This is a genomic window from Bacillus cereus (assembly GCF_002564555.1).
Classification (GTDB): domain Bacteria; phylum Bacillota; class Bacilli; order Bacillales; family Bacillaceae_G; genus Bacillus_A; species Bacillus_A cereus_K.
In genome coordinates, this window is the sequence record NZ_NUVD01000096.1 from 1 (window position 1) to 57,671 (window position 57,671).

Sequence of the window (57,671 nt, forward strand, 5' to 3'; positions counted from 1 at the left end):
TACTTGATTTCGTTAAATATAAATTAAGTATATTAATTTTTTAAAGTGGATAAACATAATTTGAAGAATAATACATATAATATTTTTGAATAAATATTAGTGTTATAGGAAGTGAAAAGTTGAGCATTCTATTAGAAAGGATGTTCATTTTGTTATGAATATTTTGGGATTTATTATTTACTAGATGAATAAATGAAATTGGGGGAGAACATATGAAAGTGATCTTTCAAAGAGAAGGCGGAGGAAAAATTTTTGAATCGTATGATGAAAATGTAAGTGATTTATTAGCTGTATTAAAAGAAACAAAAGGGATTAAAATTGGGATGGTTGAGTATGAAGTGTTAAAGTACGAAATAGAGTATTTTCGTCATCCGAAAAAAGGAGAAACTGAGAGGGAGTTACATATAATAATACATCCTAAATATATTTAATTCATGGTAGCAATATAAATCTATTATGATAACAAATGATTATTTGGTATTGTCCACTGTAATACAATATGTACGAAAAAAGAGTGTAAATCGCTCTCTTTTCATAGAAACTTATAAGGGATAAATTGAGTTACATTATAAATTTCTTAAGTTTTGTGAGTTCGTTCATTATAATGTATGTTTTCGATTAAGAATGGTTAATACAAAAAAATAAAACTTTGTAGTTTAGGAAGTGATTTTATATTTAATGAAACTTGCATTCCAGAAAGAACGCTAGTCAGGATAAAAAATAAACTTGAAAATATAAAATACTAGAAAAAACGATTTCATTTTATGTGAAATCGTTTTTTTATTTGTTAAATGTATTTCAATGTGTAGAGGGTGGAAAGTTTGTTTTAATGGGAAATAAACAATATTGATAAATTTCAATGATTGAAATTACATTTTGCTAAAAAATATAAATATGCCTCTTCTCAAAGGAACGTAGGTTCGTGTATAATTAGAACAAACGTTCTTTTGAGTGCAGAAATTATACAATTTATAAATAAATACGAACGTAGTAAGTACTAAAAAATGATTGAGTAACAGTATGTGTGAAATAGAATGGATAAATGTTCAAGGAGAAAAAGAAATGAATCATGTAAAGAGGCAGAAAGAAGAAAGAGAATGGGTTCCATTTACAGTAATGTCGGAACAATTGTTAAGTATGAGAAAAGTTATTGGTGAGAAGTTAAAAGTGCAAAGGCCGATAGTAACAAATGAAGCAAAAGAAAGAATTTCTGATAAAGTGTTAACGGCATTATTGTCTGAGCAAGAAATGCTGGTGACATATTTTGAAGATGGCTACTTACTAACAAATTATATGACAATCGTGCATATTAACCCAGTAAGGCAGATTATAATATGTACAGACGCATTTTATAAAACTCATGTATTGAATGTTATTGATATAATTGAAATAACGTAAAGAAGCTGAGCTTTAATATCCAGCTTCTTTTATTTCTGATAGATGGAAGAAAACATGCGAAATAGCAGCTAGCGTAAAGCTAGCTGCTAAGCCCCAGGGAAAGGGAGAAAAAGATAGGGTACTCCAATATTCAATAATAGCTGTGAAACAGCCTGATTATAGTATAGACAGATTTAAAATTCCTATACAGAAAGCTAAAAAATAGGATTAGGCTGTACCCACTTGATTTTGATCTGCAAGGTCCGAATCAAACGTATTAGTCGCACTAACACCGCTAAAAGTATTAACAACAAAGCCAACGTTTGATGCGCCAGATCCATTGTAAGCTTTCGTATTTTCTTTTGGAGAAACATTGTAGAAATCACCTAAATTAAATGAACCATTACTATTTTGTACAACTAAATTTCCTACAACTGAAGGCATGATTTTCACCTGCTTTATAATTAATTGTTAACATTACTATATGGAGTTAAAGTCCAAATGGTTCTTATAACAAAAATTGTGGAATAGTAAAACGTTTAAAGCGTAGCTTTTAATAAAAGTGTGTTAAAATTAATGTAAAGTTGAATAATTAAAAGAATTAATTTGTATAATTAATATATACGAAAATAAGGGGGCAAAATGTTATGAATAATGTTATAAAAAAAGTAGATTTAACAGATGCAAAATCAAGTAATCTTGTTGCGCTTATTTATAGCAATGAAGTTATATTGGTTGAAGACGCATTTTGTCCAAATGAAATAAAATTAAAGTTTAACGAAATTGCAATTTTATCTGCAATTAAAACAGCTCATATTGCGAAAGTGCCCATCAGAAAAGAACTTGAAGCGCTTTTTCATGATACCGGAGTATTACTGGTGAAACAAAGTGCTGAATTTGGTAACAGTCAATCAATAACAATGCATTTTGAGCAATTCAAAAAATTACAATGTGAGATTGAGCTTTTAAATAAAAATATGTAATAAGGGTAGATGGAGATTCATAAATAATGCTGCAAATAATTAAATTTGGTACCCACGCTAACCAAGCAATAACAGCGTAACTAAGTTCAAACTGCTCTATTCCAAAAAGCAATACAAATAAAGGTAGCCAAATTCTTAATGTAACTGCCGCAAAAGTGCTTTTTTGTATTATAAACACATTATAGAATGCACAAAATTACGTATGGAAAATAAAATATGTGATTAAGGGTGACTTTTGGTTATTTCGAAAGTATTAGAAAATACTTAAATAGGTGATAAAAATGAATCCAAGCAGTTTAAAAGTGACAGGAGCATGGTTTCAAGTAGGAGGAAATCTTACAGCGGCTATTGGAACGACAAGAGGATTTAATGGCGAAGAGAAAGTTGAATCGGGTCTTGTTATTGTAGGAAGTTCATTACAAGCCCTTGGGTATATATTACAAATTATAGCGAGTAACTATACTGAAGATAAAGATAAAAGCGAGAATCAAAATATATCCTTGGATAATAAAAGTAAAGCAATTGATAAAATGGGCATTGAGTTATTAGCATTAGGGAATATATCAAATGTAATAGGAACATATTTTAACATAGGTGAACAATTGAAAGAGAATGATTATCTTATAATTGTTGGGAACAGTTTACAATCGATTGGTGCTTTTTTAGGCGTAGAAGCAGCTTTGATTGAGATGAAAGCAATACAGAGAATCATTGTACTAGGTAATTCTATGCAAAGTTTAGGGGCTGGACTACAAGCGTATCAAGGTATAATAAATTTATCGAAGGATGAAATAGAAAACGAAGATAGTATTCTTGACAAGAAGAATGAAAGGATAATAGCACTGATTGGTATTTGGATACAGGCAATAGGAACGGTAATTTCTGCGATTGGATTAACTGTAATAGAGGAAGAAGAAAGGTTAGAAAAAATAAAAACACGAAAATACTTATTAAAAGAAAGTAAGGCTAATTGCAATATTTGATGTAGGACAAGATTGACATAGTAGGTTTTTTTACGCATGAATAGAATATATAATATAAGAAAAGATTTTATTGATGAATTGAGATTTATGAAATGCCAAAATAATAGCATGTGCTAACGTATGAAAAGAAGAGATATAAAAAATACAAAGCAAGGAGTATACAAGAGATGATGTATTTATTAGCAATTTTTCTTCCACCTGTAGCTGTATTATTTTGCGGAAAGCCATTTCAAGCAATAATAAATTTCGTTTTAACATTAATATTTTGGGTTCCAGGAGCAATACACGCGATTTTAGTTGTACATGATAAAAAGGCTGATCGGAGATTGAAAAAACAAATTCAAGCATATGATGAAATTAATAAGAGAAATAGAAGGTAACTAGGTCGTGAAAATGTTTTTAAAAGAAAGGAGGATTAACCTCCTTTCTTTTTTATATGATGCTAAAGTTTAAATTTTAGTATAGCGGAAAGAATTTTTAATGTAAGTTTTATGATAATAGCTTTTAGATTGTGCGTTTAACAAGCCAGTGTAAATACTTTCTGGGACATTAAAAAAATCGTATATACCATTCTTTAATTGGATTCGTAAAATCATAGAAGAAGGGTTATAACCAACAGCAACCAAGTTTTTGGATATAACAGGAGATAGTTTCATTAGCAGGCAACTCCTTACTTTTTGATGTTTTCTTATAGAAAGGGTGATTGAGTTGTTCAAAGGTAAATATTAAATGTAGTATTTATAGCTAATATATTAGATCTTTCCTATACCTATTTATAAGGAAGTTCACACGAAGTTCATATCGATATGCTATTTTTATTTCACCTTTGATTTATTAATAAGAAAATATTGACCATTTGAAAAAAAAGTATATTATTTATACGAGGTATTAAAAATTTATCTCTTCCATTCTATGCGTAATGGGGCAGCTTTATTAGACGGAATAGAGATAAAAATAATCTGTGAATTAGGAAGAAATTGAATACTTCCAGCGAACACTCTTTCTAAATGTTAAGCTGTTTGGAAAAGTGACCTCAATATTTTTAAGTAACTCAGCGGGAGAATTGAAAGGCAGGAGAAAGTAACATGTCAGAAAATTATCGTTCTCGAGAGGAGCGACGACAAGTTCAAAAGAAAAAACAGCCAGCTTCTAAAAAAACAAAACCAAAAGGTAAAACATCGTTTTTCCGCAAGTTTTTAATCACTTGTTTACTACTTGGTATCGTAGGTTTAGTCGCGGGGGTCGCTACCTTTTTTGTTATGATAAAGGATGCGCCAAAACTTGAGAAAGCAAAACTTGTTAATCCGCTATCCTCAAAAATTTATGATAAAGACGGGAATTTGGTATATGAATATGGAAAAGAAAAAAGGACAAATGTTACGTATGATCAAATTCCTAAATTAGTTGAAAATGCATTTTTAGCTACGGAAGATGCACGTTTTTACGAGCATAGTGGAGTTGATTTTAAGGGTACTGCACGTGCGGTTTTAGTTAGCCTTAAAGGAGATTATGGCTCTCAAGGTGGAAGTACGATAACGCAGCAAGTTATTAAAAACTACTTCTTATCAATGGAAAAAACGTCAAAGCGTAAGATTCAGGAAATATATTTAGCATATAAGCTAGAACAGCAGTATTCAAAACATGAAATATTAGAGATGTACTTAAACAAAATTAATTTAGGTAACCGTTCATATGGAATCGCAACAGCAGCACAAAACTACTACGGTAAAGAATTAAAAGATTTAACATTACCAGAAGTTGCGATGCTTGCAGGTTTACCGAAAGCACCAAATAACTATGATCCAACGAAACCAGAAAATGTTCAAAGAGCAACAGAAAGAAGAAATACTGTACTAGGATTAATGAATCGACATGGTTATATTACAAAAGAAGAAATGGAAGAAGCATCCAAAGTTCCAGTAACTGATGGACTTAAGCCAGCAACAGAACTTCAAGCAATGCCATATCCTGCATTTATGGATGCGGTTGTAAAAGAAGTAGAAAAAGAATTACCAGATGCTAACATTGGTTCTGATGGTTTAGAAATTTATACAACATTGGATCAGAATGCACAAAAATTAGCTGATAATATTTTAAATACTAATATTATTGATTATCCAAATGATAAATTCCAAGGTGCTTTCACATTTATGGATACGAAAACAGGGGAAGTTCGTGCTATAGGTAGCGGACGCGGTGAAAATAAAGCTGTATTTAAAGGGCATAATATGGCCATTGAATTAGATCGTGCAGCTGGTTCGACAATGAAGCCAATCTTTGATTACGCTCCTGCTATTGAGTATTTAAAATGGGCTACATATCATCAAATTGATGATTCTCCATTTAAGTATTCAACTGGACAAGAAGTTCGAAATGCAGACAGAAGTCATTTAGGTCCAATTACAATGCGTGAAGCATTAAAGATGTCACGTAATGTTCCGGCAGTTAAAACTGCAAAAGAAGTAGGAATTAGTAAATCGAAAGAATTCTCTGAGAAACTAGGTATCACATTTAATAAAGCACCGACAGAATCTACAGCGATTGGTACAAACGAAGTATCGCCAACTGAAATAGCGGGTGCTTATGCGGCGTTTGGTAATGATGGTAAGTATACGAAGCCGCATTTTGTTAAGAAAGTAGTTTACCCAGACGGCAAGTCACAAAGTTTTGGACAAAAGCCAAAACAAGTTATGGCGGATTCTACAGCATATATGATTACTGATATGCTTCGTTCTGTAGTTACATCAGGTACTGGTACAGCTGCGAATATAAGTTCTTTAGATATCGCGGGTAAAACGGGTACAACAAACTATGATTCAAAACAATTAGCACAATATAACATTCCAGAAAGTGCAACTCGTGATAGTTGGTTTGCAGGTTATACGCCGCAGTATACGATGGCAGTATGGACTGGATATATGAAAGATGGTAAAGACGAGTATATTAGTAGTAAAAATACGAAAATTGCACAGTTGATCTTTAAAGAAATGATGAGCGAGATGGCTACAGATACATCCCGATTTAAAATGCCTAGTAGTGTTGTTCAAGAAGGTAGTGAATTGCGTATAAAAGGTGAAAAACGTGATTCTTCACCAAATACGAGCGTACCGAATACAACAGAACAGCCAAAACGTGATCAACAGCAAAAAACTGAAGATGAAAAAAAGCAAGAGGAACTTAAGAAACAGGAAGAATTAAAGAAGCAAGAAGAACAAAAGAAACAAGAAGAACTGAAGAATCAAGAAGAACAAAAGAAACAGGAAGAACAAAAGAAACAAAATGAACAAAACAACGGAAATGGACAAGGAAATACAACTCCGCCAAATAACGGAGGAGGACAAGGGAATACAACTCCGCCAAATAACGGAGGAGGACAAGGAAATACAACTCCGCCGAATAACGGAGGAGGACAAGGAAATACAACTCCGCCGAATAATGGGGGAGGACAAGGAAATACAACACCACCGAATAATGGGGGAGGACAAGGAAATACAACACCACCAGCGACAACACCACCAAGTAATGGCGGAAATGCAGGAGATGCTCCTGCAAATAATGGATAATAAGAAAAGTTAATAAAAAGTGATTAAAAAAAGTCGAATTTCTTAATATAAGGAATTCGACTTTTTTATGTTGAAAATTGATTGGAATTTAATGTAGGAGCTATTCAGTGATGTTTTTTAAATGTTAAAAGTACCATAGAAATTTTGAAAATAAATTGATGGAAAGTGATAAAAGACTTGAGAGGGAAGCGATGGGGGGAAACTGGGATTAAAAAAGGTAGTACTACTTGGATGTGTGCCATGGTGCCAAAATGAGGGGGTGACTTGACCGGGAAATTGATATTGTTGCCAAGTTGCGGGAAGTTCAATGCCAACATCGGAACTTGCTGTATGGACGGCTGGAACGTGTATTTCGGGAGTCGAAGGAACCACGACAGTTACTCTTGATGATACCCACATAAAAATAATCACTCCTAAGTTGTGATAATAAATTAGTTTATTCTTTTCACACGAATAAAGGTACATATAAATAGAACTTTTGGTTAAAACATACGTCCAAAGTTGTAAGACCGATTAAAGCTGATAGTGGACTATATAATATGAAAAGATACGTCTTATTGCTGAGGGAAAAGAGATAGAGAGAATGTAAAATGAGAAAGTTAGTCGCGATATTTTACGTATTTATGGAGGTTTTTTTATGGAACGATTATGGACGAAATCATTTATTCAAATGACTTTCGCGATGTTATTTTTATTTACAGGGTTTTATTTACTTGTTCCAACGCTACCTCTTTTTATTAAAGAGATTGGTGGAAATGAATCACAAGTTGGACTCATGATGGGAATGTTTACAATAGCGGCAGTCGTAATACGTCCAATTATTGGAGGTATGTTAGATCAATATGGAAGGAGATCTTTTATTATTTTCGGACTCATCTTTTTTGGAATAACGATGTATTCTTATAATTTAGCATCGTCTATTATCCTTTTAGCGGTTTTACGTGTAATTCACGGAGTGACATGGGCTGTTTCTACAACAGCTGTTGGCACAGCAATAACTGATATCATTCCAGATTCACGCCGCGGAGAAGGTATGGGCTGGTACGGGATGGCGATGACAATTGCAATGGCAATTGGTCCGATGATTGGATTATGGGTTGTACAAAATTATTCATTTCATGGTCTATTCTTATTGGCAACTCTATTATCTTTTATGGCGGTCGTATTATCATTAATAACGAAGATACCATTTACACCACAAAATGAAAAAGGGCAAATTCAGTTGTTTGAAAAATCTGTTTTATCAATTACAATTGTTGTTTTCTTTTTATCGTTTGCATATGGAGGTATTACAACATTTTTACCGTTATTTGCATCATTAATTGATGTGAATCCTGGGACATTTTTTCTTGTATATGCAATTGCTTTAACCGTTGTAAGGCCGATTTCAGGTAAATTATTAGATAAATATGGAGAAGTCTTTATCATACTCCCAGCACTATGTATTACCATTTTAGCTATAGTTGTATTAACTATTTCAAATAGTTTAATGGGTGTAATTATCGCAGCGGCATTATACGGGGTTGGATTCGGTTCAGCACAGCCTGCTTTGCAAGCAGCGATGCTTACAATTGTTGCTCCAAGTAAAAGAGGAGTTGCTAACGCTTCATTTTTTACTGCATTTGATTTAGGCATTGGATTAGGTGCAATTTTACTTGGATTTGTTTCACAAATATTTGGTTACCGTATTTTATTCACAGGTAGTGCAATTTCAGGATTAATAGCTTTAATTATATTCGTCATTTTTGTAAAGCAAAGATTAGGCAAAAAAGATTTTGCCTAATCAGGAGGATCGGAGATGAAAATTTTAATTGATCATGATGCTCTACAATGGTTTAAGGAAAAACATGATGAATCTATTTGATTTATTGTAAGATACGGAGGAAACAGCTCGATTCGGCTAGGGAATTTTGTAGGAACTGTTTCTGAGAAACTAGTTAATGAAATAGTGTCAGTTGAGAAAGACGTTTTTGTATTATGATAGATTTTGATAATCTTTAGTACTACAAAAACTATGATTTAGTTGTTAGCTATCGTAAAGAAACGGAAGAAATTCAATTTAATTATGTAAAATAATAACTTTATTAAAAATAAATAAATTTTATATAAGAATTATATTTATGGGAATATGAAATAAATATTATACAAAAAACGAGCTGTGCATGAGTACAGCTCGTTTTTTGTATTTGTTAAAGAAAAGGAGATTAAAGGTATATTTAGTGGGTTTATATGGATAATTGTTATATTTCGTTTTAAAAAGTCACTAAAGGATGTTTGTTCAGTCTTTATAAAATGTAAAAGTTATTTTTAAAAAATTGTATTATTACATCGGTAAAAGTATAGGAAACTTATCATTATAAAATAAATTGAAATCTTCTAAAAACTCTGATACATTGAAATAGAAATGTAGTTTCACAGTATTGTAAAGGCTAACAGTTATGTGCACGAAGATCTATTAGGATTGGAGGAAATAATGATGAAAGCTGAAGAAAAATTTTCCCCGGGATTAGACGGTGTAGTAGCAGCGGAGACGAAAATTTCGTTTCTTGACACAGTAAAAGGTGAAATTGTAATTCAAGGGTATGATTTAATCGAACTCTCAAAAACAAAAGAGTATTTAGACATTGTGCACCTTTTATTGGAAGAACATCTACCGAATGAGGATGAAAAAGCAACACTTGAAAAGAAATTAAAAGAAGAATATGCGGTACCAGAAGGTGTATTCAATGTATTAAAGGCATTACCTAAAGAAACGCATCCTATGGATGGGCTACGTACAGGTGTGTCTGCATTAGCTGGTTACGATAATGATATCGAAAACCGCTCATTAGAAGTGAATAAAAGCAGAGGGTACAAGCTGTTAAGTAAAGTACCAAACATTGTAGCGAATAGCTATCATATTTTAAATAATGAGGAGCCAATTCAGCCTCTTCAAGAATTGTCATATAGTGCGAATTTCTTCTATATGTTAACTGGAAAAAAACCAACTGAGCTTGAAGAGAAGATCTTTGATCGTTCCCTTGTTTTATATAGTGAACATGAAATGCCAAACTCTACATTTACCGCTCGCGTAATTGCATCAACGCAATCGGATTTATACGGTGCTTTAACAGGTGCAGTTGCATCTCTAAAAGGTAGCTTACACGGCGGTGCAAATGAAGCAGTTATGTACATGCTTTTAGAAGCTGGTAATGTTGAGAAATTTGAAGAGTTATTACAAAAGAAACTTTATAACAAAGAAAAAATTATGGGCTTTGGACATCGCGTATATATGAAGAAGATAGATCCAAGAGCACTTATGATGAAGGAAGCTTTAAAACAGCTTTGTGATGTAAAAGGCGATTATACACTATATGAAATGTGTGAAGCTGGAGAGAAGATTATGGAGAAGGAAAAAGGCATTTATCCGAATCTTGATTACTATGCTGCTCCAGTATATTGGATGCTTGGTATTCCAATTCAACTTTACACACCAATATTCTTTAGTTCTAGAACAGTAGGGCTATGTGCACACGTAATTGAGCAACATGCGAACAATCGTTTGTTCCGTCCACGTGTAAATTATATTGGCGAGCGACATGTATTTAGTAAATAAAAACAACTGGGGAGTTGTTAGCGCCGCCCGCCAGATGGGTGTTTGACCGACACCCATCATTAATAATAACGAATTTTCGACAGAAAGGGAAGAATAGTATGATTAAAACAAATGAAATTAAACAAAAAGATGCATTATTAGAAGAGATTACGGATTATGTATTAAATAAAGAGGTAACAAGTGCAGAAGCATTCAGCACTGCTCGCTACGTATTACTAGATACACTTGGATGTGGAATTTTAGCACTTCAATATCCAGAGTGTACGAAATTATTAGGACCAGTTGTACCGGGAACAATCGTGCCAAATGGTACACGTGTGCCAGGAACGTCTTATGTACTAGATCCAGTGAAAGGTGCATTCAATATTGGATGTATGATCCGTTGGTTGGACTATAACGATACTTGGCTTGCAGCAGAGTGGGGACATCCATCTGATAACTTAGGCGGTATTTTAGCTGTTGCAGATTATATTAGCCGTGTTCGTATTTCAGAAGGAAAAGAACCATTAAAAGTACGTGAAGTATTAGAAATGATGATTAAAGCACATGAAATTCAAGGTGTACTTGCTTTAGAAAATAGTTTAAACCGCGTTGGTCTTGACCATGTATTATACGTAAAAGTAGCAACAACTGCTGTAGTTGCGAAAATGCTTGGTGGAACACGTGAAGAAATCTTTAATGCATTATCACATGCGTGGATTGATAATTCTAGTCTTCGTACATATCGTCATGCTCCAAATACTGGCTCACGTAAATCATGGGCAGCAGGTGATGCAACGAGCCGCGGTGTTCATCTTGCAATGACTGCTCTAAAAGGTGAAATGGGTTACCCAACAGCATTATCTGCACCAGGATGGGGATTCCAAGATGTATTATTCAATAAACAAGAATTAAAATTAGCTAGACCACTAGAGTCATATGTAATGGAAAATGTATTATTTAAAGTATCATATCCAGCAGAATTCCATGCACAAACAGCTGCAGAATGTGCAGTGAAGTTACATCCGGAAATTAAAGAAAGATTAGATGAAATTGATCGTATTACAATTACAACTCATGAATCAGCAATTCGTATTATCGACAAAGAAGGTCCATTAAATAACCCAGCTGATCGTGATCATTGCTTACAATATATTACGGCAATCGGTTTATTAAAAGGTGATATCGTTGCGGACGATTATGAGGATGTAGTAGCAAATGATACACGTGTAGATGAATTACGTAATAAGATGGTTGTTGTTGAGAACAAGCAGTACAGTTTAGATTATCTTGACCCGAACAAGCGCTCAATCGCCAACGCTGTTCAAGTTCACTTTAAAGATGGTACTGTAACAGAAAATGTGGAATGTGAATACCCACTAGGTCACCGTTTCCGTAGAGACGAAGCGATTCCAAAAGTTGTTCAAAAATTCACTGCAAATATGGCAGGACATTATTCTAATAAGCAACAAGAACAAATTCATGAAGTTTGTTTAAATGAAGAAAAACTAGAAAATATGAATGTAAATGAATTTGTAGATCTATTCTTAATTTAATAATAGGGGGAATCTAGAATGGCTTGGGTTGTGAATAAACAGTCAACACAAGAAGAGCTTGCGAATTGCTTCCGAGTTTTAGTAGAAGCAAATGAAATTTTGCAAATTCCAGGTGCTCATGATGCAATGGCAGCTCTTGTTGCGAAAAATACAGGTTTTTCAGCTCTTTATTTATCGGGAGCTGCTTATACTGCAAGTAAAGGGCTACCAGATTTAGGAATCGTGACCTCTACTGAAGTAGCAGAGAGAGCAAGAGATTTAGTAAGAGCTACAGATTTACCAGTTCTTGTTGACATTGATACAGGATTTGGTGGAGTACTAAACGTAGCGAGAACAGCTGTAGAAATGGTAGAAGCGAAAGTAGCTGCTGTTCAAATTGAAGATCAGCAATTACCAAAGAAATGCGGCCATTTAAATGGCAAGAAACTTGTTTCTACAGAAGAATTAGTTCAAAAGATTAAAGCGATTAAAGAAGTTGCACCAAGCTTATATATTGTAGCACGCACTGATGCTCGCGGCGTTGAAGGACTAGAGGCAGCGATTGAAAGAGCGAACGCATATGTTAAAGCGGGGGCAGATGCGATTTTCCCTGAAGCACTTCAATCAGAAGAGGAATTCCGTCTATTTAATAGTAAAGTAAATGCACCTTTATTAGCGAATATGACTGAGTTCGGGAAAACACCATATTATAGTGCAGAGGAATTTGCGAATATGGGCTTCCAAATGGTTATTTATCCTGTAACTTCACTTCGCGTAGCAGCGAAAGCGTATGAGAATGTGTTTACTTTAATTAAGGAAACAGGTTCTCAAAAAGATGCACTTTCTAATATGCAAACGAGAAGTGAGTTATATGAAACAATTTCATATCATGACTTTGAAGAGTTAGATACTGGTATTGCAAAAACAGTATTATCAGAAGATCAATAGATAAAACAGCGAAGGCGATGAAAATACATCTTTGGCAAAATAAAATGCTTGATGTGAAAAATCATCGTCTTCTATTTTCAAAAAAAGATATTCCACTCATCGTAGACGAGCATAAGCAAAAAAGCTATGAAAGCCGAATGATAGGGGGATACATATGGAGAAAACGAAGTTATCATGGGATGAATTTTTTTCACTCAATAAAGATGTAAATCATACTTACTTTACACCAGAAGATTTTTCAGGTGATGAGGAATTAATCGCAAAAACAACTGAACAATTCGTTAAACAAGAAATTGTTCCACAAATGGAGAACATTGAACAACATAACTATAAAGTTTCTCGTCAATTATTTGAAAAAGCTGGAGAACTTGGACTATTAAGTATCGAAGTCCCAGAAGAATACGGCGGGTTCGAGTTAGGAAAGGCAGTTTCAGGACTAGTAGCAGAAAAAATGGGATATGCTGGTGCATTTAGCGTTTCATTTAATATACATGCTGGTGTAGGTACATTGCCTTACATATATTACGGAACGAAAGAACAGAAAGAAAAATATTTACCAAAAATTGCTTCAGGAGAATGGATTGGTGCTTATGCACTAACTGAGCCAAATGCTGGTTCGGATGCATTAAGTGCAAAAACGAGCGCAGTATTGAACGAAGATGGTACAGCTTGGAAGTTAAATGGCGAAAAGCAGTGGATTACAAATGCTCATATGGCAGATGTATACGTTGTTTTTGCGAAGACAAATAAAGGAATGACAGCGTTTATTGTCGAAAGAACATGTGAAGGTGTATCCATTGGATTAGAAGAAAAGAAAATGGGTATTAAAGGTTCTTCAACAGCGACTCTTATTTTAGAAGATGTTGTTATCCCTGCTGAAAATGTTTTAGGGGAAGTTGGGAAAGGGCATCACGTAGCTCTTAATATTCTTAACTTCGCTAGACTAAAACTTGCTTTTGGAAATATTGGAACAGCAAAACAAGCAATTGGTTTGTCAGTTCAATATGGAAAAGAGCGAAAACAGTTCCAAACAGAATTAGTAGACTTTACGATGATTCAAGAGAAAATTGCAAATATGATCATCGCTACATATGGAGCAGAAAGCGCGGCTTACCGTACAGCAGGTGTAATTGATGACGCAATTCATGAGAGCGATGGGGATCTTATGCAAAAAATGTCCCAATTTGCAATTGAATGTGCACTGAATAAAGTGAACGCTTCTGAAACACTTGGCCATATCGTAGATGAAGCTGTACAAATTCATGGTGGTTACGGTTATATGCAAGAATATGAAGTAGAACGATTATATCGTGATGCTAGAATTAGTCGTATTTTCGAAGGAACGAATGAAATTAACAGATTAACAGTTGCCAAAATGTTAATGAAGCAAATCGAGCAAATAGAAGATACTGAAGTAGAAATTGATGTAGCAAATGTAGAAAGAAACCATCGTTACATTTTATTAGCGAAAAAATTGTTGAAACAATCTTTGAAAACGCTCTCTAAAACACCGGGCTTAAAAATTGATCAAGAGCAAGAATATTCACGTGTATTATCAAATATGTTGACGGACGTGTACGTCATGGAATCAGCATTTTTACGTACGAGTAAAGCGATTAGTAAAAGTGGTGAAGAAAAAGAGCGTACGAAACAAATGATAACGGATGTTATTTGTGAAGAAGGTTATCGTAAAGTAGAAGAAGCGGCAATTTCCATACTTTCAGCGGCTGTCACAGAAGAACAAGATAGACACGTAATTTTAACTGAAATTCGTCAATTAGTATTGCCTTTATACACGAACGTATTTACGAAAAAGAGAGAAATTGCGAAAGCCATTATAAATCGCGGGAAATATATTGTGTAAATAGGAGGAAAGCGATATGAAAAAGATTGGTTTTATCGGTTTAGGTAACATGGGTCTTCCGATGTCTAAAAATTTAGTTAAATCTGGTTACACAGTATACGGTGCGGATTTAAATAAAGAGGCTGAAGCTTCCTTTGAAAAAGAAGGAGGAATTATCGGCCTATCAATCTCAAAACTAGCAGAAACATGTGATGTGGTTTTTACAAGTTTACCTTCACCTCGTGCTGTTGAAGCGGTATATTTTGGAGAAGAAGGATTATTTGCAAATAGCCACTCGAATGTAGCTTTAATAGATACAAGTACAGTATCTCCACAGTTAAACAAACAGTTAGAAGAGGCAGCGAAAGAAAAGAAAGTAGACTTTTTAGCAGCACCTGTTAGTGGTGGAGTAATTGGAGCAGAAAACCGCACATTGACGTTTATGGTTGGTGGATCAAAAGATGTTTATGATAAGACTGAACCTATCATGGAAGTATTAGGAGCGAATATTTTCCACGTTAGTGAGAAAATTGATAGTGGTACAACTGTTAAATTAATTAATAATCTATTAATTGGTTTTTATACAGCTGGTGTGAGTGAAGCATTAACATTAGCGAAGAAAAGTGATATGGATTTAGATAAATTGTTTGATATTTTAAATGTTAGTTACGGTCAAAGTAGAATTTATGAGCGTAATTATAAAAGCTTCATTGCAACAGAAAACTACGAACCAGGCTTTACTGTAAATCTATTAAAGAAAGATTTAGGATTTGCGGTTGATTTAGCGAAAGAAAATGAACTGCACTTACCAGTAAGTGAAATGCTATTAAATTTATACGATGATGCAAGTCAGGCAGGATATGGTGAAAATGATATGGCTGCATTATTTAAGAAAATTAGCGAACAATTAATTTCTAATCAAAAATAATAAATCTAGTTCATTCATAAAAAAGGAGAGATTATAATGATTACAACTGAAATTAAACGAGTGAAAAATCATATTAATGGCGAGTGGGTTGAATCAACAGGTACGGAAGTAGAAGCGGTTCCAAATCCAGCGACTGGACAAATTATTGCTTATGTTCCGCTATCTCCGAAAGAAGACGTTGAAAAAGCTGTTGAAGCGGCAAAAGCAGCATTCGAAACATGGTCCAAAGTACCAGTTCCAAATCGCTCAAGACAGCTATACAAGTATTTACAACTGTTACAAGAAAATAAAGATGAACTTGCAAAAATTATTACGCTAGAAAACGGTAAAACGCTAACAGATGCATCTGGTGAAGTACAGCGTGGTATTGAGGCGGTAGAATTAGCAACATCTACACCGAATTTAATGATGGGACAAGCTCTTCCAAATATCGCTAGCGGAATTGATGGATCGATTTGGCGCTATCCAATCGGAGTTGTTGCTGGTATTACACCGTTCAACTTCCCTATGATGATTCCATTATGGATGTTCCCACTTGCGATTGCTTGTGGTAATACGTTCGTATTAAAGACATCAGAAAGAACACCGCTTTTAGCAGAGCGACTTGTAGAGTTATTCTACGAGGCTGGTTTTCCAAAAGGGGTATTAAATTTAGTGCAAGGCGGAAAAGATGTTGTAAATAGTATTTTAGAAAGTAAAGATATCCAAGCAGTTTCGTTCGTTGGCTCTGAGCCAGTGGCACGTTACGTATATGAAACAGGTACGAAACATGGAAAACGTGTACAAGCGTTAGCAGGTGCGAAAAACCATGCGATTGTAATGCCAGATTGCAACCTTGAGAAAACAGTACAAGGTGTAATTGGATCTGCATTTGCAAGTAGTGGAGAACGCTGCATGGCATGCTCTGTTGTAGCGGTAGTAGATGAAATTGCTGATGAATTCATTGATGTATTAGTAGCAGAGACGAAGAAATTAAAAGTAGGTGATGGCTTCCACAAAGATAATTATGTTGGACCATTAATCCGTGAATCTCATAAAGAACGTGTTTTAGGCTATATTAATAGCGGTGTAGCTGATGGAGCAACTTTATTAGTAGATGGCCGCAAAATTAATGAAGAAGTTGGAGAAGGTTACTTTGTTGGTGCAACAATCTTTGATGGCGTAAATCAAGAAATGAAAATTTGGCAAGATGAGATTTTCGCTCCTGTATTAAGCATTGTACGAGTGAAAGATTTAGAAGAGGGTATCAAGCTGACAAATCAATCTAAATTTGCAAATGGTGCTGTTATTTATACTTCAAACGGTAAGCATGCACAAACGTTCCGTGATAACATCGATGCTGGTATGATCGGTGTAAACGTAAACGTTCCAGCACCAATGGCATTCTTCGCATTTGCAGGAAATAAAGCTTCATTCTTTGGTGATTTAGGTACAAATGGTACAGATGGCGTTCAATTCTATACGCGTAAAAAGGTTGTAACTGAGCGCTGGTTTTAAAAATAGTATGTAAATTGTTACATAAAAAAGTCAAAATGAAGTGCACCCCAATTGTTAGACACTGTCTAACAATTGGAGGTGCATTTTTTATGGCTAAATTTTCTTCAAAAGAAAAAATCCAAGCGGTGAAACGATATTTAGATGGTTCAGAAAGTGGAAAATTAATTGCTAAATCTATAGGAGTTACTCCTGGCTTACTACGTGAGTGGAGTAGGCGATATGAATCTTCAGGTGAATGCTCGTGCTTTTATGAATAATCCAGATTTGATTTTAGCCGATGAGCCTACTGCTAGTTTGGACTCAAAACGTGCAAGAGAAGTTGTTGAAATGATGAAGAATGAAGTAAAGAAAAATAAAAAAGCAGCAATTATGATTACGCACGATGAAAAAATGCTTGATGTATGTGACCGTATATTGACGCTTAGAGATGGAAAATTACTACGGAAAAATGAAATTTAAAAATAAGTAAGTATAAAGACGCTCTTACAGATTTAGATGTAAGAGCGTTTTTTTTTATCAATTTAAAATCGTTAATTACTATATTTTTATTAAGTGTTATAATGTAATGCTTCATTCATACTCTGTTCATAATCTTTAGATAAAATAAATCTTGTAAAAGGAAGAGGAATTTTGTAAAGGGGGGATTGATGTGTTAGCATCAGCTATTACATTTATTACGGCAGCACTTATTTTTTATTCAATTGGGGTCTGGAGTGAAAAAATTCAAAAAACATTAAAACCTTGGCATGTGATTATATTTTGGGTTGGATTAGCATGCGATACGATTGGTACTACATTAATGGAGAAAATGGCTTCAGAAGGTTCTCTATTCAGCTTTCATGGGATTACGGGTTTATCAGCAATTTTACTTATGCTATTTCATGCTGTTTGGGCTACTTTAGTTTTAAAGAAGAAGGATATAAAAATGATTGCAAAGTTCCACACATTAAGTGTAATTGTGTGGTTCATTTGGTTAATTCCATATATTTCAGGGCTTGTATATGGAATGACAAACAACTCATAAAATAGATTTAAATTTTCTAAACAAAAATAATGTAGTTCATACATTTGGAGATATAATGAAGAAATTATTTAATGCAGCATTTTTTTACTTAGTGTTGCTTTTAAATAAAGTTATGATGTTTATAAAAAAGACGCGATGTTTTGAATAAAGTCACGATGTTTCAAAGAAAGTTGCGATGAAAAAAGAAATTAATCTTTTTAAGCAAAAGATTAATTTCTTTTTTTATGATTTAAATGTATTTTAACTTTATTATAAAAGAGCCTAAATCATAGCCTGTTTTTATTATAGCTATAGCTGAAATTATGGCTAATGGATATTTAATAAATGGATTTTTTGGGGATTCTTGTATATTTTTCATATTGTAAACCTCCATTGCATTGATAATCTTAGTTTATATATTATCATAAATATTTATATAATGATTAATAGTTAATATGTTTAGCTCTATTAAATATAATGGGAAAAAAGGTACTTAAATTTACAGAGAACAAAATGATCAAACTTTTTTATAAAAATTGTATACTAATTCACAAGGAAAGCATCCATTTTGAACAAACTTATTTCAAAATGGATGCTTCTTATTTACCATATAATATGTGTTTGCGTAATGTTTCTGATTAAACTTTATTCCAAACCAACACTTAGTACTAGGGTTGTTGTCTGGTATATTCGCAAGAGAGTTTACAAGGACAAAAGACATTGAAGGTTCTACTATGCTGAATGTTATACATACTCATGTACTGGTACTTGGTTTTGTATTCTTTTTAATTGCATTAGTATTATCAAAAGTATTTACAGTGCATGAAGCAAAAAGTTTTAATAAATGGTTTATTGTTTATAATTTAGGACTAATTTTAACGGTTGTAGCAATGCTAGTTCGTGGGCTTCTTCAAGTGAATGGTACTGATTTTAAAGGATTAAGTCATATGGCTGGACTGTCTCATGTAATTATTAGTGTTGGTTTGGTTTATGATGTTACTTAAGAAATCTTATAAAGAACAATAGTGAGAAATAATTACAGATTTACGGAATAAGAATATTCCCTTTGTACATTATGCCCTAAATAAGTAAGCTATTATATAGAAGAGATTTAAATTAAATCAGATTAACAAATCTCACAATAATCATAACTAAAAACGGACAAAACTTAACAACCTTGAACGGTGTTTATACAACCATTATGTATACACAATCTTATGAAAAGCCTTTCGTGCGCAAATACGGAAGGCTTTTTATTACACTCATAATTCAAATATAATTAGGGGTTAATTTAAAGTGATAGTTAGTTCCCTAGAATATTAAATATTTCTCTTTTCTTATCTTCATCTAGTTTAGAATCAATAACAGCTCTTCATTCATAAATCGTTTGGATTAGCTTCAAAAGCTAGCGATTTAAAGGAAATTGACACTCTATTTTTCTATCGAGTATTTTTTGCACCAGAACCCTTGAGAGAATATATGATAACGTTAATTAAATGAATTTCATAAAATCTTGCGTTTTACGCTAATAAAAATTATAACATTCAAAAAAATGAAATTTGAGGTAAAATGATGAATATAGGAATGAAAATAAAGAAATTGAGGACCGAAAAAGGAATGACTTTGAAAGAGTTAAGTGAAAAAAACGAACTATCTGTTGGAATTCTGTCTCAATTTGAAAGGGGGCTTACTACCATAGCAGTTGATTCACTTAAAAAACTAGCTGATATTTTTGAAGTACATTTAACACATTTTTTTGATTATCCACTTAAAAGGAAAGATATGGTTTTAAGAAGCTATGAACAAGAAATAGTGGATTCAGTAGAAGGTAGCTTTATTAAGTATAGTTTAAGTACAAATTTAGAAAATAAACAACTTGTTCCAAGGTTTATAGAAATACTTTCTCAAAAGAAAGATTAAGAAATATTATCTTATAAGCGTGAAAGTAAAGAATTTAGTCTTAAGGAAAATGGAGGTATTAGTAATGAATATCAGGAATAGAATCGAAAAGTTAAGGCAGCTAATGAAAGAAAATCAAATGGATGCTTATATAATTCCCAGTTTTGATGCACATCAGAGTGAATATGTAGCAGAACATTGGAAAGGTAGACAATGGATATCAGGATTTACAGGGTCAGCAGGTACTGTAGTTATTACATTAAATGATGCTGGGTTATGGACAGATGGCAGATACTATATTCAAGCTGAAAAGCAGCTTGAGAACTCAGGAATCAGATTATTTAGAATGGTAGATCCCGGGGTACCATCTTATACAGAATGGCTAGGAGACGTTCTTAAAGAAGGAAGCATTGTAGGATTTGATGGAAATGTTTTTTCAATTAATATGGTTAAAAAGATAGAAAAAGATCTAAAAGCAAAGAAAGTCGCATTAAAAATGAATCAAGATTTAATTGGTGAACTGTGGGAAGATAGACCGGAGATTCCTAAAGGACCAATTTTTACTCATGACGTAAAATATGCAGGCAAATCACGAGTAGAAAAATTAAATGAAGTAAGAGAAGAGATGAAAAATAAAGGAGCAAAATATTATATTTTAACTTCACTTGATGAAATTGCATGGCTTTTGAATATAAGAGGGGCCGATGTGCCTAACAATCCAGTTGTAATAGCTAATGTAATCGTAGCAGAACAAAAATGTTATTTATTTATTGATTCTTGCAAGGTTCCTTCTTCGGTTAAATTAGAACTGGAGGCTGAAGGAATCGAGTTAAAAGCGAATCATGAAATACAAATATTCTTAGGAAATATTTCAAACGAAGATGCCGTTATTTTAGATGCGGATAAAGCCAATATCATATTATATAATGCCATTAACAGTAATACAAAGAAAATTGAAAGCCCTAACATCACGAATGATTTAAAAGCTATTAAAAATGAAGTTGAGATAAAAAATTTAAAATGGTGTGAAATAAAAGATGGTTTAGCCATGGTGAAATTTATAAAATGGGTTAAAAACTGTGTAGATAAAGAAGAAATTACAGAGATTGCTGCAGAAGAAAGATTAGAAGATTTCAGAAGGGAACAGGAAGGATTTGTTGGACCTAGCTTTGATACGATAGCAGGTTATAAAGAACATGCTGCGATGATGCATTATAAAGCCAATAAAGAAACGCAACATACTCTTAGGAATGAAGGTCTTTTTTTAATTGATTCAGGCGGACAGTATTATGATGGAACAACAGATATTACACGAACGATTGTTTTAGGAGAACTTACCGATGAACAAAAAAGAGATTTTACATTGGTGTTAAAAGGGTTTATTGCATTAAGCTCAGTAAAATATTTATACGGAGCAACAGGCCCTCACTTAGATGTATTAGCAAGACAACCCATTTGGCAGTATGGTTTGGACTATAAATGCGGGACAGGACATGGAGTAGGTTTTTTCTTGAATGTTCATGAAGGGCCACAAAGCATAAGGAATAATAATAATAGCGTTATATTAGAAAAAGGCATGATTATTACGAATGAACCAGGAATATACCTAGAAGGTAAATACGGCATAAGAATTGAAAATATGATGTTAGTAGTAGAAGACGAGAAAACAGAGTTTGGTCAATTTATGAAATTTGAAGCAATTACGTATTGCCCTATTGATTTAGCCGGTATCAATAAGGATATGTTAACAGAGAGCGAAAAGCAATGGTTAAACAATTATCATCAAGAGGTATACATAAAGCTCGCTCCTTATTTAAATGAAGAAGAGAAAGTGTGGCTAAGGGAAGAGACTCGGGAAATATAAATAGGTTTGCCGAATACTTTAAATGGATAAAAATTAAACAACTTTAAAGATCCTTACTACATTCTATATTATCAAGACCTAAATCGTAAAAAGTCATAAAAAATAAAGGGCGATACATATTAGTCATGTGTAATATGTATCGCCCTTTTAATTGTTGTTCAACAATCGCGCCATGATTGTTGAAGTTCGTTTTTCTTATTGAACTAACGCATCTGTTCGTTAAGTGTAACTTTTCACAATTACTTGATATTATATAGGTGAATAGAAAGATAAATTAAAATTTAGTTTAGTAGTTGTAAAAGTAGGTTATTTATATTATTCTATTATAATTTTTCAAAAAGGAGAGTTTATGAAAAAGATTATTGTTTTTGTATTAACGATATTTATATTAATCTCAGGATTCGCAACACAAAGTTATGCGTTGTCTGATTCGAAATCTGCGGCAATACAAGCGTTGCTAGATGATGCCTCTCGTATATCAGGTGTGCCGGGAATGTCAATCTCAATACTTGCTGATGATGAAGTGTTCTACTTTTCTTCAGGGTATGCTGACCGTGAAAAGGGGTTGTCTGCAAGTGAAAATACACTCTATGAGTTAGCCTCGGTCAGTAAAGCTTTTACTGGTATGGGTATTATGCTATTGGAAGAGCAAGGGCTGCTCTCAATGACTGACCCTGTCCAAAAATATTTACCTTGGTTTACGTTAAAGTATCAAGGGAAACCTGTTGATATGCAAAGCCTTACACTAAATAACTTTCTTCACCATACCAGTGGTCTAACAAATTTTAGGCATACTCAAAGTATTCCACAAGGCAATACACCGGATATGTTGCAAAAGACTGTGGAAATGCTCGTAGATACTGAATTGGCGTTCCCTCCCGGTGAACAGTATAACTATGGAACCGTTAATTATGACGTATTGGGTTTGGTTATTGAGATTGTGTCGCGACAAAGCTATGAAGACTTTATGAGGGAACAGGTATTTCAGCCGTTAGGCCTTCACCAGACGTATGTTTATAAAGAAGATGCTCAAGCCACTGGACAGTTGGCACAGGGCTACCGTTCTTCCTTTTTTATGACAACTCCATTTAAAGCTCCGGATTATGCTGGGAATAAGCCCGCAGGCTACATCATTTCTAATACAAAAGATATGGCGCGTTGGATGGGCATACAGATGGGTATTGTGCAGGACATACCCGAAATATTTCACACGGTTATCGAAAAATCACATAGGGGTGATATGTCTGTTTCGGCTGTCAACGATATGTATTATGCGGCAGGCTGGTCGGTAAACGCCGACCAAACGATTATAGAACACACTGGGGGCAATCCAAATTTCAGAACCGAAGTAGTCATACTGCTAAATGAACGAACAGCCGTCTGCTTGCTGAGCAACGGCGCAAATACCAATATAAACCTGGTACTAAAAGTTAAAGATATACTAGACGGCAATCTAACTCAGTCATATGAAATAAGCGGCACACAGCTTTTGGATATCATTTTGTCGTCTATCACTATTATTCTTTGCCTATTGGCCGTTCTCCTATTTCTCTTAGGATTACGCAGAAGGAAAACGAATGAGCGGCAGCCAATGACAAAAAAGAGAATAATCGTAACAGTTATTTTCCTGATCGCTACGATTGCCCTGGGTATACTGTGCTGTGCTTTCGATTGGTCAACGATGCTTATTTGGCAAACATATAGTGTTCTTACAGCTTTGATTTCGTCAGCATTATTAACAGCAAGCATTACATGGTTTGTATACACTCACCGATAAAATACCTAGCTCCCAAGATAAACATAATGTTAAGTAATTAAATTTCAATTTATCGGTATGCTTAATTTGAAAAACATAAGACACTTCGGTGTCTTTTTTAATATCATCGACAATTTTCCCAGTCAAACCTAATTACTATTGCTTCCACTAACCTGCTCCGTTCGTGGAATAAGGATTTTTAAACAACTAATATTATTTTTCAAATGACTTTATTGTAAATTAAACAACAATATTATTTTTGCACAAGCGTCGTTAGATAACATTTCTTAAAAGACTGTTATTCAACAATCTGGCCCGATAGTTGAAGAAGGAGAACAACGTTCTCCTATTGACTATAACTTTTTATAAATATCTGCGTAAGCTACTTTCAGTTGTTCTCTTAATTTCTTGTTTTCATCTTCTAATTTCTTATTTTTCCTTTTTAGGGAAGCAATCAAGGCATCCTTGTTACTTTCATTCATTTCTCGCTTTACTTGTTTCGGGGTAGGTACTTGTGATTGTTGATTTCTTAGAGTTTCAATTCTTGAACGGAAATCCTTGTTGTTGTAGAGTGTTGCTTTCGATACACCAGCTTCTTTAGAAACACTATTGAAGTTTATAGTCCCATTGGCTTTTATGAGCCTTTTTATTACTTCATCTACTCTCTGATAGGTATTTGCTTTTCGTTTGGCATGAATCGCTTTCAAATGTTCAGAACGGTCATATTCAGCCATTTTTAACACCTAACTTTCTTTTCATCCGATCTTGTCTACCAAAGATAACATTTCCTTCTTGGAGGGTATTTAAAATGTTTTGATAACGTTTTAAATTCTTTTGATTCTTCTCCGCAATATCTTCTCGACCTCGTTGTTTCGCTATTTCAATTGCCTTTGTGGTTGTTTTAACGTGAAGTTCATACTTTTGTTTATCTAACTCTGAAAAACCTACCGATAAGTCTCTACATGGGGTTTGGTTATCACCACAAGTTAGACAAGGTGGGGCTTCCATGTGAGGACAATTTCCGTTCAAACGAGCGTGACACGTTCCATAAGGGTTGTCCATCGCATTTAGCTTGTGATCTTGCCATAAGGCATCCAATATGTCTGTTGGAATATCTTCTCCTGCTTTAATTTCTTGAACTTCACCGTTTAAGTCAAAACTAAAAACACCTTGTTTAATGACTGATTCAAACGCTTGTCTTTTCGTATTATCTAATAGTTTGGCATATCTTAGTGTCATTTCGGGCGATGCATGAGCCAATAACTCTTGTACCGTCAGAATATCTGCACCACCATTTAACATTTTTACTCCGTAAGTGTGTCGGAACTGGTGGGCTTTGAAGTGAAACCGATTGCCATTTTCATCAGTGATGTTTTTTTGTTTTGCCAATATATTTAATTGTTCTCTAACAAATACCTGACTAAATGGTTTTCCTTTTCTTTGACCCCGATAACGAACGAAAATATACCCTTCGGGATTATTGTCTTGATTGCTAAGTTCTTTTGATTTCTCGATTAGAACCGCAAGAATATCTGCTAATTCATTGTCAATCGGAATTCGATGACCTTGAACATAGGTTTTTTCAATATTCGTTTCGATAGAGTATTGACCATTGAGTTTTACTAAGCAATCAGAGGTTAAGCCTAATACATCAGAAATTCTAAGTCCTGTTTTAAACGTAATCCAAACAACAGGTGTCACATCTTTATGCAAGTCATCAATATGAGTAAAGAGTTGCTCTAAAACATAGTCAGGGATGTAATCAATCTGATCAATTGATTTTTTTCTTAGCTTAGGTCTATCTCCAGAAAAGATCAACAATCTTACATGAGTTTCGGGAGCCATTTCATACTCATATCGTTGAATATCTTCAAGAAACTTTTGTAAGATTGTCATTGAAGTATTTACATATTGTTCAGGATGCGAGTTCCGTCTTTTTATATTACTTTTAGCGTATTCATGTAAATATTGAATGTACTCTTCAATATGACAACGTTTTAAGGTTTTTATATCCATCCACGTTGTTTCTTTGGAAAAGATAAACATAAAAAACTTCGACAGATAATTAACATAATATATTGCTGAGCCCCAAGAGAATTTATTTTTACTTAGTAACCGTTGTTTACAGTATTTTTTAACTTGTTCACGAACTTTTTTATCAATCGTTGTAAAATTAAGATAATATTCTGATCTACTTTGATTGTAATCAACCCCGTACCTCTTATTTAAAATACGAACATCCCATTTGTCTTTTTCCCATTCTTCACGTTTATCGGTGGATTGGAATAGGGCAATATAAACGTTTCTCAAAAAACTTGCTACTGGTGTTTTTAAGATAGAATCTTTTCTGATTTCTCTTTTCTTTAAGCGTTGAGTATTCACCCCATTTTCATTCAACCAAAACAAATACTCACGTTCTGCTTTATCAATATCCAAATCCAACAAAGATGATAGCTTGGGATATTTTTCATTCAAGAACTCTGTCATTCTTTTTAATGGGCTTTGATTCATAAATATGTTTTTGATCGTCCATAAATCATTAAACAGTTGCTGATAATAGACATATTTCACTTCTAAATTGATCGAAGGATTATTAAATCGAAAATGAACACTTTTAGTTGAATAGTTATAGTTTTCCACGACTTCTTCGAACTGTTTAATTTCACCTAAGAAGTTAATGTTCCATTTATCGTTGACTAAGAAGTAGGGATTGTTTACTTGTTTAATTGAAACAGAACCATCTTCATGTACTGTTTTTTCGGGATAAGTTGAAAGTTCTACTTGTAAGCCTTCGTGAAAGCCTATTTCTTTTACCTGAACATTCTTGATTTTCTTCATCCAGTAACTCCTTTCAGTTATTTTCCTTTAGGTTGAATTCGGATTGTGCTTTATTCCAATCTTCTCGTATATCTTCATCCGAAGGATGTAGGTACAGGTTCATTGTTGTTTGAATTTGAGAGTGTCCTAATCGTTCTTGCACTTGTTTTATATCCTTTGTTTTCTGATAGTAAATTGTAGCGTGTGTATGGCGAAATAGGTGAGGGTGTAGGTTTATCCCTGTTTTCTTTTTTAAACGCTTAAATAGGGATTCTACGTTCCAATATTCCATTGGTTTTCCTACATCTTTTCCTCGCAGTTTTACAAAAACAAAGTTTGAATCCAATTCTAATTCATCAAGCACTTCATACAAGTAATCATCATATAAATCCATTAAGGACTGCGATACATAAATTTCTCGTTCACCTGTCTTTAACATAGCGCCGTTTTCTAATTCCCCACGATCTATCAAACGAATTCGATGTCCCTTTGCATGATCAAAAACAAAATCCTCCATAAAAAGAGCGAGAGCTTCTCCAATACGCAATCCTGTTTCAAATAACAGTTGAATCAAGAAAGTGTCTCGTATATTTGTTGTTGCTTGTAATACTTGTTGTACTTGTTCTTTTGTGAGTGTATCTACTCTTTTGCGTGGTTCTTTTAATTTTAATATGTTTCTGATTGATGGCTTGTCCTGATTTACATGGTGTAAGAAACTTTTGTAACGTGAGTTTCCCCTTGTAAACACTTGTTTCATCAACTTTTCCATCATGTCATTTTTTACTTCTTCGTTTCGAAATAAGTAGTCATAGAAGTTTGCTATAACTGTAATTGTAAGGTTAATTGTTTTTTCCGTTCGCTTTGCTTTCTCTTGTTGAAGGGGAGTGACTTTTGAACTCTCATAAGGACTTCTTAACCACCCCACAAACTCTACTAAATCTTCTAACCTAATATACTTATAATCTTTGTTTGTATCTTTTAAGTAGGTAAAAAAATGTTTTAAGGAATAACAATATGTTTTTTGAGTATTAGGGCTTTTTCCTGTCCTATCTAAATACTTTATATATTTCATAACTGGCATTACAAGGAATCCCTCTTGATCCAATAATATGTATCTCTTGTTGTTATTCTCTATAAGAACCTCTTGTACTTTCATAGCACTCACCCCTTAAAATCATATTAACGCTCGGTCTAAAGACCTCACTACGCCTCCCGCTATGGGCTACGTCCTCCACCTAAAGTGCACATACTTTTCTGGATATTATATACATATTAAACTATATTTTTAATATCTGTATAACTAATCTAATATGTATAAGAAAAGAGGATATATGCTCATATATTGAACATAATATCCTCTTATTAGTTTAGTCTATTTAAATAAAATGTAGTAAGGATCATATATTTTTATAAGAAAATTAAATAACTTTATTATCACTTAACAACAAGGTCGTGAAATTCCATGCCGAAGGAGATAAAGTGAAAATCACATCGTTCTCTAATACTAGTAATTGAACATTTTAGTTTCTGGCCATTGGTAGTCATAATGATCGGAAGTGTAGTCAACATAGCTTATATTACACCCTTTCTACATAATAGTTTATCCCACTATTTGTGGGCAGTGAGACTCCCAGCTTAAAATTGAACCAAAGCAAAGAAGTTAGGTGGGAGATCAACCGCACGTTAAAGCCTGATGAATTCAGCTGAATAAATGAACTTAAAGACACAAGATTCCAACTTAATGTAATAAAAAAAGAGCCATATATGATGAAGTGCACCCCAATTGTTAGACACTGTCTAACAATTGGAGGTGCATTTTTTATGGCTAAATTTTCTTCAAAAGAAAACGACCTGTCTAACTTTCGGGGGTCACTTCAAAAAAGAGTGGCTTTTTTATTGAGTATTAATTATTTTTTTCAAATGCTAATTTGATACCGAATCCAATTAAGACAATCCCTGTTAGTCCTTGAATATAACGTTGTGTCTTCGGTTTCTTCATAAAAGCACTAATTTTATCAATTAAAAATATATAAAAAGCGAACCAAATAACTGTTAAAATGAGATAAGTAAGGCCCATTACGAGAAGTTGAATGAATGTATTATGATTTGGATTTAAAAATTGCGGTAAAAAAGTTAGAAAGAAGACCGCAATTTTTGGGTTTAATAGATTAGTAAGAAACCCTTGACGAAAGCAAGAAGTATGCTTATTATCATTACTTATTGCTACATCATTTGTATTTACGCCTTCTTTGTTTCTTACGGCTAAAAGAGCTTTAATACCAATATAAATTAAATATAGAGCTCCAACATACTTGAAAATAGAAAATAAAAGAGCTGACTTTACAATAAGTGCAGAAAGACCAATTACCGCTGCTAAAGTATGAATCAAAAGTGCAACACATGTACCGAGCACTGTTTTTACTCCACCGACCTTACCAGCAACCAATGTATTTTTCGTAGCCATTGCTGTATCTGGACCAGGTAAAATGATAAGACAAATTGACATAATGATGAAAAGAAGATAATTTTCTATCATAAATTGTCCTCCTTTTTATTTTTAGAAAATTCGATTAAAGTTAGTGTAGCACACATTTTGGTTAAATTAAATTAAATTTTATTTAAAGATATTAAATAAAGAAGGCTATATAAGTAGTATTTCACATACTACTTATATAGCCTTTTGTTATGCGTTAAGTAAGTTAAAGAAACGATTTACGTCTTCTTCTGAAACATCACTTAACTGTTTATATTTATAATTTGGATTTTGATCTTTATCAACGACAACGGAGCGTACTCCTTCGAAGAAATCTTCATGTCTCATGAAATTTTTAGCTAGTATAAGGTCCGTAGCGAAACATTCTTCAACGGACTTATCTTGTCCATCAATAAACTGTTTTAATGTTACTTTTAGTGAAACAGGGGATTTTGATAATAGCGTTTCTTTCGTTTTGAAAGCAAAGGAACTTTGATCTTTCTCCAATGAATGGATGATTTCTTCAATTGTATCGAATGCAAAATGTGAATTGATTACTTCTAATGAAGGAGCCAGCTCGCTTTCTAGGGTTGGAGCAGTTGCAAATGTACGAATGACTTCTTTTAAATTAGTATGTACATCATCTTCTTTATGCCAATTTACACTTTCAAGTTCAGTAAGGAAATTTGGTAATGTATCTGATGGCATAAAGTAGTCAGCAGCATTTATAAATAATACGTCTGAAGCTTTTAATATAGAGGCAGTTAAAGTAACATAACGCCCTGTATATCCAGGTGCTTTATTTAAGAAATATGCAGCGCCGACGTCTGGGAAGAAGCCGATGTTCATCTCAGGCATTGCCCATTTTGTTTTTTCTGTCACAATTCTGTATGTAGCACCATTTGTAAGTCCGACACCACCGCCCATTACGATACCATCTAAACAAGCGATAATCGGTTTTTTATATTGATAAATGTAAGTATCAATTTCATACTCTTCTTCAAAAAATTGCTCAGCATGCTGCAGTGCAACTTCGTTTGAACGAGCTTCGTAAAGAGTCTTAATGTCACCGCCTGCGCAAAATCCTTTTGTGCCAGCTCCTTTTAATACGATAACCGCAATACGCTCATCGTGCTCCCACTCTTTAAGTTTTTGTCCAATTGGTTGTAACATATCATAGGATAGAGAGTTAAGTGCTTTTGGGCGGTTCAAAGTAATTGAAGCAACGCCGTTTTCATTAACAGAAAATAAAACGTTTTCAGTCATGATTCATCCTCCTTTATATATCTTCTTATTCTTAATTCTTGATATGTATTGAAATGTCCTTTATAAATTTTGTCTAAAGTTGGCGGTAAGTGTTAATGTATCCCGCTATTTGTAGACAGTAAGACTCCCATCTCAAAATTCAGCGAATACGAGAAAGCTAGGTGGGAGATAATGGTCGGTAAAAGCTCGATAGGTGCGGGCTAATTAGTGGGAGTTTTGTTCGTACACATGGAGTAAAGTATCATTTTCTCCAATGCGTATTTTGACGAGTTATCTTTGCAGGATTTTGAGGGTTGAAGATGAATAATACACTATTAATGTAAGTGTAATTAGTTGAAGTTATGATGATAAAAGCGCTATTATATATGTGTAAAATGTACAAAATAACTTCAAAATTGAATGGCTTACATTATACTGAATGTTTACATGTAGTTAGAAATAGAGAAAGGAGAAATCGGAATGCCAGGACCTTTACTATTGTCGGTTATTATTTTGTCATCATTAATGATAGGGATTACTCAGTATTTTCATCATACAGATACGACAGAAGAAGTGAAGGATAAAGTTCGACTTGTATTTCCGATTTTTATAGTATCTATTTCCTTATGTTTCCTATTAAATAAAGATGGATATATTGTGGTGGTCTTTTCATTTTTCGTAGCAATCGTTTTAATAACGATTTTATATTATGTAATGAAAGATTATATACAAAAATAAAAGTGTCTATATAGACATTTTTATTTTTGCGCAACATTAAAATTTCACATACCGTATTTTATTTAAAAACATAAAACAAATGACAATAGAAAAGTAGCTACTTTACCTTGTATTTACTTGTCAATCTTGCATAGCCACTATACTATAAATAATGTAGAGATTAGAAAAAGGGGTTGTATCTAACATGAAATTTGAGATGCACACGAAAATTATTTCAAATGAAAAAGAAGTAAGATTAAATATGGAAGAAAATCTATTTCAATTAAACTTAGATGGTTACCATTTATTCGCAGTTCAAGAAATATTACCTTTATATAAAACGAATCAAGAAAGAATTGGTAGTGCAGTAGTTCAAAAATTAGAGTGGGAGAACGGAAAAACTACAGTAAACTATCAACTTGTATCACTACAATCAGTTAATTAAAAGGAGAAGAAAAATATGAAGTTATTTCATACAGCGGATTGGCATTTAGGCAAGCTTGTTCATGGCGTGTATATGACTGAAGACCAAAAGATTGTATTAAATCAGTTTGTACAAGCTGTTGAAGAAGAAAAGCCAGATGCCGTAATTATTGCAGGAGATTTATATGACCGAGCAATACCACCGACAGAAGCAGTAGACTTATTAAATGATGTCTTACAAAAAATGGTTATTGATTTACAAACACCAGTTATCGCAGTAGCTGGTAACCATGATAGTCCAGATCGTATCCATTTTGGAAGCAATTTAATGAAAAAACAGGGGTTACATATTGTAGGACAATTTCAATTTCCATATGAACCTGTTGTATTAAATGATGAGTTTGGAGAGGTTCACTTTCATTTAGTACCATATGCAGATCCAAGTATAGTTAGACATGTATTGAAAAATGAAGATGTTCGTTCTCATGATGATGCGATGCGTATTTTTATGAATGAACTTTCTGAAACGCTGGATAAAGAAGCTAGACATGTATTTGTTGGACATGCATTTGTAACGTCTTCAGGAGAGGCGGAGGAGAATACAAGTGATGCAGAGCGACCGCTTTCAATTGGTGGTGCTGAATATGTAAATAGTCATTATTTTGATAAGTTTCATTACACAGCGCTTGGACATTTACATCAAGCGCATTTCGTACGTAATGAGACCATTCGATATTCAGGTTCGCCACTTGCCTATTCTATTTCTGAAGAAAAACATAAAAAAGGGTATTATATTGTGGAACTAGACGAAAAGGGTGAAGTAACAATTGAAAAAAGGTTACTTTCACCACGTCGTAAAATGCGAACAGTAGAAGCGAAAATAGATGAATTATTACAACATCCAGTAAGTGAAGATTACGTATTTGTAAAATTACTAGATGAAAATCCTGTCTTGCAGCCAATGGAGAAAATACGTTCTGTATATCCAAATGCCATGCATGTTGAAAGATCTATTCAAAGACGAGAGTTCACGGGTGAAAATGAAGTAACTGTTTCAAGACATAAAACGGATGATTTATCTCTTTTAAAAGCTTTTTATAAAGAAATGAAAGGCTTAGATTTATCAGAAGAGAAAGAACGTCTATTTATAGAAGTATTACAAACAGTGCAAGAACGGGAAGGTGAACGAGGATGAGACCGATTCAGCTAATTATGACGGCATTTGGGCCATATAAACAGAAAGAAGTAATCGATTTTGATGATCTTGGAGAGCATCGTATTTTCGCCATTTCTGGGAATACGGGAGCTGGAAAGACAACGATTTTTGATGCGATTTGTTATGTATTATATGGGGAGGCTAGTGGAGAAGAACGTAGTGATACGAGCATGCTTCGAAGTCAATTTGCTGATGATGATGTTTATACAAGTGTAGAACTAACTTTTCAGTTAAAAGGGAAACGCTATGAAATAAAACGACAACTTGGTCATAAAAAACAAGGCAATAAGACGATTACAGGACATGCAGTAGAGTTATATGAAGTAATTGATGGAGAAAAGGTTCCAGCTGTTGATCGTTTTCACGTTACGGATGTAAATAAAAAAGTGGAAGATTTAATTGGGTTAAGCAAACATCAATTTAGCCAAATTGTCATGTTGCCACAAGGAGAATTCCGAAAACTGTTAACATCTGAGACTGAAAATAAAGAAGAAATTTTACGTCGGATTTTTAAAACGGATCGCTATAAGTTAATGCGTGAGTTACTTGATCAAAAACGTAAACAATGGAAAGACGTTCTGCAAGAAAAACAAAAAGAGCGAGAGTTACATTTCCGCAATGTATTTAAACTACCAATTCGAGATGGAGCATTATTAGAGACATTAGTGGAACAAGAACATGTAAATACGCATCAAGTAGTAGAAGCATTAGAACAAGAAACAGATGCATATAAGGCAGAGGTTGAGCAATTACAAGTAGAGCAAGATGTTCAAACAAAACAATTAAAGGATGCTGAAACACGTTTTCATGCAGCAAAGTCTGTAAATGAGAAATTTATAGATTTACAACAAAAGAACGAGAAGCATAACATTTTGCAAGAAAACCGTACAGTCATTGAAATGAAAGAAAAATCCTTTAAACGTGCGGAACAAGCGAAGCGTTTATTACCATTTGAACAGTGGTATGAGGAAGCGATGCTAAATGAGCAGAAGGCTGAAAGTTTGTTAAATCAGATAATCGCCAAAAAAGAACATATAATGAATAGTTTTGAAATTGCTCAGCAGAAATATGAATCGATAAAGAATAAAGAATTTGAACGAGAAGATGCTAAAAAACTTGTTCAAAGATTAGAAGAGTTACAACCAATTATTTCATCATTAGCTGAGAAAAAGTTAAATTTACAAAATGCTGAAATTCAAATAGGGAAATTAAAAGAAAGTATGCAAAAGCTCGATCAACAACTAGAAGAGCATACAAATCAAAAACAAAGAATGTCTGGTGAATTACAGCAATTAGAACAAGCACTTGAGCAATATGTAGCTAAAGTAGAAGAACTAACGAATATGCGAGAAGATGCAAAAGTTTTAAAGCAAGCATATGATGTTTGGCAAGAAAAGCAAAAATTTGAGCAAGAAAAAGAAGTAGCATTTAATAAAATGCAAATGGCAGTTCGTGCATATGAAAATATGGAACGCCGCTGGTTAAATGAACAAGCAGGTATATTAGCTCTTCATTTACATGATGGCGAATCTTGCCCAGTATGTGGTAGTACGAACCATCCGAAAAAAGCTACAGAGCAAAGTGATGCGATCGATGAAAAAGAGTTAAACGATTTAAGAGACAAGAAAAACGTTGCTGAAAAATTACATGTTCAATTAGAGGAGAAATGGAATTTCTATCGACTACAATATGAACAAGTGATAGAAGAAGTCATGAAGCGGGGATACCGCTCAGAACAATTAGACGAAACGTACAGTGTACTTGTCCAAAAGGGAAAACAATTAGTAGCAGAAGTTAATGCGTTAAAAGCAAGTGAAGAAAAACGTAAGCAGACTGCTGTGAATATAAAAAGCGTAGAAGAAAAAGTAGAAGAATTTCAGAAACAAAAGCGTGAAATGGAAACAATACAACACCGTACAGAAATGGAGTGCATGCAGCTTCGTACGTCATATGAACATGATAAGAACAATATTCCAGAAGGCTTACAAACAGTACAAGCTTGGAAAGTACAGTTTGATCAAGCTATGCATGAACTCTGGTTGATGGAAGACGAATGGAAGAAAGCGCAAGAAGCGTATCAACATTGGCAAAATGAAAATATACGTATTGAAGCAGAACATAAGGGTGCTTCTAATCAATTTGAAAGTGCAAAATTGAAGAAAGAAGAGACTTTCGCGCGCTTTATGAAAGAACTAGAGCAGAGCGGATTTACAGATCAGCTAACGTATAAAGAAGCTAAGTTAAATGATACTGAGATGGAAATGTTACAAAAAGAAATTCAAAGTTATTATTCATCTCTTGAATTGCTTGCAAAACAAATCGAAGAGTTACATGCTGAATTAAAAGATAAAGAGTACATGGATATTACATCGTTAGGTGAACACATAAAAGAATTAGAAATTAATCTCGATATAATTAAAGAGAAACGTCAACGTGCACAAAACGCTGTAACATATATTTCTGATTTACATGAAAATATTAGACGTATTGATGAACAAATTCATGAGGAAGAAAAAGCTTTCCAAGAACTTGTTGATTTATATGAAGTAATGAAAGGCGATAACGAAAGTCGCATATCATTCGAGCGTTACATCTTAATTGAGTATTTAGAACAAATTGTTCAAATTGCAAACGAACGACTACGTAAATTATCAAATGGACAATTTTATTTAAAACGAAGTGAACGAGTTGAAAAGAGAAACCGTCAAAGTGGATTAGGCCTAGATGTATACGACGCATACACTGGCCAAACACGTGATGTAAAAACATTATCTGGCGGTGAGAAATTTAACGCATCACTTTGCTTAGCGCTCGGAATGGCAGACGTAATTCAAGCGTATGAAGGTGGTATTTCCATCGAAACGATGTTTATCGATGAAGGATTCGGTTCATTAGATGAGGAGTCATTAACGAAAGCAGTTGATGCTTTAATTGACTTACAAAAATCAGGTCGATTTATTGGAGTTATTTCACACGTTCAAGAGTTGAAAAACGCAATGCCGGCTGTATTAGAAGTAACGAAGCAGAAGGATGGATGTAGTCAGACGAGGTTTGTGGTGAAGTAAGTTTGGGAAGTAAAGTAGGAACTTTGTGTAGTATGTATGGCAAATAAAACGTCGTCTCTTCATTGGAGACGACGTTTTATTTTACTAAATATCTATGAATTATCTGAAGAAGGTGGTGTATTTGCCAAACGATTAAAAGCTTTAAAAGCTGCGATTGCGGATATAACACCACCAGCTAAAAAAAGAGTTGATCCACCAACTAAAATGATACGACTGACATATGTCTCACGTGCTTCTTCAACTTGTTCTTGTAACGCAGTAGGCATATGAAATCCTCCTTTGCCAAATTGTTTTGTAATTAGTATATACAAACGCCTAAAATATGTTAAAATCACTGGATAGCGTTATATAAGAGTATGTAGTTGAATGGGAATTGTTTGAAAAATCTTCATCATAAATATATGCTAACTTCACATACAGCACATATTAACATTGTATTATGTATATGTACCAAATAAATAAAGTGGATAATTGTAAGTTCTGTTTTTGAAAATTCAAAATCCTATTATTTCTATATAAAGGTTTTATCTGGAAGTTTTGAATATTTTGGAAATGGATCTTAATAAAAAAGGAATTCATATAAAAGGGGAAAGTCTTATGACAACATATACGAGTGAAATGAAAAAAAGTGTAGTTTCAGAAGAAGATGTAGATATTTTAAAAATTATGGCGCATCCAATCCGATTGCAAATTGTAAATGAATTAAGCACAAGAAAAACTTGTAATGTAACACAATTAACAGAATTGCTGAATATCCCACAATCGACTGTTTCGCAACATTTATCAAAAATGAAAGGTAAAGTGTTACGAGCGGAGAGAAGGGGTTTAGAAATTTATTATTACATTAATAATTTAAAAGCGAGTAAGATTGTTAGTGTTTTAGGATATATAAACTAATGCAGTATTTTCATATAAAATAGCCTCTGCTGTTGAGCAGGGGCTATTTTGTGTTGTTTTATGTATTTGTATTTAAAATTTTATAGTTTTTATGATTTACAATTGTTCGATCAAATTCAAAAGTACCACCGCTTACATCTGTGATTTCAACTAAGACTGATTCAGTATATAGTTTTAGTACAGATCCTGTAATCTTTAAATTATTTCGTTGAAAAAGTATAGTATCCCCTACGTTTGCTTTCATAGTACCTCCTCATTTTAGAAAGAAATATTTGTTTATTATGTATATTAAACCATGGATGAAGATATTAGTGAATATTTAGTTTTATTTATCAATAAAATATGTTTTACTTAATAAAAAGTATAGAGTGTCACTATATCAAAATTGTATAGTCCACCCATGATGTAACTATACATATAACATTTATCACGCTATTTGCGGGCAGTAAAACTCCCACCTCAAAATTGGGCTACACGTAAACGCACGATTGGTGAAAGCTAATAATCAGTTGGGATTCATCCCCAACTGATTAAAGTTTCACTTTATGAAAAAGGCTTCAAAAACACCTGTAAGTCTTACTTATACAAAGCAATACAAATAGCTGCTACGTATTTAACGAGCAGTTTTTTGTATTTCACCTTTCGTTTTCTGTAACTGATTCCATAAATTTGACGCTCTGTCTTGTAAGTGCTTACAGTGGCGGGAACATCCTATACAATGAAGTTGTTAAATCAAATGAGGTGGTCAACATGAACTTAAAAAAAGAAAATTTAGCGTATGGCATTGAAATAGAAAGAGGAGGCGGAATGATATGAAAAAATCATCAGTTAATCCATGGCTTGTTGTCCTTGGTACAGTCATCGTACAAATGGGGCTTGGAACGATATATACATGGAGCTTATTCAATCAACCTTTAGTTAGTAAATACGGTTGGAGTCTTAACGCAGTTGCTATAACTTTCTCAATTACTAGTCTTTCATTAGCGTTTTCAACTTTGTTTGCGAGTAAATTGCAAGAAAAATGGGGACTTCGTAAACTTATTATGATAGCTGGACTAGCATTAGGACTAGGATTAATACTTAGTTCACAAGCTTCTTCTTTAGTATTACTTTATGTACTAGCAGGATTTGTTGTAGGTTATGCGGATGGTACAGCATATATCACTTCACTATCCAATTTAATAAAGTGGTTTCCAGAGCGTAAAGGTTTAATCGCTGGTATTTCTGTCTCTGCATATGGTTCGGGTAGCTTAATCTTTAAATACATTAATGCACATTTGATTGAATCAGTTGGTGTATCACAAGCGTTTATTTACTGGGGTGTAATTGTTACAGCTATGATTGTGATTGGTGCTTGTTTAATCCATCAAGCTACTGATCAAGTTGCAGTTCAAGAAACAAAAACTAAGGAATTTACAACAAAAGAAATGCTAAGAACAAAACAAGTATACTTATTATTTATTATGTTATTTACATCATGTATGAGTGGCTTATACTTAATTGGTATGGTAAAAGATATCGGTGTTCAACTTGTAGGGCTTAGCGCAGCAACAGCAGCTAATGCGGTGGCTATGGTTGCAGTCTTCAATACATTAGGTCGTATTATTCTGGGACCGTTATCAGATAAAATCGGTCGTTTAAAAATCGTTACTGGTACTTTCGTTGTTATGGCGACTGCAGTCTTGGTTCTAAGTTTCGTAGATTTAAATTATGGTATCTACTTCTTATGTGTAGCAAGTGTAGCGTTTTGCTTTGGTGGAAATATCACTATTTTCCCAGCTATCGTTGGTGATTTCTTCGGTATGAAAAACCATAGTAAGAACTACGGAATTGTGTATCAAGGATTTGGATTTGGAGCACTTGCAGGTTCCTTTATCGGTGCACTTCTAGGTGGATTCAAACCAACATTCATGGTGATCGGCGTATTATGTGTCGTGTCATTTATAATCGCAATTTTAATTAAAGCACCTAATCAAACAAAAGAACAAGTGGAAGAATATAGCAGCGTAGCGTAAGTATTCAAATCTACTATAACTAAAAAGCACCCTATTCAATAGGGTGCTTTTTTTCGATACATAATAAAATTAGGAAAGGAAAGTGGATACTGAACCACTTTCCTTTTTTCTTCATGAACTATTTTCAAATTGTTTTTTTCTACCTAGGCTATATATTTTCTGGTACAAAAGCGAGTAAAATAATGCCCGGTCCGATTATTTACCATATCAAGCAGCAATATTTTTACTTATAGTATTACTATTTTCTTTACGTATTTCTTATAAAGAGGTAATGTCAAATAAGAATAAAAAGCCGCTATCTGTATTGCAAAAAGAGGAAGAAGTTGTAAATGAATGTGTTGCAGCACACGAATACTCTTTTAAAATAAAGCGATATTAGTATGTAAAAGGAGAGAGTTTACATGATAGAGAGTATAGGTGTAGATTCTGTACCGACTCTTAATGAGAAGGGTTGTCAAATTTGGTGGGCAAGAATTTCAGATTTACAATCATGGCATTTTAATTTACTAAATGATGTAGAGCGAGAGAAAGCAAATTCGTATTATCATTCGGCAGATCGTGCACGTTTTATAATAGGTTGCGTAATTAGTAGGTTAGTTCTTGGAAAGTTACTTTCTATATCGCCAGTTCAAGTACCGATTAATCGAATGTGCCCGGTATGTAAGTTACAACATGGCAGACCGCAATTACCAGAAGGTATGCCGCAAATATCCGTTTCACATTCGGGTGAATGGGTTGTCGTTGCATTTACGAAGTCTGCCCCTGTGGGTATTGATGTTGAACAAATGAATCAAAATGTAGATATTATGAAAATGGCTGAGGGTGTATTAACAGATATTGAAATAGCACAAGTTATGAAACTTCCTGATGAACAAAAACTAGAAGGATTTTTAACATATTGGACTAGAAAAGAAGCCGTGCTGAAAGCGACAGGTGAAGGATTGTTGATTCCACCATTAGAAATTACAGTATCTGCTCCAAATGATCCTCCAAAATTGTTAGCTTTTAAGGATAAGCAAGATTTAATAGGAAATACAATGATGGAAGATGTAAGGCCTAGTTTAGATTATATGGCTTCCATTGCAATTTTCAATAAGGAAGTGACTGAAATTACACAGTTAGACGCGGTGGCGCTTTTAAATGTAAAATAAAACAAGAAACNNGTTTCTTGTTTTATTTTACAGCTTCTTTTAATTCTTTTCCTGCTTTAAATGCAGGTACTTTACCAGCAGCAATCTGAATTTCCTCACCAGTTTGTGGATTACGTCCTGTACGGGCAGATCTTTCACGCACTTCAAAAGTTCCAAAGCCAATTAATTGAACTTTATCGCCAGATTGTAATGCATTAGCAATTGTGTCAAATACAGACTGTACAGCCGCAGAAGCATCCTTTTGAGAAATATCAGCTGTTTGTGCCACGTTTTTAATTAATTCTGTTTTATTCATGTTTTCACCTCATAAAATTTTTTTTAGAATGAATGTTTTAGTATAATGGTTAGTAAAGATAAAGCTATCTCTATGATTAGAAAGAATGCTGTATAGTTATGTTAATTTCGTTGCAAGTGACTGAATCCCTGCAAATAATCAGGGATTTATGAAGAATTGATGCGTACAAAGAGCTGTAGTATGAAGATGAGGGGGCATATACAGATGATTTTTCGTGAAAAAAATGAGAAAGAGAGTATATTAATTCGTCAACATGATCATGGTTTTTTAGCTGGAGAGATTGCGAGACATATAAAAGAAGCATTTTTTGAAGATAATACATATTTAAGAGAGACAATAGATGCAATATATGAGCATGATAGAGGATGGATAGAGCTCGATAAAGTACCAATTTTGAATGATGCGAAAAATATTCCGTATACATTTATGGATTGTCCAAGTTCCTTACGCTTTGTTTTTTATACGATTGGTCTGAATGAAATTGAAGATTTTAATCCATACGGTGCATTACTTTGTAGTAAACATTTTTTATCATTTCCACTAAATGAGGAAGATGAAGAAATGATGTCTTTTTATAGACATGAGCTGGAACGACAAAAAAGAATTTTGCAAACGTTAACAAAAGAACAATACGCTATGTTCGATAAACATTATAGGTTATTAAAGTTTTGTGATGAACTTTCTTTATATGTATGTATGAATAAACCCGGTGTAAAAAAGAAAGATGAGATTGATTTATTTAAAGATGGTTTTGAAGGAACAGAAATGTTTAATAATGAGGAGGATACAGCAATTCAAGCAGAGTGGGTGGATGGAGAAACAATTCGAATTGCACCGTTTCCGTTTAAAACAGAATTTCATACGTATGTAAAATATAAAACTATTAATAAACATGAAGTTGAAAGAAAAGGGATTGCAAAGGTGGATAGAGAATCGGAAATTAAGAAGCAAAACATTCGTTTTGTAAAATAATAGTAGACTTTCATTTGTTTCTTAAGAAGCTTTATATTCTTGAAAGTGTTTAGAGTGGTAGAGGCAATGAAAAAGAATAGCATGTGCTAATCAGGAAAGAGTATATTTAAATATACAAGGGCGTTTATTAAAGTAGTCAATCTTTTTTAAACATAAGAAATCCAAAATTAAAACCCACACATTATGAATAATCTCTTCTTCAAAATATGTGGGTTTATTTTATATAAAATAAATATTTGCGGTGAAATTGGAAGTAGAGTTAATTCAAATAGACATTAACTTGCCTGTTTTTTATTGCTTTCTTTCAATTTCTCTGCTTGTAAAAAGCGATTTGTTTCAGCGACAACGATACCACTTAATCCAATAAGACCAATTAAGTTTGGAATTGCCATAAGTCCGTTTGCAATATCAGCAAATGTCCATACGATACCTAATTTTAAATTTGCACCAATAGCAATCATGACAATAAAGATTGCTTTATAATATCGTACTGCACCTTCTCCGAATAAATAAGCGACACATTTCTCGCCGTAATACGACCAACCTAAAATAGTAGAGTAGGCGAACAAAATAATTGCAATACCAAGAATCATACTACCAGCGGTGCCGAATACAGATTGGAATGCTAGCGTTGTAGCTTCAACACCTGTTTTTCCTGATTTCCATGCACCTGTTGTAATTAGTACAAGTCCTGTAATTGTACATACGATAAATGTATCAAGAAAAGTACCAGTCATAGAAACTAAAGCTTGTTTTGCAGGTGAATCAGTTTTTGCTGCAGCGGCCGCAATAGGAGCACTTCCTAAACCAGCTTCATTTGCAAATACACCGCGTGCCATCCCAATTTGAATTGCAGATACAACTGTTGCTCCGATAAAACCACCAGCAGCTGCAGTACCATTAAATGCTCCAGAAAAAATAAGTGAAAATGCCTCTGGAATTTGATCATAGTGATAGAAAATAATAATAAGGCCAGAAATTATATAAAAGAAAGCTTTAATAGGAACGATATATCCCGTCACTTTCCCGATTTTTTTTACACCGCCTAAAATAACGATAGCGATTAAAAATGACATTACTATACCAGTTAAAGCAGGGGGGAAAGAGAAATTAATACGCATTGCCTCTGCAACTGAATTAGATTGCACCATATTACCGATACCGAAAGAAGCAGTTGTACCAAATATAGCGAATAATACTGCCAGCCATTTCTTACCTAAACCATGCTCTAAATAATACATCGGTCCACCTGAGTATTCACCATTTTCGTTACTAACACGGTATTTCACCGCAAGGATTGCCTCGGCATACTTTGTTGCCATACCGAACAAAGCGGTAATCCACATCCAAAAAATTGCACCAGGGCCACCGATTGTCACAGCTGTTGCAACACCAGCTATATTTCCCATACCAATCGTTGCTGCCATAGCTGTCATGAGTGCTTGAAAATGACTAATATCTCCAGAAGGGGATGTATCTTCTGATTTTTTAAATGCTAATTTGTGAGCGTATAATAGTTTACTAAACTGTAAACCTTTTAGACGCACTGTGAGAATGATACCAGTTCCAACGAGTAGCAACAAAGTTGGTAATCCCCACACATAATGATTAATTTGTTCTAACACTGTACTTACTGTCTCCATCTGTATTCTCCTTTTTTTAGAAAAAATAAAAACCACTTCAAATAAATGAAATGGTCTCTGGAGAAACAAGGGATAGAAAAATAAACCGATACAAATCGGCATTTTCTTTCGCTTGTCTCTGTCCTTTTACCTGAGAGATTATCCACTAAATTAGCGGATTTGCTCCTTCGGTGCTCGTTTTCCTCCGCGCTATATAAAAGCGAGAGGGAGTCTCTCCAGAGGTTCGTCCCCATGCAGTTCTACTTGTAACCAAGACCTGAGAGTTTCAAAGTTGGTTCAGCAACTTTTTGCCCCGTCGGTAGATCAATTGACCTTCTCCTGAATGGTTCATCCGAATTATAAAATTAAAAACTTAAACGCATTGATTGTAAATCAATAAAAATATTATAAACAGACAAAATATGAATTGCAATTATTTTTTATTTTAAAATAGTAAACAGCTTTATTTTTTTGAAAGGCCTAATTTATCTTCAATTTCATTTAAAGTAGATAAAGCAGTGACAATATGTTGATCAGCAAGACCTAAAGCATGTTTTGTATTTTCAATCGTTTCATTTGCAGAAGTAGAATTATTGTATTTATCAATAATTAAATCCGCTGCATTTTTCATGAAATTAGATGCAGCTTTAAACTCAGTTGTGAAGTAGATTAGTTGTTCTTGTATATGTATATCTGTTATGTTTTCTTCAATTTTCAGCGTGTCTATTTCTTTCATAATTGTTTCATATTGCTTGGAAACAGTATTCATTGTAACTAATAGTTTATTTCTCTCAACTGAATCTTCGTAAGTGTTAATCTCTTCCCAGGCAGGCAACCAATCTTTTTCGATGATGTCATTATAATTTGTAGTTAATTCATCAATTTTTGGTTGTAATTTAGTTTTGAAAGTTTTAGTATCAATTGTTTCTACGGTTACTTTTTCGCTGTTTCTTTTATCTTGAGTTACATAGGAAATCGAACCAGCAATGATAAAAACGGAAATAATAACCGTCCATTTAGTAAAAAGTGATTTTTTCAATGTGTAATGCCTCCGAAAATTTTAAAATTGATAATTATAATATATAACAATAAAGTTATTATAGATAGAGAAAATAAACTAGAGTTGATTTGAATTACGATTTTACATTTGAAATAATTAAAATGTAGAAAAGAATAGAAGGGAAAAGAAGAGTTTTAAGTTTTGAATTCCGAATTATTAGAATTATAATTGTAAGTGTGAATACAATAGAATATTTTATGTGGAAATGAGCTGGTTATTTGCCAAATATAAAAAAAATAGGACGTTTTTGTCTTACAGATGATGAAGGGTATATTATAAATGATGCACATATTGATAAAATTCAACCTACATTTATGGAGGTAATACAAAAAATAAAAAATACTTGTGGTGAAATGTTACAGGAGGATTTGCACAGCGTTTATATAAGAGGTTCAATTCCAAGAGGGATTGGAATTGAAGGGATTGCAGATATAGATTTGATTATTTTAGTGCGAAAGGATCCTAAATTAATAGACTTAAGCTGGCGAAAGAAACTAGAAGTTCAAAGTTTACAACAGTTTAATTGTATATCAGGAGTGGAGCTAAGTTTTTACAGTGAAAGTGAAGTGATAAATTCCAATCGTTTTTCTTTTATAAGTTTCATGATACAGACACATGGTGTATGTATATTGGGTGAAGACGTAAAATTGTCTTTACCTAAATATAAAGTAAGTCAGGAGTTAGCCTATGAACACCTTATTCAATTGCGGAAACAAATTGAACAAGCACGTAAAGAGTTAATTCATAATAAAGGCGTGGATGATATAGCGGATTGTTGTCGTTGGATTATGAAGATAATAATCAGGGCAGGTCTTGCATTAACAATTGATAGAGAAGGACTCTACTCCAGGGACTTATATCCAGCATATGAGTTATTTAGTAAGCATTTTCCCAAACAAGAAAAAAATATGAGAAAGGCATTACAATATGTAATTGAACCGATAAATGATATAAATGAACTTATATTATTTTTAGATACGTTTGGTGAATGGCTGATAGAAAGGGTGGAGAGGAATTTTGGTGTTTTATAATTTTATTATGTAAACAAATATTGGTGAATAAAATAAGATAGGCAAGGACTTTGAATTTTTTATTCTTGATATCTTCTCGCAAGGTAAGTGTGCCGGGAATCAACTTGCAGTATGTACGGTTAGTCATTAAATTTTGAGTGAGGAAATGCATTCAATAATGATCTTAACGTTCGTGTAGGTGGAATAGTAGAAAGTATTGCGAGTGGGAAATGGGTTTTATAATAAGGGGGATGTAGGAATGTTATTAAAAACAATCTATTGTAAGGTGGAAGAAGAGAAAAAAGCGTTGTTTTCAAGAGCACAAGAGAAATGGCGTGATTTACAACATTTAGATGGCTTTCATGGGCAATTTGGTGGATGGAATGAAGATGAGGCATGTGTATTTACTTTATGGGAAGATAGCAGTAAATATCAATCATTTATGAATGGTGCTCACGATACAATTTATTTAAATAGTAATCAAGAAGATACGTTTCTTTCATGTGAAATAGAACTATTTCAAACGTTGTACGATATAATTGACACGTCTTTGAAGGACGTTGTTGCAGAAGGGTCATTCGTAAGAGTTGCTATATGTGATGTAATGGTGGAAAAGGAAAAGCATTTTTTACATAAGCAAGAAACAATTTGGAATAAAGGAATGGAAAAAGAAAAAGGGATGTTAGGTGGAGTAGTTGGGAAGTCTTTAAAAAATGAAACTCGTTACATAGTGTTAACTTATTGGAAAGATAAAATAGCACATGAACGTTATATGAAAGAAATTTTCCCTGGGTTATATCAGTTAGCAAATGTAAATGAGTATATTGAAAGTATAAATGGGAAGCAAGTTATTCGGAAGGAAGAATGGTCTGTTATCGCTTCAAAATAAAGTTAAAACGTATTGAAGTAGCTAATTTAGATAAAGTTGATTAAGAACATTTGTTCCTGTATAATTACTTTGTACAAGAACGAGAGGGGGTATTTAAATGAGTAAAGTTTTAAGGTTTGAATTGCAAGTCGCAAACCCTGAAGAAGCGATTCAATTTTATACAAATAGTTTTGGATGGAAGTTTGAAAAAATGTCTGGTCCACATGACTATTGGTTCATAATTACAGGTGAAAGTGATAGACCTGGTATCGATGGTGGATTAATGAAATCACCCGATGGAGCTACTAGGACGACTAATTCGATTGAAGTACCTTCAGTTGATGAGTACATAAATAAAGTTATTGAAAATGGTGGACAAGTCGTTGTACCTAAAACTGCCATTCCTAATATGGGTTACTTTGCTTATTGTATAGATAATCAAGGGCTTCTTTTTGGAGTATGTGAAGAAAATATTGAAGCATAAAAAATTAGGGGATTTTGAGATTATTTTATTTGTTGAGCGATATTGCATGATGTTTTCAATTGAAGACTATGATTATTCCCCTTTTTTTATCTGAAAACTAGTATTATTTGAGCTGAAGAAGGATCCATTTTGATTATTTTCAAAAGGATTCTTTTTTGTTTTTCACATATTATGAGTTATTTAGGCATTATTAATCAAACTTACAACGGTATATTATCTATGAAAAAAGTAAATAAATGATGTTATATTTAAATGTAAATCTATGGACTGCTAAATAGTGTAAGGTGAAAAGGAAAAGAGGACCAATTATTTTCTCATAAACATGTAATTAAAGGAAGACGTCATATACCCTTTCATGTTAATATATTTAAGTTATAATAGGAGGCTTACCCTTTTGTATTGTACGGTAGAAGTAGTGTGAGCTAGAATTTTTTTAGAAAAGGAAGTGCCTAACTTGCGTATAAATAAATTTATTAGTGAAGCTGGAAAAGCATCTCGACGTGGAGCGGATAAACTAATTAATGAGAGAAGAGTAATTATTAACGGTAAGGTTGCAAAAATTGGTGACCAAGTAAATCCAGGTGATGATGTGCGCGTAAATGGAGAGCAACTTCGTATTGCTCGAGACCATGTGTATATCGCTTTAAATAAACCAGTAGGTATTACATGTACAAGCGAAAAAGCTGTAAAAGGTAATATTATCGATTTAGTGAATCATCCTTTACGAATTAGTCATATTGGTCGTCTCGATAAAGACTCAGATGGCTTAATTTTGTTAACGAATGATGGTGATATTGTTAATGAGATTTTACGTGCTGAAAACAAACATGAGAAAGAATATATCGTTTCAGTAGATAAACCGATTACACCTGATTTCTTAGAGAAAATGGCAGCTGGTGTTAAAATTTTAGATACAAAAACGCTTCCTTGTGAGATCACACAGTTATCAAAATATGAGTTCAAAATTATTTTGACACAAGGGCTAAATCGCCAAATTCGCCGTATGTGTGAAGCTTTAGGTTATCAAGTATATACGTTAAAACGTACGAGAATTATGAATATTGAGTTGAATAATTTACCGGTTGGACAGTGGAGAGATTTAACAAAGAAAGAGAAAAGACGCCTATTTTCAGACTTAAATTATGAACCACAAGATTGGTAAAATTGTGAAGTGAAACCAAAATTTTTTTTGGTTTCACTTTTTAAAATTAAATAAATAATATTTTTTAACACTTGCAAAAATAAATTGAATAAGATATAGTAAATAACAATTAATGGATGTACTTATAAAAGCAAAGAAAAGGACACGAGTTATTTTACCCGGTTATACAGAGAAGGAAGGAAAGCTGAGAACTTCCTAACGCAGAAAAATAACTTACCACCTTAGAGCTGCACTAGGGAAATTAAGTATCTAGTGCCGTGTAAGCGACGTTATCGCAAAAGAAGCCATTGCATTTTGTAATGGGAATCTGGGTGGAACCACGGATATAAGCATATTCGTCCCTATTTTAGGGATGAATATGCTTTTTTGCATTCAATTTCATAATAAGCGAAGAAAAGGACACGAGTTATTTTATCCGGTTATACAGAGAAGGAAGGAAAGCTGAGAACTTCCTAACGCAGAAAAATAACTTACCACCTTAGAGCTGCACTGGGGAAACAAAGTATCTAGTGCCGTGTAAACGACGTTACCGTAAAAGAAGCCATTACATTTTGTGATGGGAATCTGGGTGGAACCACGGGTAAAAGCACGCTCGTCCCTATTGTAGGGATGAGTGTGCTTTTTATTATGAAATGGAGAGATGAAAAATGAAAGAACAAATAATTGAAATTAAATTTCCAGATGGTAATGTTAAAGAATTTGTAAAAGGAATTACTTTAGAAGAAATTGCTGGATCCATAAGCAGTAGTTTGAAAAAGAAAGCAGTCGCAGGGAAAGTAAATGATCAGTTATATGATTTACGCAGAAAAATTGAAGATAATGCGAAAGTAGAAATCATTACTATAGATTCAAATGAAGGAGTAGAAATTGCAAGACACTCCGCTGCACATATTTTAGCGCAAGCTGTAAAAAGATTGTATGGTGATATAAATCTTGGAGTAGGGCCTGTTATTGAAAACGGATTTTATTATGATATGGATCTTCCGAGCAGTGTTAACGTAGAAGATTTACCGAAAATCGAAAAAGAAATGAAAAAGATTATAAATGAAAATGTAAAAATAGAACGAGTTGAGGTTTCAAGAGAAGAAGCAAAAAAATTGTTTCAAGAAATGAACGATCACTTGAAATTAGAACTTTTAGAAGCGATTCCTAATGAGGAAAGTGTAACACTTTATAAACAAGGTGAATTTGTAGATTTATGTAGAGGGCCACATTTACCATCTACTGGTTATTTGAAAGCCTTCCAATTAACTCACGTTTCAGGTGCATATTGGCGAGGGGATAGTAATAATCAAGTGCTTCAGCGTATATATGGCGTTGCATTTGGTTCTCAAAAAGAGTTAGAAGAGTATCTGCATTTTGTTGAGGAAGCAGCAAAAAGAAATCATCGTAAGTTAGGTAGTGAACTTGAGTTATTTATGTTTTCAGAAGAGGCACCAGGAATGCCGTTTTACTTACCGAAAGGACAGATTATCCGTAATGAATTAGAAGCATTTTTAAGAGAAATTCAAAAAGAGTACAATTATCAAGAAGTGCGTACTCCGTTCATGATGAACCAAGAATTATGGGAGAAATCAGGACACTGGGGACATTATAAAGATAATATGTATTTCTCAGAAGTGGATCATAAAAGTTTTGCATTAAAACCGATGAATTGCCCAGGACATATGCTTATGTTTAAAAATAAATTGCATTCTTATCGTGAATTACCGATTCGCATGTGTGAGTTCGGTCAAGTACATCGACATGAATTTAGTGGTGCTTTAAACGGATTATTAAGAGTTCGTACTTTCTGCCAAGATGATGCTCATTTATTCGTCACTCCGGAACAAATTGAAGATGAAATTAAATCAGTAATGGCGCAAATTGATTATGTATATAAAACTTTTGGATTCGAATATGAAGTAGAGCTTTCTACTCGTCCAGAAGATTCAATGGGTGATGATAAATTATGGGAGCAGGCAGAAGCGGCATTAGAAAATGTATTACATTCATTGAATTATAAATATAGACTAAATGAAGGGGACGGTGCATTTTACGGACCGAAAATTGATTTCCATATTAAAGATGCCTTAAATAGAAGTCATCAGTGCGGAACAATCCAGCTTGATTTCCAAATGCCAGAGAAATTCGATTTAAATTATATAGATGAGAAAAATGAAAAGAGAAGACCAGTTGTTATTCACCGAGCAGTTTTAGGATCTTTAGATCGTTTCTTAGCAATATTAATTGAGCACTTTGGAGGTGCGTTCCCGGCATGGGTGGCACCAGTTCAAGTGAAAGTAATTCCAGTTTCAAATGCAGTACATGTACAATATGCAAATGAAGTTGTAAATAAATTAGCACAAGCTGGTATTCGTGTTGAGCAGGATATGCGAGATGAAAAATTAGGATATAAAATAAGAGAAGCACAAATGCAAAAAGTACCGTATGTTCTTGTTATTGGTGATAAAGAAATGGAAAGTAAAGCTGTAAATGTACGGAAATACGGTGAAGAAAAGTCAGAAGTTGTTGCGCTAGATGTATTTGTGGTAAGTATTGAAGAGGAAATAAAGAATAGAAAATATTGATTGTAAAGAAAACATACCATTAGAAATTGGTGTGTTTTCTTTTTTATCTTACAAAATTGTAAGGTAAATGTAAGGAAAATCGAATGAACGAGTTTTAGAAAAGTGAGAATATGAAGTAGGAGATAGATTCATGGTACTTATGTAACCCTATTTGTTTGAAAAGTTAAAAAATTCTTAAGGATTTACATGAGAAAAAGATAAGAAATATATGAGAAATTTATACTATACAAAAGGGATGGAGTGAAAGAGATGTCAACAAATGTAGTTACTGTAGAAAGTGTAGAAAAAACATATGGGAAAAGAAATGAGAATCAGTCAAAAGCATTAAGGGGTGTTTCATTAAGTATTAAAGAAGGAGAGTTTGTAGGGATTATGGGTCCTTCTGGGTCAGGAAAAACGACATTGCTTAACGTGATTAGTACACTTGATCAAGCGACTGGTGGTAGTGTAACAATAGATGGCACCAATATTACTTCTATGAAAGGTAATGCATTATCGGATTTTCGTTCTCAAAAATTAGGATTCATTTTTCAAGATTTTAACTTACTAGAAAATTTATCAATATATGAAAACATCGCATTACCACTTTCTTTGCAAGGTGTACCGTCAAGTGAAATTACGGGGAAGGTAAATGAGGTTGCGACGAAATTAGGGATTACTGAGATTTTAACGAAATACCCGACTGCTGTTTCTGGTGGGCAAAAGCAAAGAACAGCGGCAGCACGAGCTTTAGTACATAATCCGGCGATTGTATTAGCAGATGAACCGACTGGGGCGCTTGATAGTAAAAACGCAAAAAGTTTATTAGAAGCGATGCAAGATTTACATGAAAATCATAATGTAAGTATTTTGATGGTAACACACGATGCATTTAGTGCGAGCTATTGTGAACGTATTTTATTTATTCAAGACGGTCTTCTTTATAAAGAGCTAAATCGTCAAGGTACTCGAGAAAATTTCTATCAAGACATTTTAGGTGTGCTTGCTCATATGGGCTCAGCTGCTGAGTCTAAGTAGGGGGCGAGACTATGTTATTCAAATTATCACGTCATAGTATGAAAAAGATGTTAAAAGATTATATGGTTTTACTTATTGGTTTAGTTATTAGTATTAGTATTTTCTACATGTTTCAAACAATGGCGATGAATAGTGAATTTACGAAAGATAATAGCCTTATTAGTAGTATTAGACTTGTCTTCTGGGTTGGTGCAATATTACTATCGTTCATTACCGTATTTTATATTATATATGCTAATTCTTTTTTACTTACATTAAGAAGAAAAGAACTTGGTATGTACATGATGCTTGGAGCGAAAAAGAAAAAAGTAGCACAGCTATTATTTATTGAAACATTCGGTATGGGTATTGTCAGTATTATTATCGGTATTTTAGTAGGAATGTTACTTGCAAGTGTAGCAGGAAACTTTCTAATGAATGGCATGGAAATTTCAGCAAAAGGTAGTTACTCATCTGTATACACACCAGCTATTTTAGTTACAGCTATTTTCTTCTTAATACTATTTTTCATTACAGGTTTAATGAATAGTATTCGGTTATTACGTAAAACAGAATTAGAGCTAATACGTGAAGATGAAACACTAGATGAAGTAAAGAAAAGTAAAACTCGCATTATTATAATGACTGTACTTGGCGTATTGCTAGTAAGTACAGGATATTATTTTATGGTAAATATAAAAATGTTTGCTGAAATCGGTTTTATAATAGCGACAATCGTTACAACTCTTGGAACGTATTTTATTTTTAGTTCATTGCTCCCATTTTTTGTGATGAAAATTAAAGGAAATAAAAAACGAAATGAAACGGGCTTAAATAGTTTTACATATGCACAGCTACGCTTTCGAGTAAATAGTTTATCGAGAGTATTAGGCACGGTAGCGATGTTAATTGCATTAGGTGCGGGTGCGATGACAGCAGGTATGGCTTTTCAAAAAAATGTAGGCATTATGACAGACTTCTCTCGTGTATATGATGTTGTAATTCATGATCCGAATGATCAAGATACAGCGGCATTAAAAGAAATGGAAATTGTTGAAGAAAGCAAGTATAAGTATAAAGTAGATGGAGAAGCGGTTTATTACTTACGTGACGATTTAACTGCGAAACCGCCACTTGTTTCTGATCACTTTGATACAAAAACTTTAAAAGAGCCTGCTCGTAAACGTGTGGCTGAACCTTTAACTGAACCTGTTTATTCTGCTTTGGAAGCTCCTGAAGCAGCGAAAAAGCTTCCTCCTATGCCAAAAGATTGGGAAGATGCAGTTGTAAGAGAGATACAAATTACACATAATCAATTTAACGGCAAACCTGTAAGAATTGCTGATGAAGAACACTACAAAGCAGTTCAAGGAACAGAACATAGTGTAACGCTAGTAAGAGTAGACGATATGAAAAAATATAAACCGTTATTGATTGAAATAGATAAGAGACAAAAAGAATTAATTGAAAAAACAACAGGTACAAAAGTAGAATTATATACGAAAATGACAATTTATCAGTTTATGAACAGTTTCATGAGCGGAACAATGTTTATGGGATTTTTCCTCGGAATTGCCTTTTTAGCTATGATGGCAAGTTCCCTTATGTTCAAAATATTAACAGGTGCTTCTCGTGACGTACGCCGCTATGAAATGTTACGAAAAATCGGTGTGAGACGCAGTATGTTAACAAAAAGTATATATAAAGAAATTTCATATTTATTTATCTTCCCAGCGATCATTGGCATTTCTCACGTGTTGGTAGGCCTTAACTTATTCAGCTTTATATTAGTTGATCCGTTTGTGAAAGTGTGGGTGCCGATAGGGATCTTCTTAGTCATTTACTTTATTTATTACTGGATAACGGTTCAATTGTATAAAGGTATGGTAATGCCGAAAGAAGAAATGGTGAAATAGCAATATAATTGAGTCCTTGTTTTGAAAACAAGGGCTTTTTCTATATTTTTGATACATAAATACTGCATTTAAGAATCCTTATAATCAATGTATAGAAAATTAAGAAAATATTAAGGTTTTATATAGCGAGAAATTAAGAAATATATGGGATATTAAGAATGTACAAAGGATCAAGGTGAAATTGGAAAGGGCAATTGTTATACATTCATATTTTTTTGAGGTAATTTTACAGAATTAAATTGATATTTTTATAAATTTAAAAGAAAGGAAAGGTCTTATGAAGAAGATAAAAAAATTAATAAAACTTATCGGAGGCATCACTATACTTTTACTAATCATAGCGCTATTATTTCCTACATGGACCTCACAAATAAAAGGTAATGACAGTATAAGCACATTAGAACAAGTAGAGATAAATGGAAGTAATCATGAAATTATGATACGTGGCAAAGATAAGAAGAATCCGGTTATTATCTTTGTGCATGGTGGACCAGGCTCTTCGGAAATACCATATGCTCCAAAATACCAAGACTTATTGGAAGAGAAATTCACAGTTGTTAATTACGATCAAAGAGCAAGCGGGAAATCGTATCATTTCTTTGAAGACTATTCTAATCTTTCATCAGATCTACTCGTAGAGGATTTATTAGCTATGACAGATTATGTTTCAAAACGTCTCGGTAAAGAAAAAGTAATATTGATTGGTCATTCTTACGGTACATATATTGGAATGCAAGCTGCCTATAAAGCTCCTGAAAAATATGAAGCGTATGTTGGTATAGGGCAGATGAGTGATACAGTAGAAAGTGAAATGGATAGCTTAAAGTTTGTTATTGATCAAGCGAAAAATGCAGGGAATACAGATGAGGTTTCATATTTAAAAGGGCTAACTGAAAAAATTAAAAACGGCGATACATATACCCCGCGAAATTATGTTGCGAAATACGGTGGAACTTCAAGACTTATTGAAAATCCAGATGGTGATAACATAGGGATACTATTTAGCAATGAATATAACTTGCTTGATGTAATTCGTTATAACGTTGGATTATCACACTCTCAGACTGTCTTATTAGAAAAAGATTTAAAGAATCCATTACCTACTAAAGTAACTGAGCTAAAAATACCGTTGTATTTTCTTATGGGTAAATACGACTATAATACTTCATTTCATGCAGCGAAACAGTATTTTGACATGATTGAGGCGGATAAAAAAGAATTTATTACTTTTGAAAAATCCGCTCATTATCCGCAATTTGAAGAGAAGGAAAAGTTTTATGAGTGGATGTGTGATACGTTCGTAAAATGAAATTAAATAAAAAAGCACTTATTTTAAAAATAAGTGCTTTTTTATAGTATGTAATCAGTTTGGAAGGAAAATATTGGATTGTGGTCGAAAAATATAATACAGCTTCAGAGAAATGACGGAAGGCACTATGTTTTGTCGAGAAAGGAGTTATTATCTTACTATGCATCGAGTTTATTTCTGAATATCGATTCAAAAGAAGGGGTAAAAGTTATGTTAATTCGAATTGCTAAGTGGTGTGGGATTACATGTTTACAATTGTTTGCCGCATTTATTTGTATTCTTTTTTTAGGGGCGCTACCGCGTTTATTTAAGGGACTGCAAATTGATTTAGTTGGTTTTTGGAACACGGTTGTGTTTCTTGGCGAGAAATTACTTCAACCGTGGGAAATTACATATGGATTTCGAAACTCAAGAAAATTATTTCCACAAATATGGATTCACTATGTAGAGACAATGTTTGTATTTATTTCGGCATTTTTACTATCTTTACTTATTGCGTACCTTATCGTTGTTTGGGTATTACAGCGCTCCCAATCAAAGCAACGAATATGGAATGGGATTTTTGTAGCGCTTGAAAGTATCCCGGATATTTTATTAATTTTACTATCTCAACTTCTAGTAGTAATTATCGTTCAAAAAACAGGATTTATGCCGGTGAAGCATGCAGGATTTGGTGAGGATAGAGCCCGCATGTTACCAATAATATGCCTTGCTATACCTACAACATTATTATTTATTAAGCTACTATTATTACGTTTTAGAGAAGAATTAGAGAAAGATTATAGTATATTTGCAAAGAGTAAAGGACTAAGTTTAAGGCATATTTTGATGCACCATATTTCAAGGAATGTCTTGTTAACAACAGTCTATTATGCAAAAACAAATATTTTATTTATGTTATCAAATTTATATATTATTGAATGGTTATTTAATACGTACGGCATGTTTGTCTTTGTAAAAGAAAACTCCAAATTAGAAATATTTACAGTGAGTTTAGTTATATTATACGTACCGCTTTTTATACTATTTCGTATATTACATACGCTGCTGCAAAATGTTATAAAGGAGCGTGTGTAACATGTGGCAAGTTGTAAAAAGAGATGTTAGATTTTGGATAGGTGTTACTTTTTTGAGTGTACTAATGATTGTTAGTATTGGAAATACGGTGTTTTTTGACGGGAATATTCGTGAACTAACGATGATGTATAACGAAAAGGGAGAATTAGAGGCTGCTCCGTTTTCACCATCGAGTAAATTTTGGTTCGGCACTGATGAGAAAGGTCGCGATCTATTTCAATTAATAATAGAAGGGGCAAAATGGACCGTAGGTGCGAGTATAGTTATCGCAGTTTTACGTGTAGTGATTGGTGGAGCTATCGGTTTATTACTTGGTATGTACAGTAAACGCTCATTTCCAGTTATCTCATCTTTTTTTGATCCGTTTAGTATTGTACCGATGATTATGATTTCCTATTTTATATTAAAGGAAGTTTTAATATTCGACAGTGGGGAGGTAGCTGCTCCGTTTCATTTGCGAGTTGCGTTTCAAATTTTAGTTCTCACATGTCTGGCAGTACCGACAGTTATGTTATATGTAGCGCAAGAAGTGAAGCGTATTAAGAAAGAAGAATTTATGTTGGCGGCAACAGTACTTGGAGGAAGTAAGTGGCAGAGACTGAAGCGCCATGTATGGCCGCATATGTTACCATCCTTTCTTTTGTTAGTAGCTCAGCAATTTGTAAGCACTTTATTACTTCTCTTACACCTTGGTTTGTTGCAATTGTTTTTTGGTGGCACAATAATGTTTGGTGCTATAGACGCAGATAGTGTAACAAAAGAATGGACAGGCTTAATTGGTCAAAATTTCCGTCACTTAACTACACACACATGGATTGTACTAATACCAATCGCTTTCTATAGTATGACAATATTGTCGGGAAATCTGATTAGTAATAGTATGCAAGATGCGATAAAACTAGGAAACGTAAGAATGCCAAAGAAGAAGGATAAAGAAGTGAAAGTAGAGAAACAAACACAGCCTACCGTGAACGATTTTTCATTTCATAGAGAGGTATCAAAATAGGGAAAGGTAGCTGAAAATAATAAGTTTTCAGCTACCTTTCTTTTATATTTTAAAGTGGAGGTAAAACTGCAAATACTTGTTTATCCGGAAAAGCAATTTTCCCAGCAAGTCCACCAGAAAAAAATATAATTTCCATTTATAAAGATAAATCCATATTAAAAAAATAAAAATAGGTATATGAACAAGGTGCATCATCTAGTGATAGGTCATATTTTGTTGGTGTACGTATTGAACTTAGTTTATAGCGCTATTTCTACTTAGATTTAACAAACAGAAATATAGGAAAACATCGATGGGGTTGTAGTTAACAAACGGAGGTTATGAAAATGAATCAGTTTCAACAAGAACTACAAGCGTTAAGCCTAAATGATTACCATTCTGGAAATATTGTGTATTGGGACCAGCAAAATCAATATCCATATTACTATATAGAAGATGCTGCTCGTCGCTGTGGTGGTTGTGGTCGCTGTGGAGGTTGTGGTGGTCGTTGTGGTGGTGGTGGTGGATTTCGTTGTGGTGGATTCCGTTGTTTTGGTTGCTTCGGTTGCTTTAGTTGTGGCGGCTGTGGCGGCTGTGGAGGTTGTGGTGGTTGCTCGAATTGTTTTGATGGTTTTACTGATACTACTGGTACTATTGTAACATATGAATATTGATAAGAGACAAAAGGAATCCATTTTGAAAAAGATTGATTAAGTAGATAATATTAATGTGAATACTCAAAAAATCATTCGTGATATTAGTAATAGTATGCAAGATGCAATTAAGCTAGGAAATGTGAGAAGGCCGAAGAGGGAAAATAAAGAAAGATAGCTGAAGACAAATTGTTTTCAGCTATCTTTTTTCGTTTAAAGTGGAGGTAAATCAATTTTACCTTCTTCAAATAATTCTTTTATCATATGTTTCGTATAACCAGCCGCTTGACCAAATGTGATTTTTGCGGGCATTGGTGCTTCGTTTACATCTACAACAACATCAATAATACACGGTCTATTTTGTTTTACTGCACTTTCGAAAGCGGGAAGTAGTTCATCTAAATTCTCAACACGGTAGCCAATACCGCCGCATGCCTCTGCATATTTTGCGAAATCAGGATTCGTTAAATCAGTCCCGAATTCGATATTCCCCATAACTTCTTGTTCGAATTTAATCATTGCGATCTTATTATTGTTTAATACGACGACAACGATTGGCAGCTTATATTTAACAGCTGTTACGAAATCATTCATTGTCATCCCAAATCCGCCGTCACCACAAACTGCAAACACTTGTTTATCCGGGAACGCAATTTTCCCAGCAAGGGCACCAGGTAAACCACAACCAAGTGTTGCAAGCCAGCTAGAAATGATAAATTGTTGGTTTGTCATACGGAAATGTCTTGCTGTCCATACTGTTACATTGCCGACATCTACTGAAAGAATTGCGTCATCTTCTGCTACTTTCTGCAGAGCGTGCATAACTCGCTGTGGTTTAATTGGAGTAGAAGAGTCTTCTTCTTGACTGTGTAATTTTTCTTCCCACTTTTTCATCATTTCTTGGTGGTGTTCTAAGAATG

General features: G+C 33.7%; 51 protein-coding genes, 8 pseudogenes, 1 riboswitch and 2 other annotated features (1 of these 62 running past the window's edge). Of the genes and pseudogenes, 42 read left to right on the forward strand and 17 right to left on the reverse strand.

The window, feature by feature from the left end; all coding sequences use genetic code 11:
* Nucleotides 1–212: 212 nt before the first annotated feature.
* Together COI75_RS21875 and COI75_RS21880 are read left to right on the forward strand one after the other, a co-directional pair.
* Nucleotides 213–431 carry a hypothetical protein gene (locus tag COI75_RS21875; protein WP_000864292.1) on the forward strand — a complete coding sequence of 73 codons (219 nt, stop codon included), beginning with the start codon at nt 213–215 and terminating at the stop codon, nt 429–431.
* A 631-nt stretch (nt 432–1,062) separates the two neighbouring features.
* Nucleotides 1,063–1,398 (forward strand): YolD-like family protein, encoded by a 336-nt coding sequence (locus COI75_RS21880; RefSeq protein WP_001017041.1) that lies wholly within the window; start codon nt 1,063–1,065, stop codon nt 1,396–1,398.
* A gap of 207 nt (nt 1,399–1,605) precedes the next feature.
* Here the strand turns inward: COI75_RS21880 and gerPF are convergent, their stop codons facing one another.
* Nucleotides 1,606–1,821, reverse strand: coding sequence for a spore germination protein GerPF (gene gerPF / locus COI75_RS21885; RefSeq protein ID WP_001141569.1), 216 nt, complete (start codon nt 1,819–1,821; stop codon nt 1,606–1,608).
* 203 nt (nt 1,822–2,024) lie between these two features.
* Here gerPF and COI75_RS21890 point away from each other — a divergent pair, with 203 nt between their 5' ends.
* Nucleotides 2,025–2,360: a hypothetical protein gene (locus COI75_RS21890; RefSeq protein ID WP_001066865.1), complete on the forward strand. Its 336-nt coding sequence runs from the start codon at nt 2,025–2,027 to the stop codon at nt 2,358–2,360.
* On the opposite strand, the pseudogene COI75_RS27710 reads toward COI75_RS21890, so the two are convergent.
* A pseudogene (locus COI75_RS27710) lies at nt 2,314–2,517 on the reverse strand (DUF2306 domain-containing protein); the annotation flags it as partial. The gene COI75_RS21890 and the pseudogene COI75_RS27710 overlap by 47 nt on opposite strands.
* A gap of 124 nt (nt 2,518–2,641) precedes the next feature.
* Between COI75_RS27710 and COI75_RS21900 the strand changes: the two are divergent.
* Complete coding sequence (locus tag COI75_RS21900) at nt 2,642–3,343, forward strand: DUF6944 family repetitive protein (RefSeq protein ID WP_001070048.1); 702 nt, start codon at nt 2,642–2,644, stop codon at nt 3,341–3,343.
* Between the two features lie 167 nt (nt 3,344–3,510).
* Nucleotides 3,511–3,723, forward strand: a complete 213-nt coding sequence (locus COI75_RS21905; RefSeq protein ID WP_000990216.1) for a YqaE/Pmp3 family membrane protein — start codon at nt 3,511–3,513, stop codon at nt 3,721–3,723.
* Nucleotides 3,724–3,792: 69 nt separating this feature from the next.
* Here the strand turns inward: COI75_RS21905 and COI75_RS21910 are convergent, their stop codons facing one another.
* Complete coding sequence (locus COI75_RS21910; protein WP_000777818.1) at nt 3,793–3,999, reverse strand: KTSC domain-containing protein; 207 nt, start codon at nt 3,997–3,999, stop codon at nt 3,793–3,795.
* A gap of 429 nt (nt 4,000–4,428) precedes the next feature.
* Here COI75_RS21910 and COI75_RS21915 point away from each other — a divergent pair, with 429 nt between their 5' ends.
* The gene (locus COI75_RS21915; protein WP_098448639.1) at nt 4,429–6,906 is read left to right on the forward strand and encodes a transglycosylase domain-containing protein; all 2,478 of its coding nucleotides are present in this window, start codon (nt 4,429–4,431) and stop codon (nt 6,904–6,906) included.
* 117 nt (nt 6,907–7,023) lie between these two features.
* Here COI75_RS21915 and COI75_RS21920 read toward each other — a convergent pair whose 3' ends face one another.
* On the reverse strand, nt 7,024–7,305 hold the full coding sequence (locus tag COI75_RS21920; RefSeq protein ID WP_000270183.1) for a hypothetical protein: 282 nt from the start codon (nt 7,303–7,305) through the stop codon (nt 7,024–7,026).
* Between the two features lie 238 nt (nt 7,306–7,543).
* Here COI75_RS21920 and COI75_RS21925 point away from each other — a divergent pair, with 238 nt between their 5' ends.
* The 11 genes and pseudogenes from COI75_RS21925 (at nt 7,544) to COI75_RS21980 (ending at nt 18,255) form a co-directional block, all read left to right on the forward strand.
* Nucleotides 7,544–8,689, forward strand: a complete 1,146-nt coding sequence (locus COI75_RS21925; RefSeq protein ID WP_000440653.1) for an MFS transporter — start codon at nt 7,544–7,546, stop codon at nt 8,687–8,689.
* Nucleotides 8,690–8,704: 15 nt separating this feature from the next.
* Nucleotides 8,705–8,982: pseudogene (locus tag COI75_RS27450) on the forward strand (HesB/YadR/YfhF family protein).
* A gap of 397 nt (nt 8,983–9,379) precedes the next feature.
* Nucleotides 9,380–10,501, forward strand: a complete 1,122-nt coding sequence (mmgD, locus tag COI75_RS21935; protein ID WP_002095668.1) for a citrate synthase — start codon at nt 9,380–9,382, stop codon at nt 10,499–10,501.
* Between the two features lie 98 nt (nt 10,502–10,599).
* Complete coding sequence (prpD, locus tag COI75_RS21940) at nt 10,600–12,036, forward strand: 2-methylcitrate dehydratase (protein WP_000598137.1); 1,437 nt, start codon at nt 10,600–10,602, stop codon at nt 12,034–12,036.
* An 18-nt stretch (nt 12,037–12,054) separates the two neighbouring features.
* Nucleotides 12,055–12,963, forward strand: a complete 909-nt coding sequence (gene prpB / locus COI75_RS21945) for a methylisocitrate lyase (protein ID WP_000312641.1) — start codon at nt 12,055–12,057, stop codon at nt 12,961–12,963.
* A gap of 154 nt (nt 12,964–13,117) precedes the next feature.
* The gene (locus COI75_RS21955; RefSeq protein WP_000416040.1) at nt 13,118–14,827 is read left to right on the forward strand and encodes an acyl-CoA dehydrogenase family protein; all 1,710 of its coding nucleotides are present in this window, start codon (nt 13,118–13,120) and stop codon (nt 14,825–14,827) included.
* A 16-nt stretch (nt 14,828–14,843) separates the two neighbouring features.
* Nucleotides 14,844–15,734 (forward strand): NAD(P)-dependent oxidoreductase, encoded by an 891-nt coding sequence (locus COI75_RS21960; RefSeq protein ID WP_000719401.1) that lies wholly within the window; start codon nt 14,844–14,846, stop codon nt 15,732–15,734.
* A 36-nt stretch (nt 15,735–15,770) separates the two neighbouring features.
* Nucleotides 15,771–17,231, forward strand: a complete 1,461-nt coding sequence (locus tag COI75_RS21965; RefSeq protein ID WP_000633368.1) for a CoA-acylating methylmalonate-semialdehyde dehydrogenase — start codon at nt 15,771–15,773, stop codon at nt 17,229–17,231.
* 89 nt (nt 17,232–17,320) lie between these two features.
* Nucleotides 17,321–17,482: pseudogene (locus COI75_RS21970) on the forward strand (transposase); the annotation flags it as partial.
* Nucleotides 17,469–17,690: pseudogene (locus COI75_RS21975) on the forward strand (hemin ABC transporter ATP-binding protein); the annotation flags it as partial. The pseudogenes COI75_RS21970 and COI75_RS21975, both read left to right, overlap by 14 nt.
* Before the next feature lie 190 nt (nt 17,691–17,880).
* Entirely contained in the window at nt 17,881–18,255 is a 375-nt protein-coding gene (locus tag COI75_RS21980; protein ID WP_000881116.1) for an HsmA family protein, read from the forward strand.
* Nucleotides 18,256–18,484: 229 nt separating this feature from the next.
* Here COI75_RS21980 and COI75_RS27455 read toward each other — a convergent pair whose 3' ends face one another.
* Entirely contained in the window at nt 18,485–18,613 is a 129-nt protein-coding gene (locus tag COI75_RS27455) for a hypothetical protein (protein WP_000790098.1), read from the reverse strand.
* Nucleotides 18,614–18,881: 268 nt separating this feature from the next.
* On the opposite strand from COI75_RS27455, the pseudogene COI75_RS21985 reads away from it, so the two are divergent.
* The 4 genes and pseudogenes from COI75_RS21985 to COI75_RS22000 all read left to right on the forward strand — a co-directional run bounded on the left by COI75_RS21985 (nt 18,882) and on the right by COI75_RS22000 (nt 23,774).
* Nucleotides 18,882–19,260, forward strand: a pseudogene (locus COI75_RS21985) (DUF2871 domain-containing protein).
* 546 nt (nt 19,261–19,806) lie between these two features.
* Nucleotides 19,807–20,154, forward strand: coding sequence for a helix-turn-helix domain-containing protein (locus COI75_RS21990; protein ID WP_002095664.1), 348 nt, complete (start codon nt 19,807–19,809; stop codon nt 20,152–20,154).
* 64 nt (nt 20,155–20,218) lie between these two features.
* Nucleotides 20,219–21,997, forward strand: a complete 1,779-nt coding sequence (locus tag COI75_RS21995; protein ID WP_001026261.1) for an aminopeptidase P family protein — start codon at nt 20,219–20,221, stop codon at nt 21,995–21,997.
* 349 nt (nt 21,998–22,346) lie between these two features.
* Nucleotides 22,347–23,774, forward strand: a complete 1,428-nt coding sequence (locus COI75_RS22000; RefSeq protein WP_000720981.1) for a serine hydrolase domain-containing protein — start codon at nt 22,347–22,349, stop codon at nt 23,772–23,774.
* A gap of 332 nt (nt 23,775–24,106) precedes the next feature.
* Here the strand turns inward: COI75_RS22000 and COI75_RS22005 are convergent, their stop codons facing one another.
* The 6 genes and pseudogenes from COI75_RS22005 to COI75_RS22025 all read right to left on the reverse strand — a co-directional run bounded on the left by COI75_RS22005 (nt 24,107) and on the right by COI75_RS22025 (nt 30,309).
* Nucleotides 24,107–24,487 carry a DUF6262 family protein gene (locus tag COI75_RS22005; protein WP_000852815.1) on the reverse strand — a complete coding sequence of 127 codons (381 nt, stop codon included), beginning with the start codon at nt 24,485–24,487 and terminating at the stop codon, nt 24,107–24,109.
* Nucleotides 24,480–26,591: a tyrosine-type recombinase/integrase gene (locus tag COI75_RS22010; RefSeq protein WP_000721448.1), complete on the reverse strand. Its 2,112-nt coding sequence runs from the start codon at nt 26,589–26,591 to the stop codon at nt 24,480–24,482. Before COI75_RS22010 ends, COI75_RS22005 begins: the two co-directional genes overlap by 8 nt.
* 13 nt (nt 26,592–26,604) lie before the next feature.
* Nucleotides 26,605–27,726: a tyrosine-type recombinase/integrase gene (locus COI75_RS22015; RefSeq protein ID WP_000867925.1), complete on the reverse strand. Its 1,122-nt coding sequence runs from the start codon at nt 27,724–27,726 to the stop codon at nt 26,605–26,607.
* A 287-nt stretch (nt 27,727–28,013) separates the two neighbouring features.
* Nucleotides 28,014–28,139, reverse strand: a pseudogene (locus tag COI75_RS27715) (GNAT family N-acetyltransferase); the annotation flags it as partial.
* Between the two features lie 334 nt (nt 28,140–28,473).
* Nucleotides 28,474–29,106 (reverse strand): LysE family translocator, encoded by a 633-nt coding sequence (locus tag COI75_RS22020; RefSeq protein WP_000572363.1) that lies wholly within the window; start codon nt 29,104–29,106, stop codon nt 28,474–28,476.
* 147 nt (nt 29,107–29,253) lie between these two features.
* Nucleotides 29,254–30,309 (reverse strand): enoyl-CoA hydratase/isomerase family protein, encoded by a 1,056-nt coding sequence (locus COI75_RS22025; protein ID WP_098448640.1) that lies wholly within the window; start codon nt 30,307–30,309, stop codon nt 29,254–29,256.
* A gap of 459 nt (nt 30,310–30,768) precedes the next feature.
* Between COI75_RS22025 and COI75_RS22030 the strand changes: the two genes are divergently transcribed.
* The 4 genes from COI75_RS22030 (at nt 30,769) to COI75_RS22045 (ending at nt 35,709) form a co-directional block, all read left to right on the forward strand.
* Entirely contained in the window at nt 30,769–31,026 is a 258-nt protein-coding gene (locus COI75_RS22030) for a hypothetical protein (RefSeq protein WP_001119410.1), read from the forward strand.
* Nucleotides 31,027–31,210: 184 nt separating this feature from the next.
* Nucleotides 31,211–31,450, forward strand: coding sequence for a DUF2584 family protein (locus COI75_RS22035; RefSeq protein WP_000667353.1), 240 nt, complete (start codon nt 31,211–31,213; stop codon nt 31,448–31,450).
* Nucleotides 31,451–31,465: 15 nt separating this feature from the next.
* Nucleotides 31,466–32,623, forward strand: a complete 1,158-nt coding sequence (locus COI75_RS22040) for an exonuclease SbcCD subunit D (RefSeq protein ID WP_000765162.1) — start codon at nt 31,466–31,468, stop codon at nt 32,621–32,623.
* The gene (locus tag COI75_RS22045; protein ID WP_001247422.1) at nt 32,620–35,709 is read left to right on the forward strand and encodes an AAA family ATPase; all 3,090 of its coding nucleotides are present in this window, start codon (nt 32,620–32,622) and stop codon (nt 35,707–35,709) included. Before COI75_RS22040 ends, COI75_RS22045 begins: the two co-directional genes overlap by 4 nt.
* 92 nt (nt 35,710–35,801) lie before the next feature.
* Here COI75_RS22045 and COI75_RS27010 read toward each other — a convergent pair whose 3' ends face one another.
* Nucleotides 35,802–35,975, reverse strand: a complete 174-nt coding sequence (locus COI75_RS27010; RefSeq protein WP_001141669.1) for a hypothetical protein — start codon at nt 35,973–35,975, stop codon at nt 35,802–35,804.
* Between the two features lie 331 nt (nt 35,976–36,306).
* On the opposite strand from COI75_RS27010, the gene COI75_RS22055 reads away from it, so the two are divergent.
* On the forward strand, nt 36,307–36,606 hold the full coding sequence (locus COI75_RS22055) for an ArsR/SmtB family transcription factor (RefSeq protein WP_000214793.1): 300 nt from the start codon (nt 36,307–36,309) through the stop codon (nt 36,604–36,606).
* A 58-nt stretch (nt 36,607–36,664) separates the two neighbouring features.
* Here COI75_RS22055 and COI75_RS22060 read toward each other — a convergent pair whose 3' ends face one another.
* A complete protein-coding gene (locus COI75_RS22060) occupies nt 36,665–36,850 on the reverse strand; it encodes a YkvS family protein (RefSeq protein ID WP_000646788.1) in 186 nt (61 codons plus the stop codon).
* Between the two features lie 568 nt (nt 36,851–37,418).
* On the opposite strand from COI75_RS22060, the gene COI75_RS22070 reads away from it, so the two are divergent.
* The 3 genes and pseudogenes from COI75_RS22070 (at nt 37,419) to sfp (ending at nt 39,772) form a co-directional block, all read left to right on the forward strand.
* Nucleotides 37,419–38,621 (forward strand): L-lactate MFS transporter, encoded by a 1,203-nt coding sequence (locus tag COI75_RS22070; protein ID WP_000749818.1) that lies wholly within the window; start codon nt 37,419–37,421, stop codon nt 38,619–38,621.
* 178 nt (nt 38,622–38,799) lie between these two features.
* Nucleotides 38,800–39,000, forward strand: a pseudogene (locus COI75_RS22075) (hypothetical protein); the annotation flags it as partial.
* A 22-nt stretch (nt 39,001–39,022) separates the two neighbouring features.
* Nucleotides 39,023–39,772, forward strand: a complete 750-nt coding sequence (gene sfp, locus COI75_RS22080) for a 4'-phosphopantetheinyl transferase Sfp (protein WP_000572959.1) — start codon at nt 39,023–39,025, stop codon at nt 39,770–39,772.
* A gap of 22 nt (nt 39,773–39,794) precedes the next feature.
* On the opposite strand, the gene COI75_RS22085 is transcribed toward sfp, so the two are convergent.
* Nucleotides 39,795–40,067, reverse strand: a complete 273-nt coding sequence (locus tag COI75_RS22085; protein WP_001043908.1) for an HU family DNA-binding protein — start codon at nt 40,065–40,067, stop codon at nt 39,795–39,797.
* 204 nt (nt 40,068–40,271) lie between these two features.
* Between COI75_RS22085 and COI75_RS22090 the strand changes: the two genes are divergently transcribed.
* Complete coding sequence (locus COI75_RS22090; protein WP_000577302.1) at nt 40,272–41,039, forward strand: DUF3891 family protein; 768 nt, start codon at nt 40,272–40,274, stop codon at nt 41,037–41,039.
* 275 nt (nt 41,040–41,314) lie between these two features.
* Here COI75_RS22090 and COI75_RS22095 read toward each other — a convergent pair whose 3' ends face one another.
* Nucleotides 41,315–42,682, reverse strand: coding sequence for an alanine/glycine:cation symporter family protein (locus tag COI75_RS22095; RefSeq protein WP_000451052.1), 1,368 nt, complete (start codon nt 42,680–42,682; stop codon nt 41,315–41,317).
* A 108-nt stretch (nt 42,683–42,790) separates the two neighbouring features.
* Nucleotides 42,791–42,911, reverse strand: a riboswitch (glycine riboswitch).
* A gap of 213 nt (nt 42,912–43,124) precedes the next feature.
* On the reverse strand, nt 43,125–43,700 hold the full coding sequence (locus COI75_RS22100; protein ID WP_000749042.1) for a hypothetical protein: 576 nt from the start codon (nt 43,698–43,700) through the stop codon (nt 43,125–43,127).
* Between the two features lie 239 nt (nt 43,701–43,939).
* Between COI75_RS22100 and COI75_RS22105 the strand changes: the two genes are divergently transcribed.
* The 12 genes and pseudogenes from COI75_RS22105 to COI75_RS27820 form a co-directional block, all read left to right on the forward strand.
* Nucleotides 43,940–44,752 carry a hypothetical protein gene (locus COI75_RS22105; RefSeq protein WP_001132911.1) on the forward strand — a complete coding sequence of 271 codons (813 nt, stop codon included), beginning with the start codon at nt 43,940–43,942 and terminating at the stop codon, nt 44,750–44,752.
* Nucleotides 44,753–44,990: 238 nt separating this feature from the next.
* The gene (locus tag COI75_RS22110; RefSeq protein ID WP_000925140.1) at nt 44,991–45,620 is read left to right on the forward strand and encodes a YdbC family protein; all 630 of its coding nucleotides are present in this window, start codon (nt 44,991–44,993) and stop codon (nt 45,618–45,620) included.
* Nucleotides 45,621–45,717: 97 nt separating this feature from the next.
* A complete protein-coding gene (locus tag COI75_RS22115) occupies nt 45,718–46,083 on the forward strand; it encodes a VOC family protein (RefSeq protein WP_000048917.1) in 366 nt (121 codons plus the stop codon).
* Between the two features lie 454 nt (nt 46,084–46,537).
* Entirely contained in the window at nt 46,538–47,245 is a 708-nt protein-coding gene (locus tag COI75_RS22125) for a pseudouridine synthase (RefSeq protein WP_001222157.1), read from the forward strand.
* A gap of 124 nt (nt 47,246–47,369) precedes the next feature.
* Nucleotides 47,370–47,591, forward strand: a binding site (T-box leader).
* A gap of 35 nt (nt 47,592–47,626) precedes the next feature.
* Nucleotides 47,627–47,848 (forward strand) — a binding site (T-box leader).
* Nucleotides 47,849–47,892: 44 nt separating this feature from the next.
* The gene (gene thrS / locus COI75_RS22130; protein WP_000662950.1) at nt 47,893–49,815 is read left to right on the forward strand and encodes a threonine--tRNA ligase; all 1,923 of its coding nucleotides are present in this window, start codon (nt 47,893–47,895) and stop codon (nt 49,813–49,815) included.
* 249 nt (nt 49,816–50,064) lie between these two features.
* A complete protein-coding gene (locus COI75_RS22135; RefSeq protein ID WP_000106434.1) occupies nt 50,065–50,832 on the forward strand; it encodes an ABC transporter ATP-binding protein in 768 nt (255 codons plus the stop codon).
* An 11-nt stretch (nt 50,833–50,843) separates the two neighbouring features.
* On the forward strand, nt 50,844–52,727 hold the full coding sequence (locus COI75_RS22140) for an FtsX-like permease family protein (RefSeq protein ID WP_000897887.1): 1,884 nt from the start codon (nt 50,844–50,846) through the stop codon (nt 52,725–52,727).
* A 277-nt stretch (nt 52,728–53,004) separates the two neighbouring features.
* Nucleotides 53,005–54,036 (forward strand): alpha/beta hydrolase, encoded by a 1,032-nt coding sequence (locus COI75_RS22145; protein WP_000721356.1) that lies wholly within the window; start codon nt 53,005–53,007, stop codon nt 54,034–54,036.
* A gap of 210 nt (nt 54,037–54,246) precedes the next feature.
* Nucleotides 54,247–55,113 (forward strand): ABC transporter permease subunit, encoded by an 867-nt coding sequence (locus COI75_RS22150; RefSeq protein WP_000908422.1) that lies wholly within the window; start codon nt 54,247–54,249, stop codon nt 55,111–55,113.
* 1 nt (nt 55,114) lies between these two features.
* Nucleotides 55,115–56,119 carry an ABC transporter permease gene (locus tag COI75_RS22155; protein WP_000267897.1) on the forward strand — a complete coding sequence of 335 codons (1,005 nt, stop codon included), beginning with the start codon at nt 55,115–55,117 and terminating at the stop codon, nt 56,117–56,119.
* 326 nt (nt 56,120–56,445) lie between these two features.
* A complete protein-coding gene (locus tag COI75_RS22160) occupies nt 56,446–56,772 on the forward strand; it encodes a heterocycloanthracin/sonorensin family bacteriocin (protein WP_141535145.1) in 327 nt (108 codons plus the stop codon).
* A gap of 82 nt (nt 56,773–56,854) precedes the next feature.
* Nucleotides 56,855–56,923: pseudogene (locus COI75_RS27820) on the forward strand (ABC transporter permease subunit); the annotation flags it as partial.
* A gap of 41 nt (nt 56,924–56,964) precedes the next feature.
* Here COI75_RS27820 and COI75_RS22165 read toward each other — a convergent pair.
* Nucleotides 56,965–57,671, reverse strand: partial view of a pyruvate oxidase gene (locus tag COI75_RS22165; protein WP_000467221.1) — the 3' end only. Its footprint extends 994 nt past the window's final position; only the last 707 of its 1,701 coding nucleotides appear in the window; the start codon falls outside the window, past its right edge — the gene reads right to left on this strand; it ends in the stop codon at nt 56,965–56,967.

Bases quoted from the DNA above. Each gene is read 5' to 3' on its own strand.
- COI75_RS22145 (WP_000721356.1), top strand. From the start codon at position 53,005: ATGAAGAAGATAAAAAAATTAATAAAACTTATCGGAGGCATCACTATA.
- COI75_RS27455 (WP_000790098.1), bottom strand. From the start codon at position 18,613: ATGAAAAATATACAAGAATCCCCAAAAAATCCATTTATTAAATATCCA.
- COI75_RS22015 (WP_000867925.1), bottom strand. From the start codon at position 27,726: ATGAAAGTACAAGAGGTTCTTATAGAGAATAACAACAAGAGATACATA.
- COI75_RS21875 (WP_000864292.1), top strand. From the start codon at position 213: ATGAAAGTGATCTTTCAAAGAGAAGGCGGAGGAAAAATTTTTGAATCG.
- COI75_RS21905 (WP_000990216.1), top strand. From the start codon at position 3,511: ATGATGTATTTATTAGCAATTTTTCTTCCACCTGTAGCTGTATTATTT.
- COI75_RS22135 (WP_000106434.1), top strand. From the start codon at position 50,065: ATGTCAACAAATGTAGTTACTGTAGAAAGTGTAGAAAAAACATATGGG.
- COI75_RS27010 (WP_001141669.1), bottom strand. From the start codon at position 35,975: ATGCCTACTGCGTTACAAGAACAAGTTGAAGAAGCACGTGAGACATAT.
- COI75_RS21880 (WP_001017041.1), top strand. From the start codon at position 1,063: ATGAATCATGTAAAGAGGCAGAAAGAAGAAAGAGAATGGGTTCCATTT.
- COI75_RS22115 (WP_000048917.1), top strand. From the start codon at position 45,718: ATGAGTAAAGTTTTAAGGTTTGAATTGCAAGTCGCAAACCCTGAAGAA.
- COI75_RS22020 (WP_000572363.1), bottom strand. From the start codon at position 29,106: ATGATAGAAAATTATCTTCTTTTCATCATTATGTCAATTTGTCTTATC.
- COI75_RS22035 (WP_000667353.1), top strand. From the start codon at position 31,211: ATGAAATTTGAGATGCACACGAAAATTATTTCAAATGAAAAAGAAGTA.
- COI75_RS22155 (WP_000267897.1), top strand. From the start codon at position 55,115: ATGTGGCAAGTTGTAAAAAGAGATGTTAGATTTTGGATAGGTGTTACT.
- sfp (WP_000572959.1), top strand. From the start codon at position 39,023: ATGATAGAGAGTATAGGTGTAGATTCTGTACCGACTCTTAATGAGAAG.
- COI75_RS22110 (WP_000925140.1), top strand. From the start codon at position 44,991: ATGTTATTAAAAACAATCTATTGTAAGGTGGAAGAAGAGAAAAAAGCG.
- COI75_RS21990 (WP_002095664.1), top strand. From the start codon at position 19,807: ATGAATATAGGAATGAAAATAAAGAAATTGAGGACCGAAAAAGGAATG.
- COI75_RS22040 (WP_000765162.1), top strand. From the start codon at position 31,466: ATGAAGTTATTTCATACAGCGGATTGGCATTTAGGCAAGCTTGTTCAT.
- mmgD (WP_002095668.1), top strand. From the start codon at position 9,380: ATGATGAAAGCTGAAGAAAAATTTTCCCCGGGATTAGACGGTGTAGTA.
- prpB (WP_000312641.1), top strand. From the start codon at position 12,055: ATGGCTTGGGTTGTGAATAAACAGTCAACACAAGAAGAGCTTGCGAAT.
- thrS (WP_000662950.1), top strand. From the start codon at position 47,893: ATGAAAGAACAAATAATTGAAATTAAATTTCCAGATGGTAATGTTAAA.
- COI75_RS22060 (WP_000646788.1), bottom strand. From the start codon at position 36,850: ATGAAAGCAAACGTAGGGGATACTATACTTTTTCAACGAAATAATTTA.
- COI75_RS22160 (WP_141535145.1), top strand. From the start codon at position 56,446: ATGAATCAGTTTCAACAAGAACTACAAGCGTTAAGCCTAAATGATTAC.
- COI75_RS21955 (WP_000416040.1), top strand. From the start codon at position 13,118: ATGGAGAAAACGAAGTTATCATGGGATGAATTTTTTTCACTCAATAAA.
- COI75_RS21900 (WP_001070048.1), top strand. From the start codon at position 2,642: ATGAATCCAAGCAGTTTAAAAGTGACAGGAGCATGGTTTCAAGTAGGA.
- COI75_RS22000 (WP_000720981.1), top strand. From the start codon at position 22,347: ATGAAAAAGATTATTGTTTTTGTATTAACGATATTTATATTAATCTCA.
- COI75_RS22030 (WP_001119410.1), top strand. From the start codon at position 30,769: ATGCCAGGACCTTTACTATTGTCGGTTATTATTTTGTCATCATTAATG.
- COI75_RS22070 (WP_000749818.1), top strand. From the start codon at position 37,419: ATGAAAAAATCATCAGTTAATCCATGGCTTGTTGTCCTTGGTACAGTC.
- COI75_RS22095 (WP_000451052.1), bottom strand. From the start codon at position 42,682: ATGGAGACAGTAAGTACAGTGTTAGAACAAATTAATCATTATGTGTGG.
- COI75_RS22085 (WP_001043908.1), bottom strand. From the start codon at position 40,067: ATGAATAAAACAGAATTAATTAAAAACGTGGCACAAACAGCTGATATT.
- COI75_RS22045 (WP_001247422.1), top strand. From the start codon at position 32,620: ATGAGACCGATTCAGCTAATTATGACGGCATTTGGGCCATATAAACAG.
- COI75_RS22150 (WP_000908422.1), top strand. From the start codon at position 54,247: ATGTTAATTCGAATTGCTAAGTGGTGTGGGATTACATGTTTACAATTG.
- COI75_RS22090 (WP_000577302.1), top strand. From the start codon at position 40,272: ATGATTTTTCGTGAAAAAAATGAGAAAGAGAGTATATTAATTCGTCAA.
- COI75_RS22140 (WP_000897887.1), top strand. From the start codon at position 50,844: ATGTTATTCAAATTATCACGTCATAGTATGAAAAAGATGTTAAAAGAT.
- COI75_RS21995 (WP_001026261.1), top strand. From the start codon at position 20,219: ATGAATATCAGGAATAGAATCGAAAAGTTAAGGCAGCTAATGAAAGAA.
- COI75_RS22010 (WP_000721448.1), bottom strand. From the start codon at position 26,591: ATGAAGAAAATCAAGAATGTTCAGGTAAAAGAAATAGGCTTTCACGAA.
- COI75_RS22055 (WP_000214793.1), top strand. From the start codon at position 36,307: ATGACAACATATACGAGTGAAATGAAAAAAAGTGTAGTTTCAGAAGAA.
- COI75_RS21920 (WP_000270183.1), bottom strand. From the start codon at position 7,305: ATGTGGGTATCATCAAGAGTAACTGTCGTGGTTCCTTCGACTCCCGAA.
- COI75_RS21960 (WP_000719401.1), top strand. From the start codon at position 14,844: ATGAAAAAGATTGGTTTTATCGGTTTAGGTAACATGGGTCTTCCGATG.
- COI75_RS22005 (WP_000852815.1), bottom strand. From the start codon at position 24,487: ATGGCTGAATATGACCGTTCTGAACATTTGAAAGCGATTCATGCCAAA.
- COI75_RS22025 (WP_098448640.1), bottom strand. From the start codon at position 30,309: ATGACTGAAAACGTTTTATTTTCTGTTAATGAAAACGGCGTTGCTTCA.
- gerPF (WP_001141569.1), bottom strand. From the start codon at position 1,821: ATGCCTTCAGTTGTAGGAAATTTAGTTGTACAAAATAGTAATGGTTCA.
- prpD (WP_000598137.1), top strand. From the start codon at position 10,600: ATGATTAAAACAAATGAAATTAAACAAAAAGATGCATTATTAGAAGAG.
- COI75_RS21925 (WP_000440653.1), top strand. From the start codon at position 7,544: ATGGAACGATTATGGACGAAATCATTTATTCAAATGACTTTCGCGATG.
- COI75_RS21890 (WP_001066865.1), top strand. From the start codon at position 2,025: ATGAATAATGTTATAAAAAAAGTAGATTTAACAGATGCAAAATCAAGT.
- COI75_RS21910 (WP_000777818.1), bottom strand. From the start codon at position 3,999: ATGAAACTATCTCCTGTTATATCCAAAAACTTGGTTGCTGTTGGTTAT.
- COI75_RS21965 (WP_000633368.1), top strand. From the start codon at position 15,771: ATGATTACAACTGAAATTAAACGAGTGAAAAATCATATTAATGGCGAG.
- COI75_RS21915 (WP_098448639.1), top strand. From the start codon at position 4,429: ATGTCAGAAAATTATCGTTCTCGAGAGGAGCGACGACAAGTTCAAAAG.